This is a genomic window from Telluria antibiotica (genome assembly GCF_011682055.1).
Classification (GTDB): domain Bacteria; phylum Pseudomonadota; class Gammaproteobacteria; order Burkholderiales; family Burkholderiaceae_D; genus Telluria; species Telluria antibiotica.
In genome coordinates this window covers 227,887-282,949 of record NZ_JAAQOM010000003.1, presented here as the reverse complement: position 1 = coordinate 282,949, position 55,063 = coordinate 227,887, and the positions used below count along the sequence as shown (strand labels likewise).

The window sequence follows — 55,063 nt, the reverse complement described above, 5'->3', positions numbered from 1 at the left end:
CGGCGCGGGTGCGCAGGACGTCGAGGCCGCCGGGTGGCGCCAGGTACTGCGGCGCGACGGACTCGAGCGCCGTGAGCTTGATTCCCAGCGCCGTTGTTGTCAAGACTTTATTGTTCGTGGACGGGTGGATGACGTTGTCGACCTTCATCGAATCGAGGTTGTCGCGCGTGATGACGGGCTCGCCGGGCAGCAGTTCGAACACCCGCGCCTGCAGCCGCGCCAGCCCGTCCGGCAAGGCAATGACCTTGCGCTCGTGGCCGGCATAGCGGCCGGCGAGGCGCACCAGCTCGGCCAATTCATAGACCTGCGGCCCGCCCAGTTCGTACGTGAGGCCGGCCGTGTGCGCATCGAGCAGCGCGCGCACGAACGCCTCGGCCACGTCGCCCACGTACACGGGCTGGAAGCGCGCATGCGCGCAGGCGAGCGGCACGACGGGCAGGTGGCGCTGCAGCCGTGCGAACGTGTTGAGAAATTTATCTTCCGGTCCGAACACGACGGACGGCCGGAAGATCGTCGTCGCGACTGCGGGCTGGCTCGTCGCGGCCGCCTCGCCGTCAGCCTTCGAGCGCTGGTACATCGACGGACCGTTGCGGTCGGCCCCGAGCGCGCTCATGTGCAGGTAGCGCGGCACGCTCTCGGCCGCGCAGGCGGCGGCGATGCGGCGCGGCAGGTCGACGTGGGCGCGGCGGAAGTCCGGACCGTACGGATCGCCGCGGCGCGAGTGCAGGATGCCGACGAGGTTGATGACGGCAGTGCGCCCCGCCACGAGGCGGCGCAATGCCGTGTCGTCGTACGGGTCGGCCTGCACGATATCGACGCCCAGCGGCATCAGGTGCATCCCGTGGCTGGCGTGCCGCGTGGGCACGACGGTGGACACGCCGTGGTCGGACAGCCTGGCCGCCAGGTGGCTGCCGATGAACCCGGTGCCGCCGAACATCACCACCGACTGCGCGTCCATGCTGCCTCCCCGATGATTGCCTGGCGCCGCCGTTACGGCAGGCCGATGCTGTTTCCGCGCGGCGTGATCGTCCCCAGGCGCGCCTTCAGCGACTGCGGCCGTTTCTCGAACAGTGCGGCGTAGTTCGTCGCGTTCGACATCACGTTGCGCACATAGGTTCGCGTTTCCTCGAACGGGATCGTCTCGACGAACACGGCCCCTTCCATCGGCGCCGTCAACAGGCCGCGCCACGTGCGGGCACGTCCGGGCCCCGCGTTGTAGGCCGCCGTCGCCAGCACCTGCGACCCGTCCGCATTGTTCAACACCATGTTCAGGTAATTCGTGCCGAGCACGATATTCGTGCGGATATCGCTCAACATGCCGTGGCCGTAGTCCGTCAGGCCGATCTTTTCCGCCACCCACTTGCCCGTCGACGGCATCACCTGCATCAGGCCGGACGCGCCGACGCCGGACTGCGCGTCGGACACGAAGCGCGACTCCTGGCGGATCAAGCCATACACCCAGGCCTGGTCGAGGCCGAGACCTTGCGCCGTCGGATGCAGGATGTCGTTGTGCGGCGCCGGGAAGCGCTGGGTATAGTCGAACTCCGTGCGCGTGCGCTCGGACGTAGAGAGCATGCGGTCGAGGATGTCGTTCTGGCGCGCGAATTCGGCGGCGGCCAGCAGCTGGCGCTCCGTGAAGCCGTTCAGGGCCCAGTTCCACTCGCGCGTGCCCTCGAAGCGCATGCGCATCGAGAAGAATTTCAGGGCGCGCTTGAAGCCGGGATTGCTGGCGACCTGCGCCAGCTCGGCCGGCGTGGGCGGCGCCGCGGCGGGTGGAATGCTGATCTGCATCCCCAGCTCTTCCATCGCCAGCTGGCCATAGAAACTGTTCTGGTCGGCGATGCGGCGGAACAGCGCCTGCGCATCCTCGCGCCGGCCCTCGGCCTGCAGGGCGCGACCGAGCCAATAGGTCCAGACGGGCTCGTCGTGCTGGTGCGCGGGCATCGCCTCGATCGTCGCGCGCACCGTCTTCCAGTCGCCGCGGCGCAGCGCGATGCGCGTCTTCCATTCCAGCTGGCTCCACGTCAGCGGCGCCCCGTCCGCCTTTTTCCAGTCGTCATAGGCTTCGGGCGCCAGCGTCAGCGATGCGGCCAGCGCGATGTTCGCCCAGCCGATCGCCCTTTCCTCGGGCGACAGCTTGCCGGCGTTGCGGTCCAGCGCCACCGTGGCCAGCTTGAGGCTCGTGCGCGCCATACGGCCGACGGCGACGAGGTAGATCTCGTGCTCCGCGCGCGTGTTGCCGACGCCGCGCGCCATCGCGACGGCCGGCAGGTCGACGGCCTGCGCGGCCCGCGTATCGGACGCGTCCAGCAGCAGCGCCGTGCGGCGCGACGGCCCCGTCGCGTGCATCTCGCCCGCCAGGCGCAGCTGGGCCAGCAGATCGCTCGTCGTGAACTGCCCGGACTGGACCAACTGGTTGACGAGCGCGGCGCACGCTTCGCCATACAGCGGCGGATTGTCGAGCAGCACGCGGGCTTCAGGCGCGACGTTCTGCCCCTTCGACGCACGCGACAGCAACGCGTAGCATTTCACCTGATAATCGTCGTTCTTGACGAATTGCGGCAGCTCGCGGTCGAAGTTGAACCAGTCGCGCTTGCGGCCGAGCTCGAGCAACCAGTCGTTGCGCAGGCGGTCGGCGATGGCGCTGCCGTCGTAGCGCTTCAGGAAATCGAGGATTTCCTCGTTGGAAGCGTCGCGCAACCGCGGTTTGAGCCGATAATAGTCGACGTAAGACGGTATCGCGTAGTTCGGCAGGCGTGCCGCCAGCGCCGCGGCCTTGTCCGCGTCGTTCTTGCGGGCCGCGTCGCGCAGCTGCAGGAAGATCTCGTCCTGTTCGCGACTGGCGTCCGCCTGCGGCCCGGGCGCGACCACCGGCGCGGCCGGTGTCGGTACGCCGGGCGCGGCTGCCGTTGCGGCGGGTACAGGTTGCGTCGTGCCGGGCGAAGCGGTCTGGGCCGCAACGCCGGGCGACGCGAGGAAGAGCAGGCTGGAGGCGGCAGATACAGCGCCGGCAATCAGTTTCTGCGTCATCGATAATGCAATATTCAATGTAGGCTTCATTTCATCCATGACCGGCGAATCAAGAATACCACGCCCCTCGGACCCGAGCGTGGCGGACGAGAAACAGGCGGCGAAGACAGCGTTGCGCAAGGCGCTCAGGACAACACGTGGGGCGCTTGATCCGGCAATCAAGGTCCAATGGGATGCGCACATCGGTGCGCAGATCATCGCCTGGTGGCGCCTGCGCCAGGTTGACACGTTCGGCGTGTACTGGCCCCTCGTCGGCGAACCCGACCTGCGCGCCGCGTACGCGGAATTGCATCAGGCCGGCGTACGCCTGGCGCTGCCCGTCGTCATGGAACGCGACGCCCCGCTGACGTTCACGGAATGGACGCCCGGCGAACCCATGCTGCCGGACGAAGCGGGCGTGCACGTGCCGGCCCAGTTGCGCTTCATCGAACGCCCGCCGGCCCTCCTGATTCCCTGCCTCGGTTTCAATGCCGACGGCTATCGCCTCGGCTATGGCGGCGGCTATTACGACCGCACGCTCGAACAGCCGCCCCGCCCGCACACGTTGGGCATTGCCTACAGTAACCAGGAAGCCGTGTTCCCCCATGCGCCGCATGACGTGCCGCTGGACGTGATCGTCACCGAGATCAGCAACGTCACCTGATAAAAAAAGGCTGTGTTCGCGATAATTCGGTGACGCCGTCGTTCAGCCGAGCTGGGCCGCGGCGCACAACAGATGAGCCGGCGTCGTCAGCCGTCGCGCATCAAGCATTCGTTGCCAGCCAGAGTAATTGATCAGGTAGCGGCTGGCGACGCCGCGAAACCGTACGAGCCAGCTCTTGAAGCGGCTGTGCCAGGCATTCACGTTTTGAATGTGGATTGCGCCGCGTGCCCGGCCCCCTGGCTTCGTGTTCACCATCTCATGCATGATGCCGGCTTGCCTCGCGAAGTGACGGTACGAGCGCGCCGAATCGCTGATCAAGAGGACGTCGGGCGGCAGCACGGGCTTGAGGCACGTTTCCAGATGCGTCGCCGTCACCTGGCCGCGGCCAGTGTGAAAATCGAGCGTCTGTCCAGTGCGGTCACGCGCGACGAGAAGGCAGTCGAGTTCACCGCTGATGCCGCGCTTTTTTGCGACGCCGCCGCGCTTCCTCGGCTTGCGCGTCATGTTGCGCGAACCCTTCTGCGATTCCAGTCGATACGTTTCGTCCGCCTCGACAATGGCAGTCAGGATTGCCGGCCGATCGCGCATCGCGCCTGGAACGAAGCGATGGCGCCAGCGAAAGCTGGTCGTGCGATGGACGCCGACGACACGCGCCGCCTCGCGCACGGCGCGCGATTCGAGTACGCATTGCAGGTACGCCAGCCAGTGTTCTTTCTTCCGTAACCTTGCGAGCGGCGTACCCGTCAACGCGTTATAACTGCGCCCACAGCCGAGGCAGCGAAAGCGCTGCAGGCCACTCGCTTGACCGCAACGGTGGGCGCGAGGATAACCGCAGCGCGGACACGGCCGTCCTCGCGCGGCATGCTCGATCAGGGCGATACATTCAGCCGGATGAGCGATGCCCGCGATCCATTCCCGCAGTCGAGCCAGGTCGACGGCGGACAGCCGAACCGCCGTCAACATGGCGAACAATTCGTCGAACGTCAATCCGCGCATCGCCACTCCTCATGAGTTAACTCGACGATGCGTATGACCGCTGCAACTAGTTTTGGTTCGCATAACTACCGCGAACACAGCCCAAAAAAATGCCCGCGCGGCCTGCCGGTCGCACGGGCATCGATGACGGAGACCGCCGGATCAGGCGCCGGTAATGCGCTGCCAGATCGCGGTCGTGGCCGCCGCCTGGTTCATGCTGTAGAAATGCAGGCCCGGCGCACCGCCCGCGAGCAATTTCTCGCATAGGCCGCTCACGACGTCGAGACCGAACGCCTTGATCGACGCCGAATCGTCGCCGAAGCTGGCCAGCTTCAGTCGGATCCAGCGCGGGATCTCGGCGCCGCACATGTCGGAGAAACGCATCAGCTGCGTGTAGTTCGTGATCGGCATGATGCCGGCCACGATGGGCACGTCCACACCCAGCTTGCGCGCATTGTCGACGAACTGGAAGTACGCGTCGGGATTGTAGAAATACTGCGTGATCGCGGCGTTCGCACCGGCGTGCACCTTGCGGGCGAACGCCTGCAAATCGTCTTGCGGCGAGCGCGCCTGCGGATGCATTTCCGGATACGCGGCCACCTCGACGTGGAACCAGTCGCCCGTTTCCTGGCGGATGAATTCGACGAGATCGCTGGCATAGCGCAGTTCGCCCGCGCCGCCATAGCCGCTCGGCAAGTCACCGCGCAGGGCGACGATGCGGCGGATGCCCTTGTCCTTGAATTCCTGCAGGATGGCGCGGATCGACTCGCGCGTGCCGCCGACGCACGACAGGTGCGGCGCGGCATCGTGGCCCGCGGCCTGGATCTCGAGCACGGTGGACAGCGTGCCGTGCTGCGTGCTGCCGCCGGCGCCAAACGTCACGGAGAAATACTTCGGATTCAGCTCGGCCAGTTTCTGGCGAACCACACGGAGCTTTTCCGCGCCCTCGGTCGTCTTGGGCGGGAAAAACTCGATACTGATGTTAGGGGTTTCCATCTTTATTGAGAAGTAAGGTAGAAAGCGCCCACGAAATGACACTGTACAGGATCGCCGCCAGGAAAGCGGACCAGAACCCGGCCACGTGGAAGCCCGCGACCAGGTGCGCGACGAGCCAGAACAGCAGCGCGTTGATCACGAGGATGAACAGGCCGAGCGACACGAACGTCACGGGCAAGGTCAGCACGACGAGCACGGGACGGATCACCGTGTTCACCAGACCCAGGACGAGCGCAGCCACGAGGGCGGCACCGAGATTGTCGACCGATACCGAATGCATCAGGTACGGCAAGGCCATCAGGGCTGCCGCATTGATCAGCCAGGTCAGGAGCAAACGCATAGTGTGTCTTTCGTGAGGGGTTATCCAGCACGCCGCCGCCCCTGTCGACGATGGAATCCGGCAGGAACCGCGGCGTCAATTCACGGAAGAGCTTACCAGATCAATAACGGTAATGTTCCGCCTTGTAGGGGCCTTCCTTGCTCACCGAGATATAGGCGGCCTGCTCTTCGGTCAGCTCGGTCAGCTGGGCGTTGAGCTTCTTGAGCTGCAGGCGGGCGACTTTCTCGTCCAGCTTCTTCGGCAGCGTGTACACGCCGACCGGGTAGGCGGCAGTGTTGGAGAACAGTTCGATCTGGGCGATGGTCTGGTTCGCGAACGACGAGCTCATCACGTACGACGGGTGACCCGTGCCGCAACCGAGGTTCACGAGACGGCCTTCGGCCAGCAGGATGATGCGCTTGCCATCCGGGAAGATCACGTGGTCGACCTGCGGCTTGATGTTGTCCCACTGATACTTGCGCAGGGCGGCGACTTCGATCTCGTTATCGAAGTGACCGATGTTGCAGACGATCGCCTGGTCCTTCATGCGCAGCATGTGCTGCTCGGTGATCACGTGGTAATTGCCCGTGCAGGTGACGAAGATGTCGCCGTGTTCGGCGGCCATGTCCATCGTCACGACGCGGTAGCCTTCCATCGCGGCCTGCAGTGCGCAGATCGGGTCGATCTCGGTGACCCACACCTGGGCCGACAGCGCGCGCAGCGCCTGCGCAGAACCCTTACCCACGTCACCGTAGCCGGCGACGACGGCGATCTTGCCTGCGACCATCACGTCCGTCGCGCGCTTGATGCCGTCGACGAGCGATTCACGGCAACCGTACAGGTTGTCGAACTTCGACTTGGTGACGGAGTCGTTGACGTTGATGGCCGGGAATGCCAGCTTGCCGTCCGCATGCATCTGGTACAGGCGGTGCACGCCGGTCGTCGTTTCTTCCGTCACGCCCTTGATTTCCGGCAGGCGCTTCGAGTACCACTGCGGATCGACGGCCAGGCGGCCCTTGATCGCATTGAACAGGCAGATTTCTTCTTCCGAACCCGGCTTGTCCAGCACGGAGATATCCTTCTCGGCACGCACGCCCAGGTGCAGCAGCAGGGTCGCGTCGCCGCCGTCGTCCAGGATCATGTTGGCATGGTTGTCACCCGGCCATTCGAAGATACGGTGCGTGTATTCCCAGTACTCGTCCAGCGTCTCGCCCTTGACGGCGAACACGGGCGTGCCGACCGACGCGATGGCGGCGGCCGCGTGGTCCTGCGTCGAGTAGATATTGCACGAGGCCCAGCGCACTTGCGCGCCGAGGGCTTCCAGCGTGCGGATGAGCACGGCGGTCTGGATGGTCATGTGCAGCGAACCGGCGATGCGCGCGCCTTTCAGAGGCTGGGCGGCCGCGTATTCGTCGCGGATGGCCATCAGGCCCGGCATTTCGGTTTCGGCGATGCGGATTTCCTTCTCGCCCCACGAGGCGAGGCCGATGTCGGCAACGAGGTAGTCCTGGGTGGTGTCTTTGAGTACGGCGCTCATCACGCCCTCCTTTCAAATTAAGAAAAAAGTAACGTGAGCGCGGTGTTGATATCCGAGCCTGGCGAAAGAGATTCTTTCGTCGCAACGCTCCTCGGAACTGACAAGTGTAGCACGACGGGCCCGCGTGCGCACTCGTCGGCCCACGGAACCGATGTCAATCGTTGACAACGCCCAGGGTTCGGATAACTCGTTGACAATATATTTGACTACTCTTAACATTTCTTCATATTTCCCTGGGGAAAGCATGGGCGCCGCCACGTATCAACTCGTCTGCGACAATATGGTCTTGCGCGACAACGGCCGTCCGATGATCGTCGAGTCGATGTTCAGCGCCGTGTGCGACCTGGCAACGGACCATGGCGAAATCCTGGCACGAATTCATCCGGTGAAAAAACAGTTCTTCGACCTCGTCCACTCGGGCGCCGACATCGGGACGGCGATGCGCGCGCCGGACGGCCGTGTCGTGCAGACGCGGCTCCACAACAGCATCCAGATCTACGTCAACAAGCGTGGCGGCGACATGGAGAGCCTTGATTACGCCGTCGTGACCCGCAGCACATCGGCCGCGACGGGCGAAGCGCATGCGCACGGCTTCGACGCGCAAGCCGAACCCCTGATCCGGCAAATGCCCGACCGCAGCTTCCGGCTCGTCTTCTGCTCGATGCCGCCACGTGCGCACAAGCTCGGCGACGTGTTCGACATGGATCATTTCGGCGACGCGCTCCTCAAGCGCTGCAAGGCGGACATCCGCTGGGACGATCGCGACGTCTTCTGGATCAGCAGCAAGGCCACGGCGGACGACATCCGCGAGGTGCTGGCGTTCCTCAAGGCGTACGACGGTACCTGAACGATAAGCGTCGAAAAATAAGCGCCGAAAAAAAATGCGCCCGGGTAGGCGCATTTTTCGTCAGGCGCAGGCGCTTACGCCAGGCCGGCTTCCGCGCGCAGCAGCGCGGCCTTGTCCGTGCGTTCCCACGTGAATTCCGGCTCTTCGCGGCCGAAGTGGCCGTAGGCGGCCGACTTCGTGTAGATCGGACGCAGCAGGTCGAGCATCTGCACGATGCCTTTCGGGCGCAGGTCGAAGTGTTCCATCACCAGTTCGGCGATCTTCTCGTCCGAAATCACGCCCGTGCCTTCCGTGTACACGGTGATGTTGATCGGACGGGCCACGCCGATCGCGTAGCTGACTTGCACCTGGCACTGGCGCGCGAGGCCGGCGGCGACGACGTTCTTGGCGACGTAGCGGGCGGCGTAGGCGGCCGAGCGGTCGACCTTGGACGGGTCCTTGCCGGAGAATGCGCCGCCGCCGTGCGGTGCGGCGCCGCCGTACGTGTCGACGATGATCTTGCGGCCCGTCAGGCCGCAGTCGCCCTGCGGACCGCCGATGACGAAGCGGCCCGTCGGGTTGACGAGGTAGCGGGTGTCCTGCAGCCATTCGCGCGGCAGCACGGGCTTGATGATCTCCTCGATCACCGCTTCCTCGATCTGGCTGTGGCTGATTTCCGGTGCGTGCTGCGTCGACAGCACGACGGTGTTCACCGAGACCGGACGGCCGTTGACGTAGCGCAGCGTGACCTGCGACTTGGCATCCGGGCGCAGCCACGGCAGGCGGCCGTCCTTGCGCAGCTGCGACTGGCGCTCGACGAGGCGGTGCGCGTAATAGATCGCAGCGGGCATCAGTTCCGGCGTCTCGTCGCAGGCGTAGCCGAACATCAGGCCCTGGTCGCCGGCACCCTGGTCGAGGTCGATACCTGCACCTTCGTCGACGCCCTGGGCGATGTCCGGCGACTGCTTGTCGTAGGCGACCAGCACGGCGCAACCCTTGTAGTCGATGCCGAAGTCGGTGTTGTCGTAACCGATGCGCTTGATGGTATTGCGTGCAACTTGAATATAATCGACGTTTGCGTGCGTCGTGATTTCCCCCGCCAGCACCACCAGACCCGTGTTGCACAGGGTCTCGGCAGCCACGCGCGCGCGCGGGTCTTGCTCGAGGATGGCGTCGAGGATGGCATCGGAAATCTGGTCGGCGACCTTGTCCGGGTGGCCTTCCGAAACGGATTCGGACGTGAAGAGGTAGTCGTTGGAAGACATTGAGGCTCCTGATACTGTGATGAAAATTGCCGCAGCACCAAGGCCTGCGACGCTTTAGCGAGATTTATATTCCGCTTCGCAAGTTGTCATTAACTCCGCGGATGCTACAAAGTGGTATTTTACGCTCCTCAAAAAATTCTGGCATAGCAACCCGTCGCTTCTCTACCCTAAATCAATAAATGCTCGTCTTTTTGTTTCGGATACTGTCGTTTTTACCGCTGCGCGTGCTGCATGCGCTCGGTGCGGCGCTCGGCTGGATTGTCTACCTGGCATCCCCATCGCACCGCCGCCGCCTGCGCGAGAACCTCGAACAGGCCGGCTACGGCGGCCACCTGCGCGCCGCGATCGCCGAATCGGGCAAGGCCATCGCCGAACTGCCGTTCGTCTGGTGCGCGCCGCAGGACCGCGTCACGCGCCACGTCACCATGGAAAACTGGGAACTGGTCCAGCGCCAGCTCGACGCCGGCCGCGGCATCGTCTTCCTGACGCCGCACCTGGGCTGCTTCGAACTGACGGCGCAGCAGGTTTCGCTGCGCGTGGAACTGACCGTGATGTACCGGCCGCCCCGCCAGAGCGCCCTGAAGCCTCTCGTCGAGGGCGCACGCGCGCGCCAGCACATGCATCTGGCGCCGGCCACCCTGTCGGGCGTGCGCATGCTCGTCAAGGCGCTGCGCGGCGGCCAGCCCGTCGGCGTCCTGCCGGACCAGGTGCCGCAGGAAGGGGAAGGCGTATGGGCGCCGTTCTTCGGACGCGACGCCTATACGATGACCTTGCCCGCCAAGCTGGCGCAGCTGGGCAAGGCCGACATCCTCACCGTGTACGCGGAGCGCCTGCCGCGCGGCCGCGGCTTCGCCATCCGTTTCGTGCCGTTCGACGGTTCGCTGGAAGGCGACGCCGCCCAGCAGGCCGCGGCCATCAATCGCCAGATGGAAAAACTCATCGCCTTCTGCCCCGCCCAGTATTTCTGGAGTTACAACCGCTACAAGAAGCCGCAAGGCGTTGAAGCACCGCACGCCGAGACCGTCGCATGAGGTTCCTGATTTTCCTGTTGTGGCTGCTGCACTTCCTGCCGCTGCCTGTCCTCGGCCGCATCGGCAACGCCGTCGGCTGGCTGATGTATTACGCGATCCCCAAGCGGCGCAAGATCGCACTGATCAATCTGCGCCTGTGCATGCCGGAACTCAGCGAGGCGGAGCGGGTCGACATCGCCAAGCGCCACTTCATGGCGTATTCGCGCAGTATCCTGGAACGGTCGCTGATCTGGTGGGCGCCGTTCGAACGCATCCACGGCCTGATCGAAGTCGTCCCCGCCGTGCCGAAGGCGCAGATGGAGAGTGGTCCGACCATCCTGTTCTGCCCCCACTTCGTCTGCCTGGACGTAGGCGGCGTGGCGGCGCGCGTGATGCCGTTGTCGACCATGTATTCGCCGCAAAAGAACAAGGCATTCGACGATTTGTTGCGTTATGGTCGCGAGCGCTACGGCCCCGTGCGCCTGTTCACGCGTGGCGACGGCATCAAGCCCATCATCCGCGCGCTGCGCGAGGGCATTCCTTATTACATGCTGCCGGACATGGATTTCGGCGAGAAGGATGCGGCCTTCGTCCCGTTCTTCGGCATCCCGGCCGCCACCTTGACGGCCATGGGCCGCCTGGCGGGCGCGACCGGCGCGAAAGTGATCCCGCTCGTGGCAACTTTCCTGCCCAACTATAAGGGATACAAGGTAGAGTTCTATCCAGCATGGGAGGATTACCCGGGCGACGACATCATCGCCGCTACCCGCCGCATGAACGCCTTCATCGAGGACCGCGTGCGCGAACATCCGGCCGAGTATTTCTGGACGCACAAACGCTTCAAGACCCGGCCGCCCGGCGAGCCCTCGTTCTACGATTAATTACGAATACCATGAAACTCAAGTTCACCAAGATGCACGGCGCCGGCAACGATTTCGTCGTGATCGATGCGATCAACCAGCAACTCGACCTGGGTCCGGAACAATGGCGCCGCCTGGCCGACCGCCGTTTCGGCGTCGGCGCCGACCAGATCCTGATCGTCGAGCGCCCGGCCACGGCAGACAGCGATTTCCGCTACCGCATCTATAACAATGACGGCAGCGAAGTCGAGCAGTGCGGCAACGGTTCGCGCGCGTTCGTGCGCTTCGTCAGCGACAAGGGCCTGACCGATCAACGCAGCATCCGCGTCGAGACGATGAGCGGCATCATCACGCCGCGCCTGGAAGACGATGGCAGCGTCACCGTCGACATGGGCGCCCCGATCCTGGAACCGGCCCGGGTCCCGTTCGACGCCGCGGGCCTGGAAGGCGTAACGGAAGGCCGCGATACGCTGTGGCCGCTGACGGTCGCCGTCAAGGGCGAGGAGCAGACCGTGCTCGTGTCGACGGTGTCGATGGGCAATCCGCACGCGGTGCAGGTCGTCGCCGACGTCGACGCCGCGCCCGTACTCGAGACGGGGCCGCAGATCGAGCACCACCCGCGCTTCCCCCGCCGCGTGAATGCCGGCTTCCTGCAGATCGTGGACCGCAACCACGTCAAGCTGCGCGTCTACGAACGGGGCGCCGGCGAGACCCTGGCCTGCGGCACCGGCGCGTGCGCCGCCGTCGTGGCCGGCATCCGCCGCGGCCTGCTGGATGCGCCCGTGCAGGTGCAGGCACGGGGCGGCAAGCTGACCATCAACTGGGCCGGCGAAGGCCAGCCCGTCTATATGAGTGGCCCGGCCGAGACGGTATTCGAAGGCGAAATCGAGATCTGACCGGGAGATGGCCGCCTGCACTCAGGCGGCCAGCGAGTAATCGCCATCCTCCGCACCGTCCTGGCTGCCAGCCTCAGCGTCGGGCAACAGGCTGCGCAATCGGTACAGGCGCTGGCGATAATTCCCTTCCGGACCGCCGGGACCGCAATCGACGTTGTCGAACACGAGCCCGACACGGTCGAGCAGCTGGCGTTCCTGTGCCGTATCCACCGAGATCAGGCGGCGCCGGCTGCGCCCGTAGCTGGCGCGGATGTCGATCACGAGGCAGTGGCCGCGGTCGGCGCCGCGGATGTCCAGCAACAGGGCCTCGGCCCGGCTCAAGCCGAATGCCACGGCCAGCTCCAGGCGCGCGGCCAGCAGCGGATACGCCGTCAGGTCGCGCCCCACGAGCAGCGGGTCGAGGTGCGGCCAGGCGCCGGGCTGGCGCGGCGCCAGCTTGCGCAGGGCGGCCGCGGCCTTCGGGCAACCCTGCACGGCCGCCTTCTGCAGCCAGAACAGCGCACGCACGTCGTTGTTCTCGTTCTCGCGGCGCGCGCGCCATGCCGCGTTCCCGCATTCGAACTGGGCGTCGCGATAGCCCATCTCCGCCGCGCGCTCCAGGTATTTCTGCGCCTCCACGACATTACGCTGCGAGAATTCCGGCTTGATATAAATGCGCGACAGCGCATACCACGCTTCCGCCAGGCCCTGCTCGCCCGCCTGCGTCAGCCAGCGCACAGCCTTCTTGAAGTTGGCTGCGCCATGGCTGCCGGGCACGCGTTTGCCGTCGACGCGCATGCGCGCGCACCACAGGCCCAGCGCGAACTGTGCATGGCGGTCGTTCTCGGCCGCGGCGCATTCCCAGAACCTGAGCAATTCCTCCTCGCCGACGTCGTGCGGCACCTCGTTCGCCTCGACGAGCCGGGCGCAGCGCGACAGCAGCAGCACTTCGTCCGGCGCGAGCCGCGCCGCCGTATGATCCTGCGCGGCATCGGAACCGGCCAGGGCGCGCGCGCGCGGCAGCGCACGGGCCAGCCAGGCGCCCCAGCGCTGCGCATTCCAGTCCTGTTCCAGCAGCGCGAACTGCGCGGCGCCGACGCCGCTGTCGGCCGCCTGGCGCAGCCAGCGCTGCCCGGCCGGACTGGCTGCTGGGGCGTGGACCGCCGGCTCGTCCGCCTCGGGCGTCGCCGCGCCATGCGCGCGCGCAAGCAGCCACTGCGCTTCCGGGAACCCTGCCCGGGCCGCGTCTTCCAGCGCGCGCAGCGCCTTGGCGCGCTGGACCGGCACGCCGTCGCCGTCGCGCGCCGCGCCCAGCACCAGCTGGGCATACACGAGTCCCGCACGCACGAGCCCGCCGTCGTACGCCCGCTCGTACCAATCGGTCACGGATTGCGGACTGTCACGCGCAAGGTCGACCGGGATATGGTTCCCGATCAATTGCCATGCTTCCTCGCACCCTTGCTGCGCAGCACGGTCGAGCCAATGGAGGGCCGTGGGCAGGCTCTTCGGCAATCCCGCACTGCCGAACAGGTAGAGCCGGCCCAGGGCCAGTTGCGATTCGGCGCGTCCCGCGCGTGCACCGCGGATGACTGCCAGTTCTTCACGATTTGCCATCGTTCATTTTCTGGATGTTAGAGACGCCTGAGACATGTACGCAACATATTTACGCACATAAATACATGCAGATGCGCGCAAGATCGATTACGATGCGCTACCGATGAGCTCACGCGGCGCGCACTGCGGTAACAATGGACGTCGGATGGGCCAGAGTCTAAAGCCGCGTCGGCGCGATTCGCCTGCGATTCCAATGGCCTTTGAGCCCGCACAAACCCTGCCGTGGTACGGGGACCGAATGATGACGCCTGGAAACTTAAACGAGGCTTAAGGTACGCCCCGGTTGCGAGGTCATGCGTTTCGAAAATACAACAGCACGATTGGATTTATTGGCTTTCGACCAAGTGCAACAGTCATAATTGACAAATCAGACAATCTTGACGCATTAAGCATTTAAGGTTCACACATCCGAGTGTTCAGCAACTAATAAAAATCTCAATGCTCTCTGGATTCCTTCGATTCACTTTTTAGGATAAAAATAGATGAAAAAAACCCTCGTGGCAGCCGCTCTGCTGGGCGCCTTCGCCGGTGTTGCACAAGCTCAAACCGCCGTTCAAATCTACGGTAACGTCGACGTCGGCATGTCCAAGCAGTCGGACCAGACCCTGAACATCGGCAAGCGCGCCGCCAACACCCTGGGCTTCAAGGGCACGGAAGACCTGGGCAACGGCCTGAAGGCACTGTTCCAAGTCGAAATGCGTTACGAGCCGGACACCGGCACCAACGAAAACGGCGGCCGTCCGCTGTTCCAGGGCCAGACCCGCGTCGGCCTGCAGGGCGACTTCGGTATGGTCCGTCTGGGCCGTGGCCTGACCCCGTTCCAGGAAATCGTCGGTTCGTTCGAACCGTGGCACGGCCTGCCGTCCCCGGCCGGCTTCTACACGGACATCTCGGTCGCCGGCTTCAACTCGGCTCCGCTGGACGTGAACACCACCGGTGGCTCGCCGAACAGCAACCGCATCTCGAACGCGATCTTCTATAACTCGCCGGTCTCGAACGGCTTCCAGGTGAACGCATCGTGGGCATCGAAAGAAGCCAACGGCGGCAAGCTGACCGGTATCGGCAACGGCGCGAGCTACGCACTGAACCAACAAGCTTCGGCCAACCCGTTCTCGATCGCTGGCACCTATAACAACGGTCCGGCCGCTGCGATGGTCGCTTACGAGCGCAACGCCGTCGAATCGAAAGTGTGGTCGGTTGCAGGTTCGTTCTCGGTCAGCCCGGAAATGAAACTGATGGCTACCTACTCCCATCAGGATCAAGAGCACACCAACACCTTCCGTCCGACCGTCAAGGGCGCGGAAATCGGTATGACCTACGGCATGGGCCCGGGCAAGATGCTGGTCGGTTTCGGTCTGAAGAAGCAAGAAGAGACCACCCGCCTGCACGACCTGATCACCCGCCAGTACTCGCTGGGCTACGAGTACAGCCTGTCGAAGCGTACGTACCTGTACGTCGACGCATCGCGCAAGACGAACATCTTCACGTACGACACGCTGGGCTTCGTCGCCGGCTCGTCGGTGAAGAACTTCTACGACGTCGGCCTGAACCACTCGTTCTAAGCTGACGGCGCGGGGGCAACCCCGCCGCATCGCACCGCAAGGGCGGGCCCGGGCAACCGGGTCCGCCCTTGCTGTTTTTGGTGATGCTGCGGTGACACAATGCCAAGAGGAAATCTGCGCCGAGCCATTGCGGTCGGTTAAAATGAACGGTCTACCCAACCCGCAAGCCGCACATGACCACCGCAACACTGGATTCCACCGCCATCGCCCAATTCCTGGTCGACCATCCGCAATTCTTCGTGGAGCATGCCGCCCTGCTGGGCGAGGTAAAACTGTCGAGCCCGCTGACGGGCCGCGCGGTGTCGCTGCAGGAGCGCCAGATGGAAGTCATGCGCGACAAGTACCGCGCGCTGGAACTGCGCATGTCCGAACTGGTGCGCCACGCCGAGGAAAACGCTGCCATCGCCAACCGTTTCCACGGCTGGACCCAGCAATTGCTGCGCACGCGCGTGCCTGCCGAGCTCCCGTCCGCCGTGGCCGACGGCCTCGTCGAGCATTTCATCGTGCCGCAAGCCACGCTGCGCCTGTGGAAGCTCGCGCCCGAGCACGCGGATGCCTGGTATGCGCGCGACGTCTCCGAAGACGTGCGCCTGTTCGCCAGCAGCCTGCGCGCGCCGTACTGCGGCCCGAACAAGGAATTCGAAGCGGTCGGCTGGCTGGCCGACGCGGGCGCCGTGCGCTCGACCGTGCTGTTGCCGCTGCGTGCCGGCGGCACCGCGTTCGGCCTGCTCGTGCTCGGCTCGCCCGAGACGGAACGCTTCAGCGCCGCGATGGCGACGGATTTCCTCGTCCACATCGGCGAGACGGCCGGCACCGCTCTCGCCCCCCTGCTCGGCTGACATGGACACGCCGGCCGCCGACGACTGGACCGGCCGCTACCTGGCGGAGCTGAAGACGCAACGCCAGCTGTCCGACCACACGATCGCCGCCTACCGCCGCGACCTGGCCGAGCTGGCCCGGCTTGCCAGCCTGCCGAACCAGGCCGGCTGGACTGCGCTGACCCATTTCGATATCCGCCGCTTCGCCGCGAAGCTGCACGCCGAAGGACAAAGCGCGGCGTCGATCGCGCGCAAGCTGTCCGGCTGGCGCGGCTTCTTCGACTGGCTGTCGCGCGAACTGCCCCTCGCGGCGAACCCGGCCGACGGCGTGCGCGCGCCGCGCCGTCCCAAGCGCCTGCCGAAGGCGTTGGCCGTCGACGACGCCGTCCAGCTGATGGAAAAAACGACGCCCGGCAACGCGGAACCGGCGGAGCTGTGCGACCGCGCCATGTTCGAACTGCTGTACTCGAGCGGCCTGCGGGTGTCCGAGCTGGCCGGGCTCGACGTCCATCACGTGCCCGCCCGCGACGGCCAGCCGGCCTCGCTCGGCTGGCTCGAACTCGAGGCGCAGGAAGTGGTCGTCACAGGCAAGGGCAACAAGATGCGGCGCGTGCCCGTCGGCGCCCCGGCCCGCGCGGCGCTGGCCGCATGGCTGGCCGTGCGCCCGCCCGCATGCGATGGCAGCGCCGCCCTGTTCCTGACGACGCGCGCCACGCGCATCAGTCCCCGCGTCGTGCAATACCGCTTGAAAGTCCACGCGCGCAAGGCCGGCGTGCCGGTCCACGTGCATCCACACGTGCTGCGCCATTCGTTCGCTTCGCATTTGCTGCAATCGTCGGGCGACCTGCGCGCCGTGCAGGAACTGCTGGGCCACGCCAGCATCACGTCGACGCAGATCTACACGTCGCTCGATTTCCAGCATCTGGCCGCCGTCTACGACAAGGCCCATCCGCGCGCCAGGCGCAAGTAGCCTGCCTGCCAAGGCGGGCACGGCATGGCGGGTGGTGACGATCCGCAAAATCCGGCATAATCTTCCGATTCCCCGCAGCCGGAACGGCTCACCCCATTGGACAGCGACATATGGAATTGATTCCCAGCACTATCCTGACCGGCTTCCTCGGCGCCGGCAAAACGACGTTGCTCAACCGCATCCTGCGGGAAGAGCACGGCCTGCGCATCGCCGTCATCGAAAACGAATTCGGCCAGGAAAACATCGACAACGAAATCCTTGTGCAGGACCCGGGCGAGCAGATCGTCGAGATGAACAATGGCTGCATCTGCTGCACCGTGCGCGGCGACCTGATCGTCGCCCTCACGAACCTGGCGCGCAAGCGCGATGCCGGCGAAATCCACTTCGACCGCGTCGTGATCGAGACGACGGGCCTCGCCAATCCGGGTCCGGTCGCGCAGACGTTCTTCGTCGATGAAGAAGTCGGCGCCCACTACCTGCTGGACGCCGTCGTCACCGTCGTCGACGCACGGCACGCGATGGACCAGCTGGACCGCCACGAGGAAGCCCAGCGCCAGGTCGGGTTCGCCGACAAGATCCTGCTGTCCAAGACCGACCTCGTGGACGCCGCCGCCGTCGAGGAGCTGAAGGCGCGCATCCGCCGCATCAATCCGCGCGCGCCGATCAGCACGTCGGATTTCGGCCGGGCGCCTCTCACCGACGTGCTCGACCTGCGCGGCTTCAATCTGAACGACAAGCTGGAACTGGATCCGGCCTTCCTCACGACCGAGGAAGCGCACGACCACGACCACGATCATCACGATCACGACCACGTGCACACGGAAGCGTGCGACCACAGCCACGACCACCACCACGGCCACCACAGCGACGACATCGCGGCGTTCGTGTTCAAAAGCGAGCGCGCATTCGACCCCGAGCGCCTGGATCAATTCCTCGGCAGCATGGTGCAAGTCTTCGGCCCGAACATGCTCCGCTACAAGGGCGTGCTGTCGATGGCCGGCGCCGACCGCAAGGTCGTCTTCCAAGGCGTGCATCAAATCATGGGTAGCGACCTCGGTGCAAAGTGGGCGGATGGCGAAACGCGTGGCAGCAAGATGGTGTTTATTGGTAAAAATTTACCGAAAGATGTCTTTATTCGCGGATTGGAACAGTGTTTGGTATAAACTACTCCGGTTCTATAGTGCCCCTTGCGCGGTCCGCCCTTCGTTCGGTATCGTTGACCTGCCTGGATGCATCCGTGGACGAACGACTGGACAGCCCCGCCCGCACGGCCTGACGCGGGGCAGGCCCGGAAAACCGGGCCGTTACGGCAGCCGGCCGGCGCACACCATAGCAACGGTGACCGCTGAGTTAGCTGATAAAATGGAAACTCTGTCGTATCAAAGGTAAGTGAAGTCATGACTAAAACAACGAAACCGAATACCGTGGCGCAGCCCGAAGACCGCCTTCTGACGGAAGAAGAAATTCGGGCCATGAGCGACGACGACTACATGAACCCGGCCCAGCTGGCGTTCTTCAAGAACCGCCTGCAGGAGCTCGAAAAAGAGCTGCTGAAAAACGCCGGCGAGACGACGGAACACCTGCGCGAAACGGTCCTCGTGCCCGACCCGGCCGACCGCGCCACCATCGAGGAAGAGCACGCGCTGGAGCTCCGCACCCGCGACCGCGAGCGCAAGCTGCTCAAGAAGGTCCAGCAATCACTGGCCGCGATCGAATCCGGCGAATACGGCTGGTGCGAGGAAACGGGCGAGCCGATCGGCATTCCCCGCCTGATCGCCCGTCCGACCGCGACGCTGTCGCTGGAAGCTCAGCAGCGCCGTGAGCTGAAGCAGAAACTGTACGGTGACTGATCGCCGTCCGCTCCGATCAAAAAAGCATGCGCCCGCCGCATGCTTTTTTGTTTCCGGGCCCACGCTCCCGCCAGCGCCGACCGCCGGTTTTGTGTGCACGAATTATTGCCTATCGGATACACTGAAGGGATCGCCGACGACTTGACGCAGCTCAGGCGTGCGCGCCATGTGATCCGCGCCGCCATGCTAATGTCTCGACCGGTACACGACCGGGCGCCGCTGCGCGGCAGAGAAGGATGGGATGGGGCTCTTCGATTTCCTGAAGAAAAAAGACGACGCACCACGCGCGGGTGCGGGCGTGCGTGCGCGCCCGCACCCTGCGCTGGCGGCCGGCCCCGTCACGCGGCTCGCGCTCGATACGGAAGCGGAACGCGAGCGGCAGCGTGAAATCGCCCGCGCCACGGCGGCCAAGATCGACGAGATCGAACTCGAGATGGCCTCCGACATTTTCGACGACGATGCCTGGAGCGGCAGCCGGCGCCCACCGGCCGCCGTGGCCGGTGTCGCAGCCACACCGCCGGCCGACCAGAACACCGACATGCTGCTCGGCCCGGACGACCTGCCCGATGCGGCCGTCGCGCCGTCCAGCACACCCGTCGTCGAGGAAGCGGCGATCCTGTACGCCAACGACCAGCTCGAGGCCGCCGCGCTTCTGCTGCGCACGAGCCTGAAAGAACGGAATGGCGGCGCGGGCGAACGGCTATCCTGGTGGATGCTGTTCGACCTGTACCAGATCCTCGGCCAGGAACACGAGTTCGAAAGCATCGCGATCGACTACGCCAGCCACTTCGAGACCTCGCCGCCCACCTACCGCCCCGTCGCCGAGGCGTCGCGCACGCGCCTTGGCCCCGCGCTCGACAACCAGTTCGCCGGGGCGATCCCCACCGTGAGCCTGTCCGGCAGCCTGGACGACGATGCCCTCACCGGCGCGCAACTCGCGCGCGCACAGGCAGGTATGGCCAGTCCGCTCGTGCGGTTCGAATTCCAGGCCGTCGCCCACGTCACGCCGCAAGGCTGCGCGCTGTTGCTGGACGCGCTGCAGGCCTTGCGCAAGGCCGGGCGCGAACTCGTGCTGGCCGGCGCCGACCACCTCGTCGCCGTGCTGCGTCCGATGCTGGCCATCGGCGACCGCGGCCCCGGCGAGGCACCGTGGTTGCTGCTGCTGGAACTGTTGCTGCTGACGAACCGCGAAAAGGATTTCGAGGAAACCGCGATGGATTACTGCGTCACCTTCGAAGTGTCGCCGCCGTCGTTCGAAGCGCCACCACACCTGGCCGTGAGCCTGGCCGCGGCGAGTCCGGTCGCGCACGCCGCCACCGCGAGCGACCGCTTCCTGCTGCCGGCCGTCGTCCGGGGCGACTGCGGCGCCCTGCTGGCCGCGATCGCCGACCACGCGGCGCGCCACCCGACGGTCGTGCTGGACGGCTCACGGCTCGCCCGCGTCGATTACACGGCCGCCAACGCGCTGGCAGGGCATCTGCGCACCTTGGCGGCAGACGAGCGCGACATCGTCCTGCGCGACCTGAACCACCCCGTGGCGGCCCTGCTGCGGCTGCTGGGCACCGGCGAGCGGGTGCGGCTGTACGCGCACAAATACTGACGTCGGCCCGGCATGCGCCGAGTGCTGGTGATCCTTGGATATGCTCCAGTCTTGCAATTTGATCTGACATCCCCACTTGCGATGAGCAGATCAACCACGAGGCAAATATGGAACAATTTCACGGCACGACGATCCTGAGCGTAAGGCGCGGCAACCAGGTCGCGCTCGGTGGCGACGGCCAAGTCACCCTGGGTAATGTCGTCATGAAGGGCTCCGCGCGCAAGGTGCGCAAGCTCTACCAGAACAAGGTGCTGTGCGGCTTTGCCGGCGGCACGGCCGATGCGTTTACCCTGCTCGACCGCTTCGAAGCGAAGCTGGAAAAACACCAGGGCAATCTGCTGCGCGCCTCCGTCGAACTGGCCAAGGACTGGCGCACCGACCGCGTGCTGCGCCGCCTGGAAGCGATGCTGCTGGTGGCCGACCGCGAAAAGACCCTGATCATCACCGGCAACGGCGACGTGCTCGAACCCGAGGACGGCATCGGCGCCATCGGCTCGGGCGGCGTCTACGCGCAGTCCGCGGCCAAGGCCCTGCAGGAAAACACGGATCTTGCGCCGGCCGACGTCGTCAAGAAGGCGCTGACCATCGCAGGCGAACTGTGCATCTATACGAATATGTCGCACATCATCGAGACGCTGGAATAACGGCCTCTCCCGCACGAAAGCATTCATGACCACGCATATGAACATGACTCCGTCCGAAATCGTCTCGGAACTCGACAAGCACGTCGTCGGCCAAGGTAAAGCCAAGCGCGCCGTGGCGATCGCGCTGCGCAACCGCTGGCGCCGCCAGCAGGTCGAGGAACCGCTGCGCCACGAGATCACCCCGAAAAACATCCTCATGATCGGTCCGACGGGCGTCGGCAAGACCGAGATCGCACGCCGCCTGGCCAGGCTGGCCGACGCGCCGTTCATCAAGGTCGAAGCGACCAAGTTCACGGAAGTCGGCTACGTCGGCCGCGACGTCGACACGATCATCCGCGACCTGATCGACATCGGCGTCAAGCAGACCCGCGCCAGCGAAATGAAGAAAGTGCGCCAGCGCGCCGAGGACGCCGCCGAGGACCGCATCATCGACATCCTCGTGCCGCCCGCGCGCGATTTCGGCTTCAACGTCAGCAACGACAGCAAGGATGGCGGCGACGCCACGCGCCAAACCTTCCGCAAACGCTTGCGCGAAGGCGCGCTCGACGACAAGGAAGTCGAGATCGACGTGGCAGAAGCGTCGCCCCAGATGGAAATCATGGCGCCGCCGGGCATGGAAGAGATGACGGAACAGATCAAGTCGATGTTCGCCGGCGTCGGCGGCGGCCGCAAGAAGCCCCGCAAGATGAAGGTGAAGGACGCGATGAAGCTGCTCGTCGACGAGGAAGCCGCCAAGCTCATCAACGAAGACGAGATGAAGCAGAAGGCGATCGCGAACGTCGAGCAGAACGGCATCGTGTTCCTGGACGAGGTCGATAAAATCGCGTCGCGTTCGGAACACGGCGGCGCCGACGTCTCGCGCGCGGGCGTGCAGCGCGACCTGCTGCCACTGGTCGAAGGCACGACGGTGAACACGAAGTATGGCATGATCAAGACGGACCATATCCTGTTCATCGCCTCCGGCGCATTCCACCTGTCGAAACCGTCGGACCTGATCCCCGAGCTGCAAGGCCGCTTCCCCATCCGCGTCGAACTGGAATCGCTGTCGATCGGCGATTTCAAGAGCATCCTGACGTCGACGGACGCGAGCCTCACCAAGCAGTACGAGGCCCTGCTGGCGACGGAAGGCGTCAAATTGGAATTCGCCGACGACGGCATCCATCGCCTCGCCGAGATCGCCTATTCCGTCAACGAGCGTACCGAGAACATCGGCGCGCGCCGCTTGTACACGGTGATGGAAAAGCTGCTCGAAGAGATCTCGTACTCGGCCACCGACAAGTCCGGCCAGGCGCTCGTCATCGACGCGGCCTACGTCAACGAACGGCTCGATGCGCTGGCGGTCAACGAAGACCTGTCGCGCTACGTGCTGTAACCGGGCGCGCATAAAAGGAGGCGGCGATGGCGAACAAGGCATTGGCAACCCGGCAGAAGATGCGGCTGCGCGTCGAACCCGCGCCGTCACCGAAACCGCGCAACCCGGTCGCCGGCTTCGCGAAGGCGCGCGCGGCCGGCGCGCACGCGAAGCCCACGGCCAGCGAACGGCTGGCCGCCAAGCGTGCGCTCAAGAAGGTCAAGCTCGAGCCGGATGAGGAGCCGGAAGCCGAGTAATCCGGCGGCTACTTGGCCGGCGTGATCAGCGGCTTGCCTTTCTCGACGAAATAGGTGGCAATGCCTGCCCCGGCCCCCGTGCCGGGGTTCCTGGCCGCATGCACCGTACCGGCCGGGATGAACACGGATTGCCCCGCCTTGAGCAGCACGGGTGCTTGCCCGTCGGGCAGGTACTCGAGCGTGCCCTCGACGACATACAGCACTTCATCGCCCGGATGCGTATGCCGCGGCACGCCGCGGCCGGGGTCGACCTCGACGCGCACCTCGACGACCTCGCGTCCCGGCACCGTGCTGTCATGCCGCAGCAGATCGGTACGCCGCACTCCAGCCACCTGCGCCCACGGGGCCGTGCCCGGCAACGCCAGGGCGAGCAGGAACAGCGCTTTCACGGTTGACCTTGCCATACACCCTCCTTCAGCGATCCACGAGATAACGGTTGGACAGCGGCGCGCCGGCGACGATCCATGCACGTGCGCCTGAACTGATACGTATCATCACACGAACCGTACCCATCGGGCGGTCCGCGTTCGGGGCGGACGACCGTGGCGGTGTGGACTCGACATTTCTTGAACTGGGCCCGCTTCTTCTGTACATTCGTGAGCGCCGAGTTGACGAACGAAAACAGGGAAACGACACACCCATGAGCTCCCCCGACATGCTGCTGGACGTCCTGCGCGCCGAACTGCGCGCGGCCGGGATCACCTACAAGATGCTGGCCGACCGCATCGCGATGAGCGAATCGAGCATCAAGCGCATGTTCGGCCAGAAGGACATGACCTTGTCGCGCCTGGCCCAGATCTGCCAGGCGGCCGGCATCGCCATGGAAGACGTGCTGCGACGCGCGGCCGATGCGCGCCCGCAGGCCGACACCTTGACCTTGGTCCAGGAAAACGCGCTGGTCGCCAATCCGCGCCTGCTGCTCGTCGCCATCTGCTGCCTGGGCCACTGGAGCCTGGAGCAGATGGTCGAGACCTATCGCTTGACGGAACCCGAATGCATCGGCTTGCTGGTGGAACTCGACCGGCTCGGCGTGATCGAACTGAAGCCATTGAACCGCTACACGCTGCGGGTGTCGAACGCCTTCCGCTGGCTGCCGGACGGGCCGGTACAGCGCTTCTTCCGCGCGCACGTCGTCGAGGATTATTTCGCCGGGCCCTTCGACGGTGCCGGCGAAACGCTGATGTGCCTGCCCGCGCGCCTGTCGCACGCGAGTGCGGCCGAGCTGTCGGAAAAAATCCACCAGCTGGCCGCAGAATTGGCCCGCATGCACCGCAACGACCGCCGGCTGCCGCCGCGGGAACGCGACGGTTTTACCTTGCTGGTGGGCTTTCGTTCGTGGGAATTTTCAGCGTTCACGGCGCTGCGCCGCTGACGCCCGGCCCGCTCACTGGGTGTTCTGCAGGCCGGCCGGGTTATCGGTCGTGCGGGTCTGCGGCGGCATCGGCATATGGGCCGGAGGCGGATTGATCGGGTTCGGATTCGCGGGCGGCGGGTTGTCGCGCGCGCCCATGTCGCCCGGATTCGTCATCGACGGCTGCGCCGGGACGGAACCCGGCGCCAACGTCGGGTCGGGCGCGCCCGCGTTCACCTGCGTGGGCGGCATCGCCGGGGCGGTCGTGATCGGTTGAGGTTGTGGAAAATTCGGCTGCGCAACGGGCGGCGGTGCGCCCGGCGCACCGCCGCCCATCGGCGCCGCGGCCTTGGCATCCGTGGCCAGGTCGACGCGCTTCATGACGCCGCCGTCGGACAGCATCACGTAGCGCGGATGCACCTCGGCCAGCGTGATGCCCGGTGCCAGTTCCTTGCCCACCTTCAGCGCCTTCGCCGGCGAGCCGTCGGCGACGATGATCGCCACGCTGTCGCGTCCGTCCGCGACGACGCCCGTCAACTGGTAATTGGTGGCACTTGCCACGGCGACCTGGCCACCGAACAGGGTGGCGGCCGCATCGATGGATGGGTCCGGCATCGTCGTCTGCGGCACGGCCGCCAGCGGACGCTGTGCCGGATGGTACAGCTGCATGATCCAGTACGCGAGCGACGCCGCCAGCAGGATCACGCCGAGCAGGCTCAGAAGTAAAGGCAAACGCTTGTTCATCAGTGTCCTTATCAGCGGACCAATTGGTTGATTTCAATGATCGGCATCAGCACGGCCAGCACGATCAGCAGCACGACGAGGCCCATCGCGAGGATCAGCACCGGCTCCAGCAGGCCGGCGATGGTCAGCGTGCGCCGCTCGAGATCGGCCTGCTGCGAATTCGACGCCCGTTCCAGCATCGCGGGCAGCTCGCCCGTGATCTCGCCCGCGCGGATCATGTGCACGAGCATGGGCGGGAACAGCTTTTGCGCCGACAGCGCGCGCGCCAGGCTGACGCCTTCGCGCACGCTGGCCGTCGCCTCCTCCACGAGTTCCTTCATCGCCACGTTCGACAGCGTGTCGCGGCTCGTCTCGAGCGCGCGCAGGATGGGCACGCCGGAACCGGTCGTGATCGCCAGCGTGCTGGCGAAGCGGGTCGTGTTCAGGCTGCGCTCGAACTTGCCGTACACGGGCGCGTTCAGCAGCCACGTGTGCCAACTGCGCTTGAGCGTCGGGTTCTGCAGCGCGCGGCGCCACGCGAACCAGGCCGCGATGATGATCAATGCCACATAGATCCCGTAGGCGCGCGTAAAGTTCGACACGCCGAGCATGAGGATCGTGAGGAACGGCAGCTTCTGCTTCGTGTTGGCGAACACGGACACGATCTGCGGCACGACGTACGTCAGCAGGAAGATGACGATCGCGAACGCGACGACGGTCACGATGGCCGGATACGTGAACGCGAGGCGCACCCGCTGCACGAGGGCATTGCGGCGTTCGATGTAATCCGCCAGGCGCGACAGCACGCGCGACAGCTGGCCGATCTGCTCGCCCGAGGCGACGAGGGCGCGGTAGATCTCGGCGAAGTCGCGCGGATGGCGCGACAGTGCGCTGGAGAACGAGGCGCCACCCATCACTTCGGAGCGGATCGACGCGATCAGGTCGCGCACGTACGCTCGCTCGGCCTGTTCCAGCAGCGCGGTGAAGGCTTGCTCGAGCGGCAGGCCCGCTTCCAGCAGGCTCGCGAGCTGGCGCGTGAACAGCGCGAGTTCGACCTGCGACAGGCGCTCGCCGAAGCCGCGCGTGCGCGCCACCCCGCTCTCGTCGACCTGGGCCGCGATGGCTTCGACGGTCAGCGGCGTCAAGCCCTGCAGGCGCAGGTCGGCGCGCGCGGCACGGGGACTGTCGGCATTCAGGACGCCCTTGCGGGTGACGCCGCCTGCATCGACGGCTTCGTAGCGGAAGGCTGGCATCGATCAGTCCGCCTTGGTCACGCGGACCAGTTCCGCTTCCGTCGTGACGCCTTCGTGCACCCACCGCTGGCCGTCCTCGCGCATCGTCTTCATGCCGACTTTCAGCGCGGTGTCGCGGATCTCGGCCTCGGCGGCCTGGTTGTGGATCTGCGAACGGATCTGTTCATTCGTCTCGAGCAGCTCGTACACGCCCACGCGGCCGTGGTAGCCCGTGTGGCCGCAGCGGTCGCAGCCGACGGCCACCCATTGCCCGCCTTCCTGGCGCTTGCAGTAGGAGCACAGCTTGCGCACGAGGCGCTGCGCCATCACGCCCAGCAGCGACGACGACAGCAGGAACGGCTCGATGCCCATGTCCAGCAGGCGCGTGACGGCCGACGCGGCGTCGTTCGTGTGCAACGTGGCAAGCACCAGGTGGCCCGTCAGCGATGCCTGCACGGCGATCTGGGCCGTTTCGAGGTCGCGGATCTCGCCGATCATGATGACGTCCGGGTCCTGGCGCAGGATCGCGCGCAGGGCCTTGCCGAACGTCATGTCGATACGGGCGTTGACCTGCGTCTGGCCGATGCCGGGCAAGTCGTATTCGATCGGGTCTTCCACCGTCATGATGTTGGTGGTGGTCGAGTTCAGGCGCGACAGCGACGCGTACAACGTCGTCGTTTTACCGGAACCGGTGGGGCCCGTGACGAGCACGATGCCGTGCGGCTGGTTGATCAGCTTGTCGAACTGCGGCAGCATCTGCTCGCTCATGCCCAGGTGGCTGAGGTCGAGGCGCCCCGCTTCCTTGTCGAGCAGACGCAGCACGGCGCGCTCGCCGTGGCCGGTGGGCAGCGTGGACACGCGCACGTCGACGGGCTTGCCGCCGATGCGCAACGTGATGCGGCCGTCCTGCGGCAGGCGTTTTTCCGCGATGTCGAGCTGCGACATGATCTTGATACGCGAGATCAGCGACGCGTGGATCGCCTTGCGCGGACGCACGATGTCGCGCAGCGCGCCGTCGATGCGGAAGCGCACGACGGACGTCTGCTCGAACGGTTCGATGTGGATGTCGGACGCGCCTTCGCGCAGCGATTGCGTCAGCAGCGCGTTGATCATGCGGATGACGGGCGCGTCGTCCGACGATTCCAGCAGGTCTTCGATCGCCGGAACGTCCTGCAGCAGCTTGGTGAGGTCGAGGTCGGCGTCGAACTCGTCCGCGACCTGCGACGCGTCGCCGCCGGCCGACTGGTACGCGGCGGCGATGGCCGATTCCAGTTCGGCGCGTTCCATCCGCCGCAGCGTGATACGCCCGAAGCGGCGCGAGACCTCGGCGATGGCCGCCGGCTTGGTCGCGTTCGAGACCAGCACTTCGACGGCTTGCGACGGGTCGCCGTTGGAACGCGCCAGCACGCCGTAATCGCGCGCGAATGCGTAGGGCAACAAGTTATTCATCGTCTGTCGGCTCAGGGTTGCACGGGTTGCGCAGGTTGCGCGGGTTGCACTGGGCGGAATTCGGGCACGGCCTGCTGGGCAGGCGCCTGCGGCCTGGTTTGCGGCTGCGCCGGTACCGTGGCGCCACCGGGGCGCGCGGTCAGGGGCGCCGGCGGGGGCATCGTGGCCATCAGGCCACCCGCGGGCGGCTGGCCCTTCGTCAGGTTCGGCAACATCGGAGCGCCCAGGTTCTTCAGCAGCACGGTGTCGTCGGCCGGCTGCGCCACCTCGCCGGCGGCGCGCATGTATTCGTAGCGGTCCATCGAAATGCTGTCGTTCTGCTCCTTGCTGCGCACCACCACGGGACGGAGGAACACCATCAGGTTGCGCTTGGCACGGGTGCGCGTGCGGTACTTGAACAGGTTGCCCAGGATAGGGATGTCGCCCAGGCCGCGCACCTTCTCGTTGCCCTCATCTTCCGCGTCCGAAATCAGGCCGCCCAGCACGATGATCTGGCCATTGTCGGCCAGGACATTGCTTTCGATGGCGCGGACGGTCGTGATGATGCCGCCGGAGTTCGTGGTCGTCGTGTCGATCCCCGAATTCTCATGGTAGATCGACAGCTTGATGGTACCGCCTTCGGAAATCTGCGGGCGCACCTTCAGCAGCAGGCCCACGTCCTTGCGGTCGACCGTCTGGAACGGGTTGCTTGCACCGCTCGCGCCCGTCGTGAACGAACCGGTGATGATCGGGATGTTCTGCCCGACCTTGATCGTGGCCAGCTCGTTGTCCAGCGTGATCATGTTCGGCGTCGACAGGATGTTGGCGTTGCCCGTGTTTTCCAGCGCGTGCGCGATGGCACCCAGGCCCAGCTCGCCGTTGACCTGCTTGAACAGGCCGATCGACAGCCCGGTCGGGTTCGGGAGCTGGCTGCCGCCGGCGCTGCTGCCCGACGAGGCGCCCTTGATGCCCGTCGCCGCAGCCAGCGCAAGGTTGACGAGGTTGTTGGCGGCGCCACCCGCGCTGAACGACTGCAGGCCGCCCACGCGGTAGGCGCTGTTGTTGTTGCCGGTCAGGCCCACCCATTGCACGCCGAACTCGGACGCGTCGTTCGACGTGACCTCGACCACCAGCGCCTCGATATAGACCTGGGCGCGGCGCACGTCGAGCTGGTCGATGACGGAGCGCAGGTTACGGTACACGGCATCCGGCGCCGTGATGATGAGGCTGTTGGTCGACGCATCGGCCTGGATGAAGCCCGACCCCTGGCCGCCGCCCGCGCCGCCGGCCGTGCCCTGGCCTTGGCCCTGCTGCGCGAACGTGTTGCTCGTGCCGCCCAAGCCCGCGCCCTGCTGGCCTTGCTGGCCGAGCCCGCCAGCACCGGTGCCGCCCGTGTTCGTGGACTGGATCGAACCGCCGGCCGTACCCTGCTGCTGCGTGCCGACGGCCGACGTGTCCTGCGAGACGACGGCGCGCAACGTCTGCGCCACCTTGGTGGCGTCCGCGTTCTTCAGATAGACCACGTGGATGTTGCCGAGTTCCGTCGTCGGCTGGTCGAGCTTGGCGATCAGGTTCTTCGCCATGTTCGCGCGGGCCGGCGACGGCGCGCGCACGATGACGGTATTGGTGCGCGGATCGGCCAGCACGGTGACGCGGCCCGCGTCGCCGCCGGCCGCCGGTTCCATCAGGCGCGTGACGAGCGTGGCGACGTCGCTGGCGATGCCGTTGCGGATCGGGATCACGTCGAGGTCGCCGGTGGACGGCGCGTCGAGCGCGGCGATGATCTTCGACAGGCGGCGCAGGTTGTCGGCATAGTCCGTGATCACGAGGCTGTTATTGCCGGGATCGGCCATGATCGAGTTGTTGGGCGAGATCAGCGGACGCAGCACGGCCGTCAGGTTCGCGGCGGACTCGTGCTGCAGGCGGTAGACCTGCGTGGCGATCTGGTCGCCTTTCACCTTCGAGCCGCCGGTGCCCACCTGCGTGGGCGACGATTGCAGCTTCGCTTCCGCTTCCGGCACCACTTTCGCGTAGCCGTCGCCCGTGACGACCGCATAGCCCTGCAGGCGCAGCGCGGAGGTCAGCAGCGAAAACGCCTGGGCCTTCGTCAGCGTCCTTTCCGACACGAGCGTCAGCGTGCCCTTGACGCGGGGGTCGATGATGAAGGTCATCCCCGTGTAGTGGCCGACCGCCTTGATCACGGATTCCATGTCGGCGTTGACGAAGTTGAGCGCGGCGCCGCCGCCCTCCTGGGCGTAGGCGAAGGACGGCAGGACGCTTGTTCCGACGGTACAGCACAGCATGGCGCCGGCCACGACGCGGCGCAGTGCCGGAAATTGCTTTTTGCTGCGGAGTTGGTTTGTTTTCATCATCTGAACTCTAACGCGATTATGTTCTTGCCGTTCACCATACGCCGTTGCCCCAGCAGGTTGAGCAGGTTGCCCAGCGTGTCTTCGTACTTGTCGGCCGCCGCTGCCTGTCCCGAGAAACGGAGGCGGCCATTTTCTAATGCTCCACTACCCGACAGCAAAAGTGCCCCGGTCACGGTACGCAGCACCACGTCGGCCCGCTGGCCGTGCCAGTCCATCGCCATCTCGTAGGTACCGAGCGGTTTGATGGGGCTCATACGCGACCCCATATCGGTCAGCGCCAGCACCGTGCGTCCGCTCACCGCCACCGTATTGCCCTGGCGCGCGATGTCCAGCAGGTTCCAGGACAGCTTGATCGCGCCCGTGAGCGCGAGGGTGTTCAGCGGCGCGCCCAGTCCGGCCAGGCCGTCCGCCGGCAGCAGCAGCTCGCCGGCGCTGACCTGCCATTGCGACCAGCTGCCGCTGACGTGCACCGGCTGCGCCAGCGCCTGGTCGTTGGCAAGGTCCATGCTGACGTCGCCGAGCAGCACCAGCGGCGACAGGCGCCAGGAAAAACGTCCGGGCAGCAGCGGCGTGACGGTACCGCCTTCGCCCGGCGCGCCGCCCACAAAGGCTGAGCCGCGCCAAAGCGTACCCTGCGCATCCCCCAGAGTCAAACGGCCGCCGGTCTGGCGTTCGACCATCGGGCCGAGCCAGGCGGCGGGCAGGAATGCGAACACGGTGACGATCACTGCCAGCGTCGGCAGCACGATCCAGGCGAGCGCGCGCTTCATTGGCCGCTGCCAGTGTTCTGGCGCAGCGTCAGGCTGGCGTCGACCTGGCCGGCGGCGGGCAACGCCGTGACGATGGCGTCCTGCACGAGCACGCGGTTGGCGCGGCGCTGCTCGTCCAGCCACGCGGCCAGGTTGGCGAACGAGACGTTGTTCAGCTGCAGCTTGATGTACTCGCCTTCCACCGACAGCGATTGCGGCGTCAGGCTACGCCCCGACAAGCTGCTGGTGACGGCCTCGCGCGTGAGCGGCGCCACCTGTGTTTCCGTCGTCTGGGACAGCGTCGCGGCTTGCGTGGCCATGGCTTTCAGCTCGGCCTCCTGCTGGTGCAGCTGCGGCAGCGTCCGGCGCAGTTGCGCGCGGCCTTCGAGGGCCGGATCGACGAACAGCAGGTACAGCAGCGCGGCCAGCACGACGGCGCCGCCGGCCGCCAGGAAGCGGCGCTCCTGCTCGGTGCGCGCGAGCCACAGCGCCGTGGCGCGCTCGCGGTACTGGGCGAAAGTGGTGGCGATGCTCATGGTTTGGCTCCCGTGCTGCGGATGACCCAGTTGCCCGGCTTGGCTTCCTCCAGGGTGAGCCGGCGCGTGGCCAGGGCCGTGCGCAACTGCCCGGTCAAGCCGGGGTCGACCGATTCCGGTTTGACTTTGACGGTCAACGCGCGTTCGCGGTACTCGATTGATGCAATCCCAACCGGCCGCCCGAGCGCACGCGTCGCTTCGCCCAGCGCCGACGCCAGGTACGTGAATTCGTCGGGCGCGACCTCGCCCGTGCTGGCGCGCGCGCGGGCGATGTGCTGGCGCATCTGCAGCACCGGATCGAGGATCGTCGTCTCGCGCGGGTAGACGTTGCGGTAGGTCTGCGTCATCGACTGTCGGACCGTCTTCGCTTCGCTGCGCAGGCGCAGCCACTCGACGTTCAGGCCGATCAGGTTGACGGCGACGACCAGCGCGGCGAGCGCGATCGGCCAGCGCCAGCGGCGCCAGTCGCGCGCGGGCGTGCCGGCCGCGCCCAGGCCGCTGACGAGGTCCAGCGCGGTGGTCTTCGAACCGGCGATCCAGTGCACCCAGTCGTCCGCTTCGAGCGTGATGCCGGGACCGGCGTCCTGCGCCAGCGCCTGGTATTCGCCCAGCTGGGCGGGCGGCACGTACAGCACGAGCGGGGCGTCGCCGCTGAAGGTGCGCGCCGTCTGCAGCACGACGGCCGGCGTGGCGTCGAGCGCGAGGCCGAAGCCCTGGAACAGGCTCTGGCGCAACGTCAGTTCGACACCGGAAATCGCGGCCGCGACGCTGCCCGGCTGCAAAGGCAGGCACAGCTGAGCGGGCACGGCGGTGACGGCGCGCGCGCCCTGGACCAGCAGGCTACGGACGAGCGCTTCCAGCCAGTCGCGGTCGGCGACGGCGATGGGCCGCGTGCCGTCGGGCTGCTCGGGCGCGGCCACGAGCACGGCGTCCGCCGGGTCGCCCAGGATGTGTTCTTCGACGAGGCCCGGCAGCGCGGCCTTCAGGCGCGCGCCGGACAGCGGCGGCGCCTGCACGGACAGCAGGCTGACGTCGGCGGCAGCCAGCAGCAGCACGATGCGGCGGCTCGTGCCGACGAGGTCGCCGAGGTTGCGCAGCGGCCCTTCGCCGTGCTGGTCGATCATGCCGCCATCGGTGACGAGGGCGAAGCGGCACAGCGCGTGTTCACCTTCGGCGCGCGCTGGATGCCGGATATAAAGTGTGCTCAAACTGTCTCGCTTTCTCGATCTCTTGTTGGTCGTTTTAACATGCCCTGCGCTATCCCTCGAGACTTCTTTTCGAATTCTTCAATACTGCTGGCGGATCCACTTCACTTTCGGACCGCCCCCCGCCACCATCGAGCCCGACCTTTGGATCAGCGCCTGCGCGTCCAGCGCGGCACGGTCCAGGCGGATGCGCGTATCCACGAGGAACCAGTCGCTGCGGACAGCCACGCCTGGCAGCGCGCTCTTCTGGCCATGGGTGACATCGGTCGCGAAATACGAGATATCGCGCCACGGCGCCTGCTTGCGCCGTACGATCAGCGTATTCGCCTCCGACATCGACACGTCCGGCACCACCGCCGCCAGCACTTCCGGCGCCGCGGTATTCACGTTCACGAGCGTCGTTTCCGGCAACACCGTCACGAACGGCCGCAGGCGCTCCACGATCGCTGGCGTCACGCCCTGCACCGCCAACAGGTCTTCCACTTGCAGAATCTTCACCGGCGCCCCGGTCACCGGCGTGGCAGGTGTCTCGCTCCCCGAAGGTTCGGCCCCCACCGGCATCCCGGCCGCCACGTAGACGGCGATCCTGCGCGCCAGTCCCGGATCGACCTGCACGTTGCGCAGCAGGCGTCCCAGGATCGCGACCTGATCTTCCTCTGGATGCCCCCTGGTCTTCGCCAGGTTGCGCAAATTGTAACGCGAGCATGCGTCCGTAATGTTGCCGGACAGGCTCGCATCGAAATTTTCGCCCTCGACGCGCTCGCGCTCGACGTACTGGTCGAGACGCGTCTCCGCCAGCGGCGTCGCCCACACCTGGTCGAGCGACGTGTACTCGCGGTGGTCGATGCCATCCTGAAACAGCACCAGCGTGGACCAGTCGAGCGCGCCGCGCAGGATCCATTTGGTCTGCAGGTGCAGGCGCTGGTTTTCCATCGAACGCACCTGAACCTGCTGTTGCCAGAACAGGCTGGCGACGATGGAGATGGCCAGCGTCGTGAGCAGCAGCGCCGTGATCACGGCCACGCCGCGTTGGCGCCACGGACGGACATTGCGCATGCTCATGGTTCCCCCAGCAGGAACGATTTGACGAGGGGCGCCGGCAGGCTCGGCGCCTGCAATGCGACCTGCAGGCCGGTCGGGTCGTTGTTCAGCTGCGCCGCCTGGTCGGGCGGTATTTGTCCGGAAGGCGGCGGCTGCGTGCCCTGCGCCGAGCCGGCCGTGTTCGCACCGGGATCGACGCCGCCCTGGCGCCACGTGTTGTTGACCCACGTCGCGACCTGCATCCCCGTCACGCCGGCCTGCAAGGCCACGGCCGGGTTCGCGTCGGCGTCACCGGTGACGGCCTGCCACAGCGCGTCGAGCTGGACGAGGTCGCGCGTCGCCTGCGATTCGCGCCGGACCAGCGTGCCGTTGACGATGCGGTAGGCGACCACCTGCAGGCGCGCCGGCTGGTTTTCCGTGAACACTTCGCGCACGAGCGTGAAGCGGTCGGCGCCGACGAGGAGATACGGCCGCTGGTCGACAATGTCGCGCTGGACGATGTGTTCGCAGTCGCTCTGCATCTGGGCGAAGGCCAGCTGCATGCCGCGCGTCGTCTCCATCTGCTGCGTGAGGGCCACGCGCGCGCGCACGATGCCGTCCAGCCCGCGCCAGCCAAGCACGGCGACGATGGCCAGGATGCTGATCGCGACGAGCAGCTCCACGAGGGTGAAGCCATGCGGTCCGTTGCGGTGGCGGATACGGGTCGTCATCGCCACGGCTTCAACACGAGTTGCACCAGCTTGACGATGCGCCGGTTGGGGTTGGCGATGTCGAACACGGAGACTTCGACGCGGCGCAGGCGCGGATTCGGGCTGGCGATGACTTCTTCCTGGCAGACGAGGTGCAGATCGCCCTGCGGGCAGTCGTAGCTGTGCTTGCCGACCTCGGGAAATTCCTTGCCCAGGCGGATTTGGACGAGCCGGTTCTCGGCCGACCACGTGGCCATCATCGACGCGCGCAGGCCGCTGCTGTTGGCCGTCAGGCTGCCGACGGCGCGCAGGCCGGCACCCAGCGCCGTGCCCACGATGACGAGCGCCACGAGCACTTCCAGCAACGTGAAACCGCGTTGCCGGTTCGGGGATCGCATGCGCGTCGGGTTCGTCATGGCGTGCTATTCCACCGTGAAATGGCCGACGCCGTCGGCCCGGATCGCGACGTGGTCGCTGCCGCTGGCGAGCGTGAGCACGAACGGCTTGTCGACGGGTTCGCTGCCGAACGTGATGCGCAGCGGATTGAGCGTGCCGGCGCTGGTCGGGTCCAGCAACAAGGTCACCGGCGGATTCTTGAAGTCGCGCTCGCGCAGCAGGTCGTCGTTCACGATCGGCGCCCAGCGCGTCTCCGTGCGCACGAGGAAGTGGTAGCGGTCGGGCGTCGCTTCGAAGGCGACGAGGCGGTTGCGCACGATGGCTTCGTCACGCGCGAGCTGCAGCAGCAGCGCGATGCGCTGCGCCTCCTTCTGCAGGTCCTGGTGCGGGCTCGGAATGGCGTTGAGGCTGGCCAGCCCCAGCGTGATGCCGATGATGACCATCACGACCATGATCTCCACCAGGGTGAAGCCGCCGTGGGCCGGCGCACCGGGCCGGCGCGGCAGGCCAAGCGCGCGCGTGGTCATCGGATGTCGGCGTTATTTGTTGTCCCAGGAGCCGATGTCGGCATCCTCGCCGGTACCGCCCGGCTGGCCGTCCGCACCGAGCGAGAAGATGTCGACTTCGCCATGCAGGCCCGGCGACAGATACTGGTACGGCGTGCCCCACGGATCCTTCGGCAGCTTGTCGATGTAGCCGCCTTCCTTCCAGCCGTTGGCCGGCGGGCCGCTGGTCGGCTTCTGCACGAGCGCTTGCAGGCCCTGCTCCGTGGTCGGATAGCGCTGGTTGTCGAGCTTGTACAGCTTGAGGGCCGACATCAGCGTGGCGATGTCGACGCGGGCCGCGGCCACGCGCGACTCGCCCGTACGGCCCAGCAGCTTGGGCACGACGAGCGCGCCCAGGATGCCGATGATGACCACGACGACCATGATTTCGACGAGGGTGAAACCACCCTGGCGGCGCTGCCCTGCGAAACGATGCTTGAAGTTCTGCATATGTATGATGAATGTGGTCGGAAAAACAGTATAAGGCCGAACGTCTCCCGGCGATGCCAAAACTCGTTCGGAAAATTTTCCAAATGGTCCGGAAAATTTTCCAATTGTAAGTTAGGCAGCCACAAATGACACCTTTAACGACGCTTAAGACACAGCGCGCGCGTCCGGCGAGTCATTCTACGCCGGGGCGTCCCGCGCAAACAGGGCAGCAAGGGTTGCGCGCGACGCCGATTTCCGTCCATTCCATGCTGCGTCCGTCCAGCATCTGCAGCCGGCCCGCCAGCGAGCGGCCGCTGACGGCCAGCAGCTTCAGCGCTTCGGCCGCCTGCATGGCGCCGATGATGCCCACCAGCGGCGCGAACACGCCCATGGCGCTGCACGCAACCTCTTCGAACTTGCCATCCTCCGGGAACAGGCAGGCATAGCAGGGCGACGTGGCATCGCGCACGTCGTAGACCGAGATCTGCCCGTCGAAGCGGATCGCGGCGCCCGCGACGAGCGGGACGCCGGCGGCAACGCAGGCACGGTTCACGGCATGGCGCGTGGAGAAGTTGTCGCTGCAGTCGAGTACGACATCGGAATCCCGGACGAGTTCCGCCAGACGTGCCGCATCGGCGCGTTCGCGCAAGGCGACGACGTCGACGTCGGGATTGATCTGATGGAGGGCTTCGCGCCCGGACTCGACCTTGGGCAGGCCCACGCGCGCCGTCGTGTGCATCACCTGGCGCTGCAGGTTCGTGAGGTCGACGGTGTCGTCGTCGACGAGGGTCAGGCGCCCGACGCCGCTCGCGGCGAGATACAGCGCGGCCGGCGAGCCGAGGCCGCCGGCGCCGATCACGAGCACGCGCGCGCGCAGCAGGCGCTCCTGGCCTTCGATGCCGATCTCGTCGAGCAGGATATGGCGCGAATAGCGCAGCAGCTGCTGGTCGTTCATCGCCAGCCCTCGTCCACCATCGCGGTCCGCATCATTTCTGCGGCGCGCGCGTCTTGGACTCGAGGGCCGGCGGCCTGGCGCCGTCCTTGATCTCGGCCGGCTTCGGCTCCTGGCCCGGCAGCTTGGCCGGCGCGGACTTGTCGTCGTCCGGATCGGCCTTGGCCAGCTGCACCTTCAGGCCCTTGAAGTGGTTCAGCGCCTGCGCCAGCTGGAAGTCGTCCTTGCCGCCGAATTCAACGGGCTTGGCGTTCTTCAGCGCGGCGACGGTGAACTGCTCTTCCTCGAGTTCGTCGCGGCGCTTCGCGTTCGCGCTCTTGCCGTCGACCGCGTCGTTCGCCAGGTGGCGGTCGAGGTCGGCCTCGCGCACGCGCACGGCGTTCAGGCCGTCGCCGTCCGGCGTCTCGTCGACCTTCAGGTCGGGCACGATGCCCAGCGCCTGGATCGAGCGGCCTTTCGGCGTGAAGTAGCGCGCGATCGTCAGCTTCACGGCCGTGTCGGCCGTCAACTGGCGCAGGTCCTGCACGGAGCCCTTGCCGAACGTCTGGCTGCCCATCACGATGGCGCGCTTGTAGTCCTGCAGGGCGCCCGCGACGATTTCCGATGCGGACGCCGAGCCCGTGTTGACGAGCACGACCATCGGCACGGTCTTCAGCGCGGCCGGCAGTTTGGCCAGCGGATCGGCGCCGGGCTTGACGGCATAGAACTCGCGCCGGCCGTAGTAGGTGACGTTCGACGTGGCCATCTGGCCTTTCGTCGACACGATCACGTCGTTCGCCGGCAGGAAGGCGGCAGAGACGCCGATCGCGCTCGGCAGCAGGCCGCCCGGGTCGTTCCTCAAATCCAGCACGAGACCCTTGATGTTCGGATTGTGCGCGTACAGGTCCGTCAGCTTGCCCGCGACCTCGTCGACGGTCTCTTCCTGGAACTGGTTGATGCGCAGCCACGCGTAGCCTGGCTCGATCATCTTCGCCTTGACGCTGGCCACGTGGATTTCCTCGCGCTCGACGGGGACAACCCACGGCGTGTCGGCGCCGCGGCGGGCGATGGTCAGCATGACCTTGCTGTGCGGCTCGCCGCGCATGCGCTTGATGGCGTCGTCGAGCGACAGGCCTTTCACGGGCACGTTGTCGATGCGGGTGATCAGGTCGCCGGCCTTGATGCCGGCGCGGTAGGCTGGCGACTCGTCGATGGGCGACACGATCTTGACGTAGCCGTCTTCCATCGCGATCTCGATGCCGAGGCCGACGAAGCGGCCCTGCACCTCCTCGCGCAACTCGGCCAGGTCCTTCTGGTCCAGGTAGACGGAATGCGGATCGAGCGAACTCACCATGCCGGCGATGGCGTCCGACAACAGCTTCTTGTCGTCGACCTTCTCGACATAATCGCTCTTGATCAGGGCGTACACGTCGGCCAGCTGGCGCAGCTCGTCGAGCGGCAGCGGCGTGTCGCCGCCTTTCTGTGCCAGCGCCGAGTACTGGACGGAGGCGGCCACGCCGGCGACCATGCCAAGGCCGATCAGACCAAGGTTCTTGAGTTTCTTGCCCATGCTATTTCCTGGATTGTGCTTCCGGACTCAGAACCTGATCCAGCCCGAGGGATCGAATGCTTTTCCGAGATGCCTGAGCTCGAAGTATAGCCCCGATTCCTCGTTACCGCCGGTATTCCCGGCACTGGCGATGACGTCGCCCGGCTTGACGGCGTCGCCGGCCTGCTTCATCAGCGTCTGGTTGTTGCCGTAGATCGACAGGTACTCGCCGCCGTGGTTGATGATGATCAAATTGCCATAGCCGCGCATCCAGTTGGCGAACACGACACGACCTGCCGCGATGGCATGCACGTCCGTGCCTTCCGGCGCCTTGATGAACATGCCGCGCCACGTCGGCCCGTCGCCGCGCTTGGCACCGAAGCGGGCCACGACCTTGCCGGCGATCGGCGCCGGCAGGCGGCCGCGCAGGCTTTCGAACGCGCCGCTGGGCAGGTCGGCCGCGAGCGCGGTGTCGGCACTGCGTTGCGGGGCTTGCGTTTTTTGCGGCGGCTCCTCGGCCACTTGCGTCTCTGCCGGCTCCGGCTTCGGCGGCGGCAACGGCTTGACCGGCTTGCCGGTCTTGGCCGCTTCCTTGGCCGCTTCGCGTGCCAGGCGTTCGCGCTCTTCGCGCTGCGCCTTCGCGCGCGCCAGCGCCCGTTCGCGCGCCTCGGCGGCCGCTTTCGCGCGGGCGGCGGCCAGTTCCTGCTGGCGCTTGCGCTCGGCCGCCGCGGCGATTTCCTGTTCGCGGATCAAGCGGGTCAGGCGGTCGACGAGACCGCTCATGCGCTGCTCGTCCTGCTCCAGGCGGCTCGCCTGCTTGCGCTGGTCCGTCAGCTTGCTCGACAAATTCGCCAGCAACGTGGCCCGCTTGGCCTTTTCCTTCTCGAGCAGTGCCTTCTGGCCCTTCTGCTCTTGTGCAATTTCTTCCAGCTCGTCCTGGGCGTTCTGCGTCTCGGCGTGGTTCGCCTCGACGGCTGCCAGGTTCGCGCGCAGCGAATTCAACAGCTTGGCTTGCGCCTGCGACACGTACGCCATCATCTGAAGGTCGCGGTTGATGCGGTTCGGATTGTCGCCCGACAGCAACAGCTTGATGCGGTCCTCGTTGCCGGCGACATAATGTTCGCGCAACAGCCTGGCCAGCTGGCCTTTCTGGGCCGCGATGACGTTGCCCAGGCGCGCCTCTTCGGCCGCGAGGTCCTTCAGCTTGGCATTGGTGGTGGATTGCTCGTCGGCCAGTTCACGCAGGGAACGGTTGGCGTCGGAGATCGCCTCTTCGGAATCCGCCAGCTCGTCGGCGGCGTCCTCTTTTTCGCTCTCGGTGCGGCTGATGTCCTTCTTGAGCGCATTGAGCTTTTGCTGGATCCCGGCGCGCGCCGCCTCGGCCGCGGCCTTTTCCTTGCTGCGGGTGGTCTGGCGCGGCGCCGCCTGCGCACTGCCAAAGGCGAACGCGCACGCGAGCAGACCGCACAACAGCTTGCCGCGGGCGGACAGGCCCGCGGACGTCGACTTCAAGAAGGACAACAAGACTTACTTCGCCTTCCCTTGGTTGGCCACGGCGGCCATGGCGGCCGCGATCGCTGCCTGGTCGCCCAGGTAGTAGTGGCGGATCGGCTTCAGGTCCGCGTCGAGCTCGTACACGAGCGGCGTGCCGTTCGGGATGTTCAGGCCCACGATGTCGGCGTCGCTGATGTTGTCCAGCATCTTGATCACGGCGCGCAGGCTGTTGCCGTGGGCCGAGATCAGGATCTGCTTGCCGGCACGGATGGCCGGGGCGATTTCCTCGTTCCAGGCCGGCATGACGCGGGCGACCGTGTCCTTCAGGCATTCGGTCAGGGGAATCTGTGCCTTGTCGAGGCCGGCGTAGCGCGGGTCGTCGAACGACGTGCGCGGATCGTCGGCTTCCAGCGCCGGCGGCGGCGTGTCGTAGCTGCGGCGCCAGACCAGCACCTGCTCGTCGCCGAACTTGGCTGCCGTCTCGCCCTTGTCCAGGCCCTGCAAGGCGCCGTAGTGGCGCTCGTTCAGGCGCCAGTCGTTCTTGACCGGCAGCCACATCATGTCCATCTCGTCCATCGCCAGCCACAGGGTGCGGATCGCACGCTTCAGGACCGAGGTGTAGGCGAGGTCGAACGTGAAGCCGGCTTCCTTCAGCAGGCGGCCGGCCAGCTTGGCTTCGTTGACGCCTTTGTCGGTCAGGTCGACATCGGTCCAGCCGGTGAAACGGTTCTCGAGGTTCCAGGTGGATTCGCCGTGGCGCATGAATACGATTTTGTACATAGGTGCTTTATAGAAAAAAGTGAGCAGGAAATACCGAACCGACTTCTATTTTATAATGCGATGATTCAGTTCAACCAACGGAAACTTCGTGAAATTCATCATTGACCATCTCATTACTGTTGCGATCGCCGTTCTGTCGGGGGGCGCGCTGCTGTGGTTGTCGCTGGCGCCGCGTGGCCGCCAGGCCTCGCCGCTGCAGGCCACCCAGATGATCAACCGCGGCAAATCCACCGCCGTGATCGATGTACGCACCGCCGATGCATTTGCCGTCGGGCACCTGCGCGACGCGAAAAACATTCCGCTGGCAGACTTGGGCAATCGCTCCGGCGAGCTCGACAAATCGAAAATCAAGACCATCATCGTCGTCGACCACGACGGCAAGGACGCCGACAAAGCGGCGCGCCTGTTGAAGGCGGCAGGGTTCGAAGATATCTATGGCCTGGAAGGCGGTATCGCGGCCTGGACGGCTGCCGGCCTGCCCTTGATCAAATAATTGGAAAGGATTCTGCCATGACAGCCCATGTTGTTCTCTATCACACCGCCAGCTGCCCCTACTGCGTGCGTGCGGAGCGCCTGCTGGAAGCCAAGGGCGTGACCGACATCGAACGCATCCGCGTCGACCTTGACCCGGAACAACGCGCCATCATGATGCAGCGCACCGGCCGCCGTACCGTCCCGCAGATCTACGTGGGCAATACCCACGTGGGCGGCTTCGACGACCTGTATGCGCTCGACCAGGCCGGCCGCCTGGATCCGCTGCTGAAAGGCGAGGCCGCTTGACCCCGGCCCCGGCAACTATTGAAACCGAATTGGTTTTGATACAATTGCCGGCGCCTTGACAAGCGAAATCGCTGGTGAAGCACCTCGAATGGCAGGCTTTGCCATTCTTCTTAAAAATTACACGAAAGCGTTCCATGGCTGACGAAAACCTGCAACCCGTATTCCAAATCCAGCGTATCTACCTGAAAGATCTGTCGCTGGAACAACCGAATTCCCCGGCGATCTTCCTGGAGCAGGAAGCCCCGACCATCGAGGTCTCGCTGGACGTCGGCGCCGAAGGCATTGCCGATGGCATCTACGAATCGACCGTCACCATCACCGTGACCGCCAAGGTCAAGGACAAAGTCGCTTTCCTGGTCGAAGGCAAGCAGGGAGGTATCTTCGAAGCCCGCAACATCCCGGCCGAGCAGATGGACCCGCTGCTGGGCATCGGCTGCCCGAACATCGTCTATCCTTACCTGCGCAGCAACATCGCGGACGTGATCACCCGTGCCGGTTTCCCGCCGGTCCACCTGGCCGAGATCAACTTCGAAGTGTTCTACCAGCAGCGCCGCCAGGCGCTGGCAGAGCAGGCTGCCGCCGCAGGCACGCCGGTCGGCAACCAGTAATCTCCCTGGCGTCCCGCGCTGCCTTCCGGGGCGGGGCCGGACGCCTTGTTTCATTGACGCGCTTTTGGCGGCACGCTTGCGCCGTCTACAAAGGCCCACATGCGCCCCATCCGTTTCCGCCATCGACTCATCGCAGCCAGCCTGATGCTGCTGGTATCGTGCGCGGCCGCCGCATTCGATTTCAAGACGATCGGCGCGCATTCCGTGATCCTGTACGACGCGCCGTCCACCCGGGGCGGCAAGCTGTACATCGCCCCCAGCGGCATGCCGGTCGAGGTCGTGCTCAGCTACGCCGACTGGGTCAAGGTGCGTGACGTCACGGGCGACATGGCCTGGACGGAAGCGAAGAACCTGTCCGCCAAGCGCAACGTCATCGTGCGCGTGGCCTCCGCCAAGGTCCGCTCGGCGCCCGACGAGAACGCGCCCGTCGTGATGCTCGCGGAAAAGAATGTCATGCTCGAGCTCGTCGATCCGGAAGCCGGCAACTGGGTGCGCGTGCGCCATCGCGACGGGATCGTCGGCTACGTCAAGGCTTCCGACATCTGGGGCATCTAGCCCGTCCTTCCATGCACGAACCGAAATCACCCCAAAAGATCACCGTCCTCGGTGCCGGCGCCTGGGGCACGGCGGTGGCGATCGCGCTCGCCGCGCGCCATGACGTCCTGCTGTGGGGACGCAATCCCGCGCAGATGGCGCAGGCCGCCGCCGCGCGCGAGAACACCCATTACCTCCCCGGCTTCCCGCTGCCGGACGGCCTGAACGTGACGGCCGACTTCGATGCGGCCGTGGCGCACGTGGTCAACGCCGCGGCGGAGCCCGCTGCGGAACCGCTGCTGATCGCGGCCTGCCCGGTGGCCGGCCTGCGCCCGCTGCTCGAGCAGCTGAAGGGCCGCGCCATCCCCAACATCGTCTGGCTGTGCAAAGGCTTCGAATACGACACCGGCCTGCTGCCGCACCAGGTCGTGCGCGCGGTGCTGAGCGATGCCGTGCCGGGCGCCGCGCTGTCCGGCCCGTCGTTCGCCCAGGAAGTGGCGCGCGGCCTGCCCTGCGCGCTGACGGTGGCGTCGACCGACCGCGCGCTGCGCGAACGGGTCGTCGCGCTCGTCCATGGCGGCAATATGCGCGTGTATTCCTGCGACGACCTCGTCGGTGTGGAAGTCGGCGGCGCCGTCAAGAACATCCTGGCCATCGCCACCGGCACGGCGGACGGCCTGGGTCTGGGCCTGAACGCGCGCGCCGCGCTGATCACGCGCGGCCTCGCGGAAATCACCCGCCTCGGCATGGCGCTGGGCGGCCATGCCGGCACCTTCATGGGCCTCACGGGGATGGGCGATTTGATCCTGACGTGCACGGGCGACCTGTCGCGCAACCGCCGCGTCGGCCTGGCGCTGGCGCAAGGCAAGCCGCTCGACACGATCGTCCGCGAACTGGGCCACGTGGCCGAAGGCGTGCCGTGCGCGAAAGCCGTGCGCGAGCTGGCCGCGAAGATGGGGGTCGACATGCCGATCACCAATGCGGTGGCCGGCGTCCTGTTCGATGGCGATTCGGCCAGCGACATGGTCAGCAGGCTGCTGGCGCGCGATCCGCGCGACGAGTTGGCCTGAGACGTTAGCGTGACACACGGTGGGCTCGTTCGTATGTGAGGCCGCCGGCCTCACATACCCCACCCTACTGCACCGATTCGTAGGGTGGGCACCCCGTGCCCACGCGTAACGTTTGCGTCACGGCGCCGGGGTGTTGCGCGTCGGCCCGCCCGTGTTGTCGCCCGGGTGCAGCAGAATCGTCAGCAGCGCGACCGCATCCTCGTTCGCGTGGATCGCATGCGGCTCGCCACCCGCCAGGTAGACCATCTCGTTCGGACGCAGGATGGTCGTGCGGCCGTGGGCCTGGAACGCGATCTCGCCCTCCAGGCACAACAGCGTCATCTCGCCTTCGACCCAATGCTCCGGCAGCGGTTTTTCCTTCGGTACCACGAGCCGGATCAATTCCATGTGATCGGTCTTGATCAACGCGATCGATGTGAAGTTCGCGATGTCGTCTTCGCCCCGCTGGAGTGCGATCCGCTCACCCGAGACTGCATGGTGCAACGCCATGTGTGACTCCCTTTACTCTTCTTCAAATGTCTGCGGCACCCCGCGCAGCCAGTTGACGAGCGCGGTGGCGTCCTTGAATCCCTGCGCGAGCCGCGGGACGAGCTTGTCCGGGGCGTTGATGTCCAGCTTCTCTTCGTTCCAGACGAAATAACTCTTCAGCTTCAGGTATTCGACGAGCGGATGGTTCGGATCGAATCCTTTCGGCGGGCGTTGCAGCTTGTCTTCCGGCTGCAGGTCGCCATAGGTCTCGCGCAGATGTTTATTCTTCAACATTTTGGCGAATCCTGTCGCATCGTTGACGACGTGCTCGCGGATCGCCTTCAGGCGCGCCGCCGGCGGCAGGTATTCCCCGGCGCCGTACAACAGCGTACCGTCGGCTTCGATGTGGAAGTAATAAGTCGGCCCGCCGCCTTCGCTGGGGCGGCGCTTGTTGCCGGGCGCGATACCTGCCGAGAAATGCGTTTTATAGGGCGTCTTGTCGTGCGAAAAGCGCGTATCGCGCTGGAACCGGAAGATCGCCTTCTTCGGGTCGCACGCGACGACCTGCTTGTCGAACTTGCCGATCTCGCGGATCAGTTCCGTCAGCACCTCGAGGAATTCGGCCCGCAGGATGTCGTAGCGGGGCTTGTTCATGACGAACCACGGGCGGGTGTTGCTCTCTTTGAGTTCGGACAGGAATTGCGTCAGGTCGCGCAGGTGCATAGAAAATCCGGAAGTTCAGGGGGTCTGCCGCGGACGCCGGCCGACGGTCACGTCGATCGCCGTCTCGCGGTTCTTGCGCATGACCGTCATCGTCGCCTTGCCGCCGGGCGGCAGGTCGGCGATGAGGTTCATCATGTCGTTGGTGCTGCTCACTTTTTTGCCTTGCACGGCCAGCAGGATGTCGCCCGGATGGATGCCGGCACGGTCGGCCGGCCCGCCACGCACGACGCCGGCGATGATGGCGCCGCGGTCGCGCGCGAGGCCGAAGCTGTCGGCCAGCTCGGGCGTGATGTCCTGCGATTCGACGCCGATCCAGCCGCGCACGACCTGGCCATGCTTGATGATCGCATCGAGGACGGTCTTTGCCGTCGACACGGGAATCGCGAACCCGATCCCGACCGAGCCGCCAGTCTGCGAATAAATGGCCGAGTTGATGCCCAGCAGATTGCCGCGCGTGTCGACGAGCGCCCCACCCGAGTTGCCGAAGTTGATGGCGGCGTCGGTCTGGATGAAATTCTCGAAGTGGTTGATGTGCAGGTTGTTGCGGCCCAGCGCGGAAATGATGCCGAGCGTGACAGTCTGGCCGACGCCGAACGGGTTGCCGATCGCCAGCACGACGTCGCCCACGCGCGCCTGGTCGGGGTCGCCCAGCACGATCACGGGCAGTTTATCGGCCTTGATGCGGATCACGGCCAGGTCCGTTTCCGGATCGGTGCCGACGACGCTGGCGGCGGCCTTGCGCCCGTCGGCCAGGCCGACTTCGATCTCGTCGGCGCCTTCGACGACGTGGTAATTGGTCAGGATGTAGCCGTCGCCGCTGACGATCACGCCGGAGCCGAGGCTTGCCATCTGTTCCTGCGGCGGCATCTTGTCGCCGAAAAACCGCTTGAAGAACGGGTCCTTCAGCAGCGGATGGGTCTCGCGCAACGCCTTGCTGGTGAGGATGTTGACGACGGCCGGCATGGCCCTGGCGGCGCCGTCGCGGTAGCTGGCCGGCGCTGGACCGCCGGCGGGCGCCTGCAGCACGGGCACCGCCCGCCCAGGCCCGCCGACGCCCACCTGCGTCGGCGCGCGCGCCGTCCACTCCGGCCGCAGCGCCGCGATCACGACATAGATGCCGAGGGCAATCGTGACGGTTTGCGCGAACAGCAGCCAGTAGCGGCGCATCGGGGCACTCCCGGCGTTATCGCTTCAGCGCGTCGCGGATCTCGCGCAGCAGCACGACTTCTTCCGACGGCGGCGCCGGTACGGCGGCCGCCGCTTCCTCGGCCTTGCTGAGCGGGCTGCGCAGGCGGTTCATCAGGCGCACCATCTGGAAGATGACGAACGCGAGGATCGCGAAATTCAGCAGGATCGTGAAGAAATTGCCGTATGCCAGCACAGCGCCGGCCTTCTTCGCCTCCGCCAGCGGCAGACCGTACGGCTGGCCGTTGAGCGGAACGTAGTAGCTGGCGAAATCGAGACCGCCGAACAGCTTGCCGATCGGCGGCATGATGACGTCCTGCACGAGGGAATCCACGATGCGTCCGAACGCACCGCCGATGATCACACCGACCGCGAGATCGATGACATTGCCCTTCATTGCAAACTTTTTGAACTCTTCCATCATCGACATCCCGGACCTCCTTGTGTTTTTAAAAATCTTGCCAAGTACACAGCGATGATACAGGAAACGCGTCCGCTGCCGATCGTGCGAGATATCCATGTGGCCGAGGGTGCCAAGTCAAAAATGTGCGTTTGGAGAGGCTCGCTACAACGGAAACGTTTTTTCTTTAATTTGCATATCTGTTCACCTATAATCGACTGTTGCAAAAAAGCCTTTGACTGGTTTGCAACGTATTGCATTGCAACATTTCGCATTTGACGAATGGAGTTGGTATGAGTAATGAGAAGCAGGTCGATCCAGGCCGGCGAGGCTTGCTCGTGGCTACATGCGCGGCGGGTGGCGTTGTCGGTGTTTCAACGGCCGGGGTGCTGGTCAGTACGTTGCAGCCCTCGGAGCGAGCAAAAGCGGCCGGCGCCCCGGTCGAAGCGGATATATCCGATGTCAAACCGGGCGAACTGAAAGTCGTGGAGTGGCGCGGCAAACCCGTGTGGATCCTGCGCCGCACGCCTGAAATGCTGGCCAGCCTGCCGAAGAACGACAGCCTGGTCGCCGATCCGAATTCCGATAAACCCTATCAAATGCCGGTGCCGGCATACGCGAAGAACGAATTCCGCGCCTACGAAAAACACAAGGAACTCCTTGTCGTCGTCGGCATCTGCTCCCACCTGGGCTGCTCGCCCTCCGCCCGCTTTGCCGAAGGTCCGCAGCCGAACCTGCCGGACGACTGGCACGGCGGCTTCCTCTGCCCCTGCCACGGATCGACGTTCGACCTGTCGGGCCGCGTCTTCAAGAACAAGCCCGCTCCGGCCAACCTTGACGTCCCCCCGTACATGTACCTGTCCGACAACAAGATCTTGATCGGCAAAGACGAGAAAGGCGAGGCATAAGATGGGCGCAGCGTTCAAGGAAACCAAACTCCCGGCCGACGCGCCGAAAAGCCACAAGGCCCTGGCCTGGGTCGACGACCGCTTCCCCCTGACGAAACTGTGGAACGACCAGTGGGGCCGCTACTACGCGCCGAAGAATTTCAACATCTGGTACCTGTTCGGCTCGCTGGCGATGCTGATCCTGGTGTTGCAGATCGTCACCGGCATCTTCCTGACGATGTACTACAAGCCGGATGCCAACCTCGCGTTCTACTCGGTCGAGCAGAACATCATGCGCGAGGTGCACTGGGGCTGGCTCGTGCGCTACATGCATTCCACCGGCGCCTCCGCGTTCTTCATCGTCGTCTACCTGCACATGACCCGTGGCCTGCTGTACGGCTCGTATCGCAAGCCGCGCGAGCTGATCTGGCTGTTCGGCTTCGCGATCTTCCTGTGCCTGATGGCCGAAGCCTTCTTCGGCTACCTGCTGCCGTGGGGCCAGATGTCGTACTGGGGCGCCCAGGTGATCGTCAATCTGTTCAGCGCCATCCCGTTCATCGGCCCGGACCTGTCGCTGTGGATCCGCGGCGACTACGTCGTGTCGGACGCGACGCTGAACCGCTTCTTCGCCTTCCACGTGATCGCGATCCCGCTCGTGCTGCTGGGCCTCGTCGCCGCGCACCTGATCGCGCTGCACGAAGTGGGCTCGAGCAACCCGGACGGTATCGAAGTGAAGGAAAACCTCGGCCCGGACGGCCATGGGGTCGATGCCATCCCGTCGCACCCGTACTACACGACCAAGGACTTGTTCGGCGTCTCGATGTTCCTTCTGATCTTCAGCACCGTCGTGTTCTTCGCACCGGAAATGGGCGGCTACTTCCTGGAATACAACAACTTCCTGCCGGCCGACTCGCTGAAGACCCCGCCGCACATCGCGCCGACCTGGTATTTCACGCCGTTCTACTCCGTGCTGCGCGCGACGACGTCGGACTTCATGTGGATCGTGATGCTCGGCCTGGCCGCGTATGTCGTACTCATCTGGATGCGTTCGCGCCTGTCGTACAAGACCAAGGTCGCGGTGACCATCGTCGCCGTGCTGGCGGAGATCGGCATGCTGCCGCAAGTGCTGGACGCGAAATTCTGGGGCGTCGTGCTGTTCGGCTCGGCCGTCGTGATCCTGGCGCTGCTGCCCTGGCTGGACCAGTCGCCAGTGAAATCGATCCGCTACCGCCCGAGCTGGCACAAGATCGTGTACGCCGTGTTCTTCGTGGCGTTCCTGACGCTCGGCTACCTCGGCACCCAGTTGCCGACCCCGGCCTACACGCTGGTCGCCCAGGCCTGCACCCTGCTGTACTTTAGCTTCTTCCTCCTGATGCCGTGGTGGAGCGCGATGGGCCAGTTCAAGCCCGTGCCCAAGCGCGTTACGTTCACCCCGCATTGATTTCTGGAATTCAAGCCAAAGGACAACCATGATGCTTTTTTCGAAAAAACTGCTCGCGGTCCTGGCCCTGCTGCCGGGATTCGCGTTCGCGAACGAAGGTGGGTTCGCGCTCGACCGGGCACCCGAACGCACGGACATCGCTTCCCTGCAAAACGGCGCCAAGCTGTTCGTCAACTACTGCCTGAACTGCCATTCCGCATCGGCGATGCGCTACAATCGCCTGCGTGATCTGGGCCTGAGCGAAGACCAGATCAAGAACAACCTGCTGTTCTCGGGCGAGAAGGTGGGCGACATGATGACGATCGCGATGCGTCCCGCGGATGCGAAAGCCTGGTTCGGCGCTGTTCCGCCTGACCTGTCGGTCATCACGCGCGCGCGCGCGTCGAGTGCCGGTTCCGGCCCCGACTACATCTACACCTACCTGCGCACGTTCTACAAGGACGAGACCCGCCCGACCGGCTGGAACAACCTGGTCGTGCCGAACGTCGCCATGCCGCACGTGCTGTGGCAGTTGCAGGGTGTGCGTACGGTCAAGATGGTCGAGGAACCGGATCCGCACGAGGAAGGCAAAAAAGTGCACCGCTTCGCCGGCTTCGAGCAGGTGACGCCGGGCACGCTGACCCCGCAGGAATTCGATACGCAAGTGGCCGACCTCGTCGCTTACATGGACTGGATGGCCGAACCGGCGCGCGACTTTCGCAAGCGCCTCGGTGCGATCGTCGTGATTTTCCTCGCTTTCTTCGCTTTCCTTGCCTGGTCTTTGAATGCTTCTTATTGGAAAGACGTAAAGTGAGTTGATTGCCCGGTTATAATGCGGGCAATTTCTATTCGGGGTGAGCCGCCTGGCGCTTCACCCCTTTGTTTCTTGAAGGAACTATAAACCATGATGGTTCTCTACTCCGGCACCACGTGCCCGTTCTCCCAGCGCTGCCGCCTGGTCCTGTTCGAAAAGGGCATGGACTTCGAAGTGCGCGACGTGGATCTGTTCAACAAGCCCGAGGACATCTCGACGATGAATCCGTACGGCCAGGTGCCGATCCTGGTCGAGCGCGAACTGATTCTGTACGAATCGAACATCATCAACGAATACATCGACGAGCGCTTCCCGCATCCGCAGCTGATGCCGGCCGACCCGCTCATGCGCGCGCGCGCGCGCCTGATGCTGTTCAACTTCGAAAAGGAACTGTTCGTCCACGTGAACACGCTCGAAAACGAGCGCAATAAAGTGGGCGACAAGAGCCACGACAAGGCGCGCGCCGAGATCCGCGACCGCCTGACGACGCTGGCTCCGCTGTTCCTGAAGAACAAGTACATGCTGGGCGACGAATTCTCGATGCTGGACGTGGCAATTGCCCCGCTGCTGTGGCGCCTGGACCATTACGGCATCGAACTGTCGAAGACGGCGGCCCCGCTGATGAAATATGCCGAGCGCATCTTCTCGCGTCCGGCCTACATCGAAGCCCTGACCCCGTCCGAAAAGGTGATGCGCCGCTAAGGCGCCGCCGTTGCACGCCAGTTTACGACGCCGCAGGCGAATCGAAGTACACTGGCGTGTAACATCCCGCATCACGCCCCGATAACTATGCCAGACATCTCCACCAAGCCGTACCTGCTGCGTGCCATCTACGAATGGTGCACGGACAGCGGCTACACGCCCTACCTGGCCGTCAAGGTCGACGCCGCCACCACGGTTCCGATGGAATACGTGAAAAAGGGCGAGATCATCCTCAACATCAGCTACGGCGCCACGTCCGGGCTGAAGATGGACAACGACGCGATCACGTTCCGCGCGCGTTTCAACGGCGTCTCGCGCGAGCTGTACATCCCGGTGCACAACGTACTGGCCATCTACGCCAACGAAAACGGCCAGGGCATGGCCTTCGACGTGACGACGACGGCCGCCGACCTGCCCCCGGCGACACCGGAGCCGACATCCAGCCCGGCCCCGGGCCTGGCCGCCGTCCCGGCCAAGACGACCGCCGACATGTCGCATGTACCCGACGATGACGATGAACCACCCAAAAAAGGTGGTCGTCCGACGTTGACCCGTATCAAATAAGGGTATAATTCTGGCCACATCGCCGGCTTAGCTCATCAGGTAGAGCAGTTGATTTGTAATCATCAGGTGGCGGGTTCGAGTCCTGCAGCCGGCACCAAAGAATCAAGCACTTAGCCCAGCCTTCATGGTTGGGCTTTTTGCTTTCTGGGTTCAAGTAACCGTTGTGTAACCCGGCTTACGAGTACTGTTTACTTGACAACAAAGCGGGCCTTCGCAGATATTGTTGTCATTGACAACGGTATCCAAAAATGAAGAGCCCTGCCCTCTTACGCGAAGTGGTACGCCAATATGTCCGGTCCCAGCGCCGAACTGCCGAGTGCGGTGACACTGCATCGACGGTCGAGTGCCACCTGCTGACAGAACTACTGCCAGCAGACGGCGTAACCCAACAAGAGCTTGCGAACAGGTTGATGCTTGATAAGGGCTGGATCAGTCGTGGCATCCACCGTCTGGTGGACTCGGGCCTGGTCGAGAGGGCACCGGACGAGACCGACAAACGCCGCGTACAGCTGCGCCTGTCGCCTGCCGGCCGAGTCCGTGCAACCGCGCTCGATGACCGCCTCAATGCCCATGCGGCTTCCTTGCTCAGCCCACTCTCACCGGTCCAGGACGGCCATCTGGCCAGCATTCTGGAACAGGTCCTGATCAATCTGGACCCAAACCTCCGTCCGCCGTTTCTCTCATGCTCGGGGCAACAAGTGCTGTATCGTCGCGCTCTGCCCTCCGATTGGCCGCAGATCCAGGAGCTCTTGCGGACAGCATCCTTGCCCACCGAAGACGCCGCCGATCACCTCGCCCGGTTCACGGTCGGGGTCAGCGGGGCGGATGTGATCGCCGTCGGTGGCTTCGAGGACTACGGTGCCGATGCATTGCTGCGCTCTTTTGTCGTGGCCCGGCAGCTGCGCGGGCAGCATCACGGCAGCGCGTTGCTGCGGCACGTCCTTCGCGATGCCGGAACTACAGGGGTCAAGCACGTCTACCTGCTCACCGAAAGCGCAGCGCCATTTTTCGAGCGCCACGGCTTTCTCTCCGTGGCGCGGAAAGACGCACCGCCTGCGATTCGGGACACCCGTGAATTCAAACAGTTATGTCCTGCCAGCGCCTGTTTGATGGCGCTTTCCTTGTCCAACCTTGACGACACGCCATGCTGAGCACCCATCTTCGACTCGCGTCTGCCGCCGACGCCGCCTCGATCTGCGCCATCTACAACCCGTACGTCGCGACCACGGCCATCACCTTCGAAGAGGAAGCCGTCACCCCACAGGACATGGCCCAGCGCATCGCCGACGTAGGCGCTGCCAACCTGCCCTGGCTGGTCCTCGAGGTCGACGGCAGGATCGCAGGTTATGCCTACGCCACCAAGTGGCGGGCGCGTTCCGCATATCGATATTCGGTCGAGAGCACGGTCTACCTCGACCGGGCATTTGCCGGGCAGGGGTTAGGACGCCTTCTCTACGGCGCGCTGCTGGACGAACTGCGCAAACGCGAAGTCCACGTCGTGATCGGCGGTATCGCTTTGCCAAACGAAAGCAGTGTCCGGTTGCACGAAAAACTGGGCTTTCTCAAGGTCGCCCACTTCACGGAAGTGGGGATGAAGTTCGGAAGGTGGATCGATGTCGGTTACTGGGAGCTACGCCTCGGTCAATAACGGTACGCGCCCCGTTAGTTATAGCGCCCCGATCGCTTGTTTCAACTGCTGTAACCGCTGCTGATTAACGCAGTCGGTCGAACGTCATTTTGCACTGCAAGCAATGATTCGACTATACTAGAAATATGGAAATGTATAACGGATCGATCATGGACAATAAAGATGCCGTCGTAGCGCTGGCCGCCCTCGCGCAAGAATCACGGCTGGCGACTTTCCGGCTCCTCGTGCAAGCCGGGCCCGGCGGCCTTGCCGCCAGCAAGATCGCGGAAGCGCTTGGCATGCCGCCATCGTCGCTCTCGTTCCACCTGAAAGAACTGTCCAATGCGAACCTCATCGTGCCGCGACAGGAAGGCCGGTTCGTCATCTATGCCGCGCAGTTCGACGCCATGAACGCCTTGCTCGGGTTCCTGACCGAGAACTGCTGCGGCGGCAACCCCTGCTCCCCGACCGGCAGCCCGGCCTGTGAGCCGCGTACATCCACCTGCGGCGCCTGAACACCGCTGTCTTCATGCCTCTTTGACCCCGAGATCCAACGTGAACGTACTCTTCCTCTGCACCGGCAATTCCTGCCGCTCGCTCATCAGCGAGGCCGTCTTCAATCACTTGGCGCCAAGCGGCTGGCATGCCAGCAGCGCCGGTAGTCAGCCCACCGGCAAGCTGAACGAACGCGCACTTGCCCTGCTGGCCAGCAAAGGTATCCCGACCGAGGGCTACCACAGCAAGTCCTGGGAGAACCTGCCGGTGACGCCGGACATCGTCGTCACCGTCTGCGCCAGTGCAGCGGGCGAAACCTGCCCGGCCTATCTCGGTCCCGTTTTGCGGACGCACTGGGGCGTGGAGGATCCAAGCCACGTCGTCGGTACCGAAGACGAGATCACCGCCGCCTTCGAGAAAGCCTACGCGATCCTGCGCGCGCGCATCGAAGCATTCCTGGCCCTCCCGTTGGACCAGCTGAAAGGCGACCGCACGAAGCTCAAGACGGAACTCGATCACATCGGGCACATCGACGCTTGATCCATCACTCACTCAACCTGCGGCAGGGGGATGATCCCGGCCGTTGTCGTGAGCCTGCAGCCACGACCGCCTGAAAGATCTTGTGTTTACCGCATTCCTCATTTTCTTGGCGACCCTTGCCCTTGTCATCTGGCAGCCACGTGGGCTGGGCATCGGTTGGAGCGCATCGGCCGGCGCTGCCGTGGCCCTGCTCGCCGGCGTCATCCACGTGAGCGACATTCCGATTGTCTGGCACATCGTCTGGAACGCCACCGGCGCCTTCGTTGCCGTGATCATCATCAGCCTGCTGCTCGACAGGGCCGGCTTCTTCGAGTGGGCTGCGTTGCATGTGGCGCGCTGGGGTGGCGGCAACGGCCGGCGCCTGTTCGTCATGCTCGTCCTGCTTGGCGCCGCCGTCGCCGCGCTGTTCGCAAACGATGGTGCCGCGCTCATCCTGACGCCGATCGTCATCGCCATGCTGGCTGCCCTGCGCTTTTCTCCCAGGGCGACACTGGCCTTCGTCATGGCGGCCGGCTTCATCGCCGATACGGCCAGCCTGCCGCTCGTCGTGTCGAACCTCGTCAACATCGTCTCGGTCGACTACTTCGGCATCGGTTTCGCGCGCTATGCCGCCGTCATGGTGCCGGTGAACCTGATGTCGGTGGGCGCCACACTGGCTGCGCTGGTCTGGTTCTTCAAGAAGGACATCCCCGCCGACTACGACCTGGCCCAGCTCAAGCGACCGGAAGAAGCGATCCATGACCGTGCGACCTTCGTGACTGGCTGGTGGGTGCTGGCGATGCTGCTCGCCGGTTTTTTCGGGCTGGATAAGGTCGGCATCCCGATCAGTGCCGTGGCCGCGGCGGGTGCCGCCCTCCTGCTCGCGGTCGCCGCGCGTGGACATCGGATCTCGACCCGGGAAGTGCTGCGCGGGGCGCCCTGGCAGGTGGTCGTGTTCTCGTTGGGGATGTACCTGGTGGTCTATGGTCTGCGTAACGCCGGCCTGACCGATTATCTGACGGCCGTGTTGAACCGCTGCGCCGAGCACGGTATCTGGGGCGCGGCGCTCGGCACCGGCTTCATCACGGCCATCCTCTCGTCCATCATGAACAACATGCCGACAGTGCTCGTGGGCGCCCTTGCCATCGATGCCACCCCGGCCCATGGCGTCGTGCGCGAGGCGATGGTGTACGCGAACGTCATCGGTGCCGACCTCGGCCCGAAGATCACGCCAATCGGCAGCCTGGCCACGCTGTTGTGGTTGCACGTGCTGTCGACAAAGAATATTCAGATCTCGTGGGGCTACTATTTCCGGATCGGTATCTTGCTGACGCTGCCGATCCTGCTGGTGACCCTGAGCGCCCTGGCCGTACGCCTGAGCTGAACGAAAGCATCGACATGGAAAAAATCCCGAATCTCCCCAACGTCAAACCGGAACTACTCGACCTGCCCACGGTCGACAAGCTTGCACCTGTCGGCGACATGCGTCATCCACCGCGCATCCTGATGCTGTACGGCTCGCTGCGCGAACGCTCGTTCAGCCGCTTCCTGACCGAAGAAGCCGCGCGCATCCTGGAACACTTCGGCGCCGAGGTGAAGATCTTCGACCCGATGGCGCTGCCGATGGTCGGCAGCGTGCCGGAGACACATCCGAAGGTCGTTGAACTGCGTGAGCTATGCCTGTGGTCCGAAGGGCAGGTATGGTGCAGCCCGGAGCGCCATGGCGCGGTGACGGCGGTGATGAAGAACCAGATCGACTGGATTCCACTGGAAATGGGCGCCATCCGGCCGAGCCAGGGCCGCACGCTGGCCGTG

General features: G+C 65.2%; 60 protein-coding genes, 1 tRNA gene and 1 riboswitch (2 of these 62 running past the window's edge). Of the genes, 32 read left to right on the top strand and 29 right to left on the bottom strand.

What is annotated here, in order from left to right; genetic code table 11:
- Both HAV22_RS06570 and HAV22_RS06565 read right to left on the bottom strand, forming a co-directional pair.
- Positions 1–958: the 5' portion of a complex I NDUFA9 subunit family protein gene (locus HAV22_RS06570; protein ID WP_166857780.1), read on the bottom strand. The gene continues 8 nt to the left of window position 1, outside the view; only the first 958 of its 966 coding nucleotides appear in the window; the start codon lies at positions 956–958; the stop codon falls past the left edge of the window.
- 32 nt (positions 959–990) lie between these two features.
- Positions 991–3,030 (bottom strand): lytic transglycosylase domain-containing protein, encoded by a 2,040-nt coding sequence (locus HAV22_RS06565; protein WP_166857778.1) that lies wholly within the window; start codon positions 3,028–3,030, stop codon positions 991–993.
- 79 nt (positions 3,031–3,109) lie between these two features.
- Here HAV22_RS06565 and HAV22_RS06560 point away from each other — a divergent pair, with 79 nt between their 5' ends.
- The gene (locus tag HAV22_RS06560) at positions 3,110–3,673 is read left to right on the top strand and encodes a 5-formyltetrahydrofolate cyclo-ligase (RefSeq protein ID WP_371869561.1); all 564 of its coding nucleotides are present in this window, start codon (positions 3,110–3,112) and stop codon (positions 3,671–3,673) included.
- 42 nt (positions 3,674–3,715) lie between these two features.
- Here HAV22_RS06560 and HAV22_RS06555 read toward each other — a convergent pair whose 3' ends face one another.
- The 4 genes from HAV22_RS06555 to ahcY form a co-directional block, all read right to left on the bottom strand.
- On the bottom strand, positions 3,716–4,669 hold the full coding sequence (locus HAV22_RS06555) for an IS1595 family transposase (RefSeq protein ID WP_166858145.1): 954 nt from the start codon (positions 4,667–4,669) through the stop codon (positions 3,716–3,718).
- 141 nt (positions 4,670–4,810) lie between these two features.
- On the bottom strand, positions 4,811–5,644 hold the full coding sequence (metF, locus tag HAV22_RS06550) for a methylenetetrahydrofolate reductase [NAD(P)H] (protein ID WP_166857775.1): 834 nt from the start codon (positions 5,642–5,644) through the stop codon (positions 4,811–4,813).
- Positions 5,631–5,984 carry a phage holin family protein gene (locus HAV22_RS06545; protein ID WP_166857773.1) on the bottom strand — a complete coding sequence of 118 codons (354 nt, stop codon included), beginning with the start codon at positions 5,982–5,984 and terminating at the stop codon, positions 5,631–5,633. The genes metF and HAV22_RS06545 overlap by 14 nt, the downstream gene beginning before the upstream one ends.
- A 100-nt stretch (positions 5,985–6,084) precedes the next feature.
- Positions 6,085–7,500: an adenosylhomocysteinase gene (ahcY, locus tag HAV22_RS06540; RefSeq protein ID WP_166857771.1), complete on the bottom strand. Its 1,416-nt coding sequence runs from the start codon at positions 7,498–7,500 to the stop codon at positions 6,085–6,087.
- Positions 7,501–7,528: 28 nt separating this feature from the next.
- Positions 7,529–7,599: riboswitch (S-adenosyl-L-homocysteine riboswitch) on the bottom strand.
- A 145-nt stretch (positions 7,600–7,744) separates the two neighbouring features.
- Between ahcY and HAV22_RS06535 the strand changes: the two genes are divergently transcribed.
- Positions 7,745–8,347 (top strand): hypothetical protein, encoded by a 603-nt coding sequence (locus tag HAV22_RS06535; protein WP_166857769.1) that lies wholly within the window; start codon positions 7,745–7,747, stop codon positions 8,345–8,347.
- Between the two features lie 74 nt (positions 8,348–8,421).
- Here HAV22_RS06535 and metK read toward each other — a convergent pair whose 3' ends face one another.
- A complete protein-coding gene (metK, locus tag HAV22_RS06530; protein WP_166857767.1) occupies positions 8,422–9,591 on the bottom strand; it encodes a methionine adenosyltransferase in 1,170 nt (389 codons plus the stop codon).
- Between the two features lie 179 nt (positions 9,592–9,770).
- Here metK and HAV22_RS06525 point away from each other — a divergent pair, with 179 nt between their 5' ends.
- Genes HAV22_RS06525 through dapF form a run of 3 tightly spaced genes read left to right on the top strand, consistent with a single transcriptional unit; the run spans position 9,771 to position 12,357 of the window.
- Positions 9,771–10,622: a lysophospholipid acyltransferase family protein gene (locus HAV22_RS06525; protein WP_166857765.1), complete on the top strand. Its 852-nt coding sequence runs from the start codon at positions 9,771–9,773 to the stop codon at positions 10,620–10,622.
- Positions 10,619–11,482: a lysophospholipid acyltransferase family protein gene (locus HAV22_RS06520; protein WP_166857763.1), complete on the top strand. Its 864-nt coding sequence runs from the start codon at positions 10,619–10,621 to the stop codon at positions 11,480–11,482. The genes HAV22_RS06525 and HAV22_RS06520 overlap by 4 nt, the downstream gene beginning before the upstream one ends.
- A gap of 11 nt (positions 11,483–11,493) precedes the next feature.
- Positions 11,494–12,357 (top strand): diaminopimelate epimerase, encoded by an 864-nt coding sequence (gene dapF / locus HAV22_RS06515; RefSeq protein ID WP_166857761.1) that lies wholly within the window; start codon positions 11,494–11,496, stop codon positions 12,355–12,357.
- Between the two features lie 21 nt (positions 12,358–12,378).
- Here dapF and HAV22_RS06510 read toward each other — a convergent pair whose 3' ends face one another.
- On the bottom strand, positions 12,379–13,950 hold the full coding sequence (locus HAV22_RS06510) for a tetratricopeptide repeat protein (RefSeq protein ID WP_166857759.1): 1,572 nt from the start codon (positions 13,948–13,950) through the stop codon (positions 12,379–12,381).
- A 482-nt stretch (positions 13,951–14,432) separates the two neighbouring features.
- Here HAV22_RS06510 and HAV22_RS06505 point away from each other — a divergent pair, with 482 nt between their 5' ends.
- The 9 genes from HAV22_RS06505 (at position 14,433) to HAV22_RS06470 (ending at position 23,002) form a co-directional block, all read left to right on the top strand.
- The gene (locus HAV22_RS06505; protein WP_166857757.1) at positions 14,433–15,512 is read left to right on the top strand and encodes a porin; all 1,080 of its coding nucleotides are present in this window, start codon (positions 14,433–14,435) and stop codon (positions 15,510–15,512) included.
- Positions 15,513–15,685: 173 nt separating this feature from the next.
- Positions 15,686–16,351: a DUF484 family protein gene (locus HAV22_RS31100; RefSeq protein WP_229421113.1), complete on the top strand. Its 666-nt coding sequence runs from the start codon at positions 15,686–15,688 to the stop codon at positions 16,349–16,351.
- Position 16,352: 1 nt separating this feature from the next.
- Positions 16,353–17,300: a tyrosine recombinase XerC gene (xerC, locus tag HAV22_RS06500; protein WP_229421112.1), complete on the top strand. Its 948-nt coding sequence runs from the start codon at positions 16,353–16,355 to the stop codon at positions 17,298–17,300.
- A gap of 110 nt (positions 17,301–17,410) precedes the next feature.
- Positions 17,411–18,463, top strand: a complete 1,053-nt coding sequence (locus HAV22_RS06495; protein WP_166857753.1) for a CobW family GTP-binding protein — start codon at positions 17,411–17,413, stop codon at positions 18,461–18,463.
- A gap of 234 nt (positions 18,464–18,697) precedes the next feature.
- Entirely contained in the window at positions 18,698–19,150 is a 453-nt protein-coding gene (gene dksA, locus HAV22_RS06490; RefSeq protein WP_166857751.1) for an RNA polymerase-binding protein DksA, read from the top strand.
- A 241-nt stretch (positions 19,151–19,391) separates the two neighbouring features.
- Entirely contained in the window at positions 19,392–20,750 is a 1,359-nt protein-coding gene (locus tag HAV22_RS06485; RefSeq protein WP_166857749.1) for an STAS domain-containing protein, read from the top strand.
- A gap of 107 nt (positions 20,751–20,857) precedes the next feature.
- Entirely contained in the window at positions 20,858–21,394 is a 537-nt protein-coding gene (gene hslV / locus HAV22_RS06480; protein WP_166857747.1) for an ATP-dependent protease subunit HslV, read from the top strand.
- Positions 21,395–21,431: 37 nt separating this feature from the next.
- Complete coding sequence (gene hslU, locus HAV22_RS06475; RefSeq protein WP_166858142.1) at positions 21,432–22,766, top strand: ATP-dependent protease ATPase subunit HslU; 1,335 nt, start codon at positions 21,432–21,434, stop codon at positions 22,764–22,766.
- Positions 22,767–22,792: 26 nt separating this feature from the next.
- A complete protein-coding gene (locus HAV22_RS06470) occupies positions 22,793–23,002 on the top strand; it encodes a hypothetical protein (protein WP_166857745.1) in 210 nt (69 codons plus the stop codon).
- An 8-nt stretch (positions 23,003–23,010) separates the two neighbouring features.
- Here the strand turns inward: HAV22_RS06470 and HAV22_RS06465 are convergent, their stop codons facing one another.
- On the bottom strand, positions 23,011–23,406 hold the full coding sequence (locus tag HAV22_RS06465) for a cupin domain-containing protein (protein WP_166857743.1): 396 nt from the start codon (positions 23,404–23,406) through the stop codon (positions 23,011–23,013).
- A 236-nt stretch (positions 23,407–23,642) separates the two neighbouring features.
- On the opposite strand from HAV22_RS06465, the gene HAV22_RS06460 reads away from it, so the two are divergent.
- Positions 23,643–24,374 carry a helix-turn-helix domain-containing protein gene (locus tag HAV22_RS06460; protein ID WP_166857741.1) on the top strand — a complete coding sequence of 244 codons (732 nt, stop codon included), beginning with the start codon at positions 23,643–23,645 and terminating at the stop codon, positions 24,372–24,374.
- A gap of 12 nt (positions 24,375–24,386) precedes the next feature.
- Here HAV22_RS06460 and HAV22_RS06455 read toward each other — a convergent pair whose 3' ends face one another.
- The 16 genes from HAV22_RS06455 to gpmA all read right to left on the bottom strand — a co-directional run bounded on the left by HAV22_RS06455 (position 24,387) and on the right by gpmA (position 40,452).
- Entirely contained in the window at positions 24,387–25,097 is a 711-nt protein-coding gene (locus HAV22_RS06455; RefSeq protein ID WP_166857739.1) for a type II secretion system protein N, read from the bottom strand.
- Positions 25,098–25,108: 11 nt separating this feature from the next.
- A complete protein-coding gene (gene gspF / locus HAV22_RS06450; protein ID WP_166857737.1) occupies positions 25,109–26,329 on the bottom strand; it encodes a type II secretion system inner membrane protein GspF in 1,221 nt (406 codons plus the stop codon).
- 3 nt (positions 26,330–26,332) lie between these two features.
- Positions 26,333–27,757 carry a type II secretion system ATPase GspE gene (gene gspE / locus HAV22_RS06445; protein ID WP_166857735.1) on the bottom strand — a complete coding sequence of 475 codons (1,425 nt, stop codon included), beginning with the start codon at positions 27,755–27,757 and terminating at the stop codon, positions 26,333–26,335.
- A gap of 11 nt (positions 27,758–27,768) precedes the next feature.
- Complete coding sequence (gspD, locus tag HAV22_RS06440; RefSeq protein ID WP_371869559.1) at positions 27,769–30,108, bottom strand: type II secretion system secretin GspD; 2,340 nt, start codon at positions 30,106–30,108, stop codon at positions 27,769–27,771.
- Positions 30,105–30,878: a type II secretion system protein N gene (gene gspN / locus HAV22_RS06435; protein ID WP_166857734.1), complete on the bottom strand. Its 774-nt coding sequence runs from the start codon at positions 30,876–30,878 to the stop codon at positions 30,105–30,107. The genes gspD and gspN overlap by 4 nt, the downstream gene beginning before the upstream one ends.
- Entirely contained in the window at positions 30,875–31,393 is a 519-nt protein-coding gene (locus tag HAV22_RS06430) for a type II secretion system protein M (protein ID WP_166857732.1), read from the bottom strand. Before HAV22_RS06430 ends, gspN begins: the two co-directional genes overlap by 4 nt.
- Positions 31,390–32,601, bottom strand: coding sequence for a type II secretion system protein GspL (gspL, locus tag HAV22_RS06425; RefSeq protein WP_166857730.1), 1,212 nt, complete (start codon positions 32,599–32,601; stop codon positions 31,390–31,392). Before gspL ends, HAV22_RS06430 begins: the two co-directional genes overlap by 4 nt.
- Positions 32,602–32,679: 78 nt before the next feature.
- On the bottom strand, positions 32,680–33,660 hold the full coding sequence (gspK, locus tag HAV22_RS06420; RefSeq protein WP_308789198.1) for a type II secretion system minor pseudopilin GspK: 981 nt from the start codon (positions 33,658–33,660) through the stop codon (positions 32,680–32,682).
- Positions 33,657–34,349, bottom strand: coding sequence for a PulJ/GspJ family protein (locus tag HAV22_RS06415; protein ID WP_166857728.1), 693 nt, complete (start codon positions 34,347–34,349; stop codon positions 33,657–33,659). Before HAV22_RS06415 ends, gspK begins: the two co-directional genes overlap by 4 nt.
- Entirely contained in the window at positions 34,346–34,744 is a 399-nt protein-coding gene (gspI, locus tag HAV22_RS06410) for a type II secretion system minor pseudopilin GspI (protein WP_229421111.1), read from the bottom strand. Before gspI ends, HAV22_RS06415 begins: the two co-directional genes overlap by 4 nt.
- Positions 34,745–34,750: 6 nt before the next feature.
- A complete protein-coding gene (locus HAV22_RS06405) occupies positions 34,751–35,251 on the bottom strand; it encodes a GspH/FimT family pseudopilin (RefSeq protein WP_166857726.1) in 501 nt (166 codons plus the stop codon).
- Positions 35,252–35,263: 12 nt separating this feature from the next.
- On the bottom strand, positions 35,264–35,719 hold the full coding sequence (gene gspG, locus HAV22_RS06400; RefSeq protein ID WP_166857724.1) for a type II secretion system major pseudopilin GspG: 456 nt from the start codon (positions 35,717–35,719) through the stop codon (positions 35,264–35,266).
- A 172-nt stretch (positions 35,720–35,891) separates the two neighbouring features.
- Entirely contained in the window at positions 35,892–36,653 is a 762-nt protein-coding gene (locus HAV22_RS06395) for a HesA/MoeB/ThiF family protein (protein WP_166857722.1), read from the bottom strand.
- A 31-nt stretch (positions 36,654–36,684) separates the two neighbouring features.
- A complete protein-coding gene (locus tag HAV22_RS06390; RefSeq protein WP_166857720.1) occupies positions 36,685–38,199 on the bottom strand; it encodes a S41 family peptidase in 1,515 nt (504 codons plus the stop codon).
- A gap of 27 nt (positions 38,200–38,226) precedes the next feature.
- Positions 38,227–39,699 carry a murein hydrolase activator EnvC family protein gene (locus HAV22_RS06385; protein ID WP_371869571.1) on the bottom strand — a complete coding sequence of 491 codons (1,473 nt, stop codon included), beginning with the start codon at positions 39,697–39,699 and terminating at the stop codon, positions 38,227–38,229.
- A gap of 6 nt (positions 39,700–39,705) precedes the next feature.
- On the bottom strand, positions 39,706–40,452 hold the full coding sequence (gpmA, locus tag HAV22_RS06380; RefSeq protein ID WP_166857718.1) for a 2,3-diphosphoglycerate-dependent phosphoglycerate mutase: 747 nt from the start codon (positions 40,450–40,452) through the stop codon (positions 39,706–39,708).
- Between the two features lie 88 nt (positions 40,453–40,540).
- Between gpmA and HAV22_RS06375 the strand changes: the two genes are divergently transcribed.
- The 5 genes from HAV22_RS06375 to HAV22_RS06355 all read left to right on the top strand — a co-directional run bounded on the left by HAV22_RS06375 (position 40,541) and on the right by HAV22_RS06355 (position 43,444).
- Positions 40,541–40,945, top strand: coding sequence for a rhodanese-like domain-containing protein (locus tag HAV22_RS06375; RefSeq protein ID WP_166857716.1), 405 nt, complete (start codon positions 40,541–40,543; stop codon positions 40,943–40,945).
- A 17-nt stretch (positions 40,946–40,962) separates the two neighbouring features.
- On the top strand, positions 40,963–41,232 hold the full coding sequence (gene grxC / locus HAV22_RS06370; RefSeq protein WP_166857714.1) for a glutaredoxin 3: 270 nt from the start codon (positions 40,963–40,965) through the stop codon (positions 41,230–41,232).
- Positions 41,233–41,366: 134 nt separating this feature from the next.
- Positions 41,367–41,840 (top strand): protein-export chaperone SecB, encoded by a 474-nt coding sequence (gene secB, locus HAV22_RS06365; RefSeq protein ID WP_166857712.1) that lies wholly within the window; start codon positions 41,367–41,369, stop codon positions 41,838–41,840.
- Between the two features lie 99 nt (positions 41,841–41,939).
- A complete protein-coding gene (locus HAV22_RS06360) occupies positions 41,940–42,395 on the top strand; it encodes an SH3 domain-containing protein (protein WP_229421110.1) in 456 nt (151 codons plus the stop codon).
- An 11-nt stretch (positions 42,396–42,406) separates the two neighbouring features.
- Positions 42,407–43,444, top strand: a complete 1,038-nt coding sequence (locus HAV22_RS06355) for an NAD(P)H-dependent glycerol-3-phosphate dehydrogenase (protein ID WP_166857709.1) — start codon at positions 42,407–42,409, stop codon at positions 43,442–43,444.
- Between the two features lie 117 nt (positions 43,445–43,561).
- On the opposite strand, the gene HAV22_RS06350 is transcribed toward HAV22_RS06355, so the two are convergent.
- From HAV22_RS06350 to mscL, 4 genes are read right to left on the bottom strand one after another with little or no spacing between them, the layout of a single operon-like run.
- On the bottom strand, positions 43,562–43,933 hold the full coding sequence (locus HAV22_RS06350; protein WP_166857707.1) for a cupin domain-containing protein: 372 nt from the start codon (positions 43,931–43,933) through the stop codon (positions 43,562–43,564).
- A gap of 12 nt (positions 43,934–43,945) precedes the next feature.
- A complete protein-coding gene (locus HAV22_RS06345; protein WP_166857705.1) occupies positions 43,946–44,635 on the bottom strand; it encodes a DUF2461 domain-containing protein in 690 nt (229 codons plus the stop codon).
- Between the two features lie 15 nt (positions 44,636–44,650).
- Entirely contained in the window at positions 44,651–45,802 is a 1,152-nt protein-coding gene (locus HAV22_RS06340; protein ID WP_166857703.1) for a Do family serine endopeptidase, read from the bottom strand.
- A 16-nt stretch (positions 45,803–45,818) separates the two neighbouring features.
- Positions 45,819–46,250: a large conductance mechanosensitive channel protein MscL gene (gene mscL / locus HAV22_RS06335; RefSeq protein ID WP_166857701.1), complete on the bottom strand. Its 432-nt coding sequence runs from the start codon at positions 46,248–46,250 to the stop codon at positions 45,819–45,821.
- A gap of 263 nt (positions 46,251–46,513) precedes the next feature.
- On the opposite strand from mscL, the gene petA reads away from it, so the two are divergent.
- The 12 genes from petA to arsH all read left to right on the top strand — a co-directional run.
- On the top strand, positions 46,514–47,128 hold the full coding sequence (gene petA / locus HAV22_RS06330; RefSeq protein ID WP_166857699.1) for a ubiquinol-cytochrome c reductase iron-sulfur subunit: 615 nt from the start codon (positions 46,514–46,516) through the stop codon (positions 47,126–47,128).
- Position 47,129: 1 nt separating this feature from the next.
- A complete protein-coding gene (locus HAV22_RS06325; protein ID WP_166857697.1) occupies positions 47,130–48,548 on the top strand; it encodes a cytochrome b in 1,419 nt (472 codons plus the stop codon).
- 31 nt (positions 48,549–48,579) lie between these two features.
- Entirely contained in the window at positions 48,580–49,341 is a 762-nt protein-coding gene (locus HAV22_RS06320) for a cytochrome c1 (RefSeq protein WP_166858130.1), read from the top strand.
- A gap of 90 nt (positions 49,342–49,431) precedes the next feature.
- Positions 49,432–50,043, top strand: coding sequence for a glutathione S-transferase N-terminal domain-containing protein (locus HAV22_RS06315; RefSeq protein WP_036231132.1), 612 nt, complete (start codon positions 49,432–49,434; stop codon positions 50,041–50,043).
- Between the two features lie 87 nt (positions 50,044–50,130).
- Positions 50,131–50,607 (top strand): ClpXP protease specificity-enhancing factor, encoded by a 477-nt coding sequence (locus HAV22_RS06310; RefSeq protein WP_166857695.1) that lies wholly within the window; start codon positions 50,131–50,133, stop codon positions 50,605–50,607.
- A gap of 21 nt (positions 50,608–50,628) precedes the next feature.
- Positions 50,629–50,704 (top strand) — tRNA-Thr (locus HAV22_RS06305).
- Between the two features lie 151 nt (positions 50,705–50,855).
- The gene (arsN2, locus tag HAV22_RS06300; protein ID WP_208296082.1) at positions 50,856–51,758 is read left to right on the top strand and encodes an arsenic resistance N-acetyltransferase ArsN2; all 903 of its coding nucleotides are present in this window, start codon (positions 50,856–50,858) and stop codon (positions 51,756–51,758) included.
- Positions 51,752–52,255: an arsinothricin resistance N-acetyltransferase ArsN1 family B gene (locus HAV22_RS06295; protein WP_166857693.1), complete on the top strand. Its 504-nt coding sequence runs from the start codon at positions 51,752–51,754 to the stop codon at positions 52,253–52,255. The genes arsN2 and HAV22_RS06295 overlap by 7 nt, the downstream gene beginning before the upstream one ends.
- A 149-nt stretch (positions 52,256–52,404) precedes the next feature.
- Positions 52,405–52,749 (top strand): ArsR/SmtB family transcription factor, encoded by a 345-nt coding sequence (locus HAV22_RS06290; RefSeq protein ID WP_166857691.1) that lies wholly within the window; start codon positions 52,405–52,407, stop codon positions 52,747–52,749.
- A 40-nt stretch (positions 52,750–52,789) separates the two neighbouring features.
- Positions 52,790–53,269 carry an arsenate reductase ArsC gene (locus HAV22_RS06285; RefSeq protein ID WP_166857689.1) on the top strand — a complete coding sequence of 160 codons (480 nt, stop codon included), beginning with the start codon at positions 52,790–52,792 and terminating at the stop codon, positions 53,267–53,269.
- 82 nt (positions 53,270–53,351) lie between these two features.
- Entirely contained in the window at positions 53,352–54,632 is a 1,281-nt protein-coding gene (locus tag HAV22_RS06280) for an arsenic transporter (protein WP_166857687.1), read from the top strand.
- A gap of 14 nt (positions 54,633–54,646) precedes the next feature.
- Positions 54,647–55,063 carry the 5' portion of an arsenical resistance protein ArsH gene (gene arsH / locus HAV22_RS06275; protein ID WP_166857685.1) on the top strand. It continues 300 nt past the right edge of the window, so 417 of the gene's 717 nt are visible here — the first part of the coding sequence; the start codon lies at positions 54,647–54,649; its stop codon lies beyond the right edge, outside the window.

Bases quoted from the DNA above. Each gene is read 5' to 3' on its own strand.
- HAV22_RS06565 (WP_166857778.1), bottom strand. From the start codon at position 3,030: ATGACGCAGAAACTGATTGCCGGCGCTGTATCTGCCGCCTCCAGCCTG.
- HAV22_RS06555 (WP_166858145.1), bottom strand. From the start codon at position 4,669: ATGCGCGGATTGACGTTCGACGAATTGTTCGCCATGTTGACGGCGGTT.
- metF (WP_166857775.1), bottom strand. From the start codon at position 5,644: ATGGAAACCCCTAACATCAGTATCGAGTTTTTCCCGCCCAAGACGACC.
- HAV22_RS06545 (WP_166857773.1), bottom strand. From the start codon at position 5,984: ATGCGTTTGCTCCTGACCTGGCTGATCAATGCGGCAGCCCTGATGGCC.
- ahcY (WP_166857771.1), bottom strand. From the start codon at position 7,500: ATGAGCGCCGTACTCAAAGACACCACCCAGGACTACCTCGTTGCCGAC.
- HAV22_RS06535 (WP_166857769.1), top strand. From the start codon at position 7,745: ATGGGCGCCGCCACGTATCAACTCGTCTGCGACAATATGGTCTTGCGC.
- metK (WP_166857767.1), bottom strand. From the start codon at position 9,591: ATGTCTTCCAACGACTACCTCTTCACGTCCGAATCCGTTTCGGAAGGC.
- HAV22_RS06525 (WP_166857765.1), top strand. From the start codon at position 9,771: ATGCTCGTCTTTTTGTTTCGGATACTGTCGTTTTTACCGCTGCGCGTG.
- HAV22_RS06520 (WP_166857763.1), top strand. From the start codon at position 10,619: ATGAGGTTCCTGATTTTCCTGTTGTGGCTGCTGCACTTCCTGCCGCTG.
- dapF (WP_166857761.1), top strand. From the start codon at position 11,494: ATGAAACTCAAGTTCACCAAGATGCACGGCGCCGGCAACGATTTCGTC.
- HAV22_RS06510 (WP_166857759.1), bottom strand. From the start codon at position 13,950: ATGGCAAATCGTGAAGAACTGGCAGTCATCCGCGGTGCACGCGCGGGA.
- HAV22_RS06505 (WP_166857757.1), top strand. From the start codon at position 14,433: ATGAAAAAAACCCTCGTGGCAGCCGCTCTGCTGGGCGCCTTCGCCGGT.
- HAV22_RS31100 (WP_229421113.1), top strand. From the start codon at position 15,686: ATGACCACCGCAACACTGGATTCCACCGCCATCGCCCAATTCCTGGTC.
- xerC (WP_229421112.1), top strand. From the start codon at position 16,353: ATGGACACGCCGGCCGCCGACGACTGGACCGGCCGCTACCTGGCGGAG.
- HAV22_RS06495 (WP_166857753.1), top strand. From the start codon at position 17,411: ATGGAATTGATTCCCAGCACTATCCTGACCGGCTTCCTCGGCGCCGGC.
- dksA (WP_166857751.1), top strand. From the start codon at position 18,698: ATGACTAAAACAACGAAACCGAATACCGTGGCGCAGCCCGAAGACCGC.
- HAV22_RS06485 (WP_166857749.1), top strand. From the start codon at position 19,392: ATGGGGCTCTTCGATTTCCTGAAGAAAAAAGACGACGCACCACGCGCG.
- hslV (WP_166857747.1), top strand. From the start codon at position 20,858: ATGGAACAATTTCACGGCACGACGATCCTGAGCGTAAGGCGCGGCAAC.
- hslU (WP_166858142.1), top strand. From the start codon at position 21,432: ATGAACATGACTCCGTCCGAAATCGTCTCGGAACTCGACAAGCACGTC.
- HAV22_RS06470 (WP_166857745.1), top strand. From the start codon at position 22,793: ATGGCGAACAAGGCATTGGCAACCCGGCAGAAGATGCGGCTGCGCGTC.
- HAV22_RS06465 (WP_166857743.1), bottom strand. From the start codon at position 23,406: ATGGCAAGGTCAACCGTGAAAGCGCTGTTCCTGCTCGCCCTGGCGTTG.
- HAV22_RS06460 (WP_166857741.1), top strand. From the start codon at position 23,643: ATGAGCTCCCCCGACATGCTGCTGGACGTCCTGCGCGCCGAACTGCGC.
- HAV22_RS06455 (WP_166857739.1), bottom strand. From the start codon at position 25,097: ATGAACAAGCGTTTGCCTTTACTTCTGAGCCTGCTCGGCGTGATCCTG.
- gspF (WP_166857737.1), bottom strand. From the start codon at position 26,329: ATGCCAGCCTTCCGCTACGAAGCCGTCGATGCAGGCGGCGTCACCCGC.
- gspE (WP_166857735.1), bottom strand. From the start codon at position 27,757: ATGAATAACTTGTTGCCCTACGCATTCGCGCGCGATTACGGCGTGCTG.
- gspD (WP_371869559.1), bottom strand. From the start codon at position 30,108: ATGATGAAAACAAACCAACTCCGCAGCAAAAAGCAATTTCCGGCACTG.
- gspN (WP_166857734.1), bottom strand. From the start codon at position 30,878: ATGAAGCGCGCGCTCGCCTGGATCGTGCTGCCGACGCTGGCAGTGATC.
- HAV22_RS06430 (WP_166857732.1), bottom strand. From the start codon at position 31,393: ATGAGCATCGCCACCACTTTCGCCCAGTACCGCGAGCGCGCCACGGCG.
- gspK (WP_308789198.1), bottom strand. From the start codon at position 33,660: ATGAGCATGCGCAATGTCCGTCCGTGGCGCCAACGCGGCGTGGCCGTG.
- HAV22_RS06415 (WP_166857728.1), bottom strand. From the start codon at position 34,349: ATGACGACCCGTATCCGCCACCGCAACGGACCGCATGGCTTCACCCTC.
- gspI (WP_229421111.1), bottom strand. From the start codon at position 34,744: ATGACGAACCCGACGCGCATGCGATCCCCGAACCGGCAACGCGGTTTC.
- HAV22_RS06405 (WP_166857726.1), bottom strand. From the start codon at position 35,251: ATGACCACGCGCGCGCTTGGCCTGCCGCGCCGGCCCGGTGCGCCGGCC.
- gspG (WP_166857724.1), bottom strand. From the start codon at position 35,719: ATGCAGAACTTCAAGCATCGTTTCGCAGGGCAGCGCCGCCAGGGTGGT.
- HAV22_RS06395 (WP_166857722.1), bottom strand. From the start codon at position 36,653: ATGAACGACCAGCAGCTGCTGCGCTATTCGCGCCATATCCTGCTCGAC.
- HAV22_RS06390 (WP_166857720.1), bottom strand. From the start codon at position 38,199: ATGGGCAAGAAACTCAAGAACCTTGGTCTGATCGGCCTTGGCATGGTC.
- gpmA (WP_166857718.1), bottom strand. From the start codon at position 40,452: ATGTACAAAATCGTATTCATGCGCCACGGCGAATCCACCTGGAACCTC.
- grxC (WP_166857714.1), top strand. From the start codon at position 40,963: ATGACAGCCCATGTTGTTCTCTATCACACCGCCAGCTGCCCCTACTGC.
- secB (WP_166857712.1), top strand. From the start codon at position 41,367: ATGGCTGACGAAAACCTGCAACCCGTATTCCAAATCCAGCGTATCTAC.
- HAV22_RS06360 (WP_229421110.1), top strand. From the start codon at position 41,940: ATGCGCCCCATCCGTTTCCGCCATCGACTCATCGCAGCCAGCCTGATG.
- HAV22_RS06355 (WP_166857709.1), top strand. From the start codon at position 42,407: ATGCACGAACCGAAATCACCCCAAAAGATCACCGTCCTCGGTGCCGGC.
- HAV22_RS06350 (WP_166857707.1), bottom strand. From the start codon at position 43,933: ATGGCGTTGCACCATGCAGTCTCGGGTGAGCGGATCGCACTCCAGCGG.
- HAV22_RS06345 (WP_166857705.1), bottom strand. From the start codon at position 44,635: ATGCACCTGCGCGACCTGACGCAATTCCTGTCCGAACTCAAAGAGAGC.
- HAV22_RS06340 (WP_166857703.1), bottom strand. From the start codon at position 45,802: ATGCGCCGCTACTGGCTGCTGTTCGCGCAAACCGTCACGATTGCCCTC.
- mscL (WP_166857701.1), bottom strand. From the start codon at position 46,250: ATGTCGATGATGGAAGAGTTCAAAAAGTTTGCAATGAAGGGCAATGTC.
- petA (WP_166857699.1), top strand. From the start codon at position 46,514: ATGAGTAATGAGAAGCAGGTCGATCCAGGCCGGCGAGGCTTGCTCGTG.
- HAV22_RS06325 (WP_166857697.1), top strand. From the start codon at position 47,130: ATGGGCGCAGCGTTCAAGGAAACCAAACTCCCGGCCGACGCGCCGAAA.
- HAV22_RS06320 (WP_166858130.1), top strand. From the start codon at position 48,580: ATGCTTTTTTCGAAAAAACTGCTCGCGGTCCTGGCCCTGCTGCCGGGA.
- HAV22_RS06315 (WP_036231132.1), top strand. From the start codon at position 49,432: ATGATGGTTCTCTACTCCGGCACCACGTGCCCGTTCTCCCAGCGCTGC.
- HAV22_RS06310 (WP_166857695.1), top strand. From the start codon at position 50,131: ATGCCAGACATCTCCACCAAGCCGTACCTGCTGCGTGCCATCTACGAA.
- arsN2 (WP_208296082.1), top strand. From the start codon at position 50,856: ATGAAGAGCCCTGCCCTCTTACGCGAAGTGGTACGCCAATATGTCCGG.
- HAV22_RS06295 (WP_166857693.1), top strand. From the start codon at position 51,752: ATGCTGAGCACCCATCTTCGACTCGCGTCTGCCGCCGACGCCGCCTCG.
- HAV22_RS06290 (WP_166857691.1), top strand. From the start codon at position 52,405: ATGGACAATAAAGATGCCGTCGTAGCGCTGGCCGCCCTCGCGCAAGAA.